This is a genomic window from Arthrobacter sp. 01T414, assembly GCF_056398965.1.
The window spans coordinates 452,118-509,788 of record NZ_JBFTQK010000001.1 but is presented as its reverse complement, the minus strand read 5'-3'; the positions used below and the strand labels follow the sequence as shown (position 1 = coordinate 509,788).

General features: G+C 67.2%; 46 protein-coding genes (2 of these 46 cut by a window edge). 14 read left to right on the top strand and 32 right to left on the bottom strand.

Annotated features, from left to right (window positions below):
* Positions 1-899, top strand: partial view of a LysR family transcriptional regulator gene (locus AC1DK9_RS02375; protein WP_476862503.1) — the 3' portion only. It extends 25 nt beyond the left edge of the window; only the last 899 of its 924 coding nucleotides appear in the window; its start codon lies off the left edge, out of view; its stop codon occupies positions 897-899.
* 13 nt (positions 900-912) lie between these two features.
* On the opposite strand, the gene AC1DK9_RS02370 is transcribed toward AC1DK9_RS02375, so the two are convergent.
* From AC1DK9_RS02370 to pdhA, 3 genes are read right to left on the bottom strand one after another with little or no spacing between them, the layout of a single operon-like run.
* Positions 913-2,478, bottom strand: coding sequence for a dihydrolipoamide acetyltransferase family protein (locus AC1DK9_RS02370; protein ID WP_476914895.1), 1,566 nt, complete (start codon positions 2,476-2,478; stop codon positions 913-915).
* A 2-nt stretch (positions 2,479-2,480) separates the two neighbouring features.
* A complete protein-coding gene (locus tag AC1DK9_RS02365; RefSeq protein ID WP_476914894.1) occupies positions 2,481-3,593 on the bottom strand; it encodes an alpha-ketoacid dehydrogenase subunit beta in 1,113 nt (370 codons plus the stop codon).
* Positions 3,590-4,849 (bottom strand): pyruvate dehydrogenase (acetyl-transferring) E1 component subunit alpha, encoded by a 1,260-nt coding sequence (pdhA, locus tag AC1DK9_RS02360; protein ID WP_476914893.1) that lies wholly within the window; start codon positions 4,847-4,849, stop codon positions 3,590-3,592. Before pdhA ends, AC1DK9_RS02365 begins: the two co-directional genes overlap by 4 nt.
* A 159-nt stretch (positions 4,850-5,008) precedes the next feature.
* Here pdhA and AC1DK9_RS02355 point away from each other — a divergent pair, with 159 nt between their 5' ends.
* On the top strand, positions 5,009-5,470 hold the full coding sequence (locus tag AC1DK9_RS02355) for an Lrp/AsnC family transcriptional regulator (protein WP_476914892.1): 462 nt from the start codon (positions 5,009-5,011) through the stop codon (positions 5,468-5,470).
* A 14-nt stretch (positions 5,471-5,484) separates the two neighbouring features.
* On the opposite strand, the gene galU is transcribed toward AC1DK9_RS02355, so the two are convergent.
* From galU to AC1DK9_RS02315, 8 genes are all read right to left on the bottom strand, one after another.
* Positions 5,485-6,375 (bottom strand): UTP--glucose-1-phosphate uridylyltransferase GalU, encoded by an 891-nt coding sequence (galU, locus tag AC1DK9_RS02350; protein ID WP_476862508.1) that lies wholly within the window; start codon positions 6,373-6,375, stop codon positions 5,485-5,487.
* 68 nt (positions 6,376-6,443) lie between these two features.
* Positions 6,444-7,733: a hypothetical protein gene (locus AC1DK9_RS02345; RefSeq protein WP_476914891.1), complete on the bottom strand. Its 1,290-nt coding sequence runs from the start codon at positions 7,731-7,733 to the stop codon at positions 6,444-6,446.
* A complete protein-coding gene (locus AC1DK9_RS02340) occupies positions 7,726-10,398 on the bottom strand; it encodes a glycosyltransferase WbsX family protein (protein WP_476914890.1) in 2,673 nt (890 codons plus the stop codon). Before AC1DK9_RS02340 ends, AC1DK9_RS02345 begins: the two co-directional genes overlap by 8 nt.
* Positions 10,395-11,213 carry a glycosyltransferase family 2 protein gene (locus tag AC1DK9_RS02335; protein ID WP_476914889.1) on the bottom strand — a complete coding sequence of 273 codons (819 nt, stop codon included), beginning with the start codon at positions 11,211-11,213 and terminating at the stop codon, positions 10,395-10,397. The genes AC1DK9_RS02340 and AC1DK9_RS02335 overlap by 4 nt, the downstream gene beginning before the upstream one ends.
* Positions 11,210-12,178, bottom strand: a complete 969-nt coding sequence (locus AC1DK9_RS02330; protein WP_476914888.1) for a glycosyltransferase — start codon at positions 12,176-12,178, stop codon at positions 11,210-11,212. Before AC1DK9_RS02330 ends, AC1DK9_RS02335 begins: the two co-directional genes overlap by 4 nt.
* Positions 12,168-13,613 carry a lipopolysaccharide biosynthesis protein gene (locus AC1DK9_RS02325; RefSeq protein ID WP_476914887.1) on the bottom strand — a complete coding sequence of 482 codons (1,446 nt, stop codon included), beginning with the start codon at positions 13,611-13,613 and terminating at the stop codon, positions 12,168-12,170. Before AC1DK9_RS02325 ends, AC1DK9_RS02330 begins: the two co-directional genes overlap by 11 nt.
* Positions 13,614-13,639: 26 nt before the next feature.
* Positions 13,640-15,121: a sugar transferase gene (locus AC1DK9_RS02320; RefSeq protein WP_476914886.1), complete on the bottom strand. Its 1,482-nt coding sequence runs from the start codon at positions 15,119-15,121 to the stop codon at positions 13,640-13,642.
* 215 nt (positions 15,122-15,336) lie between these two features.
* On the bottom strand, positions 15,337-16,419 hold the full coding sequence (locus tag AC1DK9_RS02315; protein ID WP_476914885.1) for an LCP family protein: 1,083 nt from the start codon (positions 16,417-16,419) through the stop codon (positions 15,337-15,339).
* 219 nt (positions 16,420-16,638) lie between these two features.
* On the opposite strand from AC1DK9_RS02315, the gene AC1DK9_RS02310 reads away from it, so the two are divergent.
* The gene (locus AC1DK9_RS02310; protein ID WP_476914884.1) at positions 16,639-18,375 is read left to right on the top strand and encodes a right-handed parallel beta-helix repeat-containing protein; all 1,737 of its coding nucleotides are present in this window, start codon (positions 16,639-16,641) and stop codon (positions 18,373-18,375) included.
* Here AC1DK9_RS02310 and AC1DK9_RS02305 read toward each other — a convergent pair.
* From AC1DK9_RS02305 to paaA, 7 genes are all read right to left on the bottom strand, one after another.
* Entirely contained in the window at positions 18,372-19,376 is a 1,005-nt protein-coding gene (locus AC1DK9_RS02305) for an acyltransferase family protein (protein WP_476914883.1), read from the bottom strand. The two genes, AC1DK9_RS02310 and AC1DK9_RS02305, sit on opposite strands and share 4 nt — an antisense overlap.
* 289 nt (positions 19,377-19,665) lie before the next feature.
* On the bottom strand, positions 19,666-20,445 hold the full coding sequence (locus tag AC1DK9_RS02300; RefSeq protein WP_476914882.1) for an enoyl-CoA hydratase/isomerase family protein: 780 nt from the start codon (positions 20,443-20,445) through the stop codon (positions 19,666-19,668).
* 23 nt (positions 20,446-20,468) lie between these two features.
* On the bottom strand, positions 20,469-21,689 hold the full coding sequence (gene paaE, locus AC1DK9_RS02295) for a 1,2-phenylacetyl-CoA epoxidase subunit PaaE (RefSeq protein ID WP_476914881.1): 1,221 nt from the start codon (positions 21,687-21,689) through the stop codon (positions 20,469-20,471).
* Positions 21,690-21,704: 15 nt separating this feature from the next.
* Positions 21,705-22,274: a 1,2-phenylacetyl-CoA epoxidase subunit PaaD gene (gene paaD / locus AC1DK9_RS02290; RefSeq protein WP_476862631.1), complete on the bottom strand. Its 570-nt coding sequence runs from the start codon at positions 22,272-22,274 to the stop codon at positions 21,705-21,707.
* A gap of 11 nt (positions 22,275-22,285) precedes the next feature.
* The gene (paaC, locus tag AC1DK9_RS02285) at positions 22,286-23,215 is read right to left on the bottom strand and encodes a 1,2-phenylacetyl-CoA epoxidase subunit PaaC (RefSeq protein ID WP_476914880.1); all 930 of its coding nucleotides are present in this window, start codon (positions 23,213-23,215) and stop codon (positions 22,286-22,288) included.
* The gene (gene paaB / locus AC1DK9_RS02280; RefSeq protein ID WP_028265291.1) at positions 23,212-23,517 is read right to left on the bottom strand and encodes a 1,2-phenylacetyl-CoA epoxidase subunit PaaB; all 306 of its coding nucleotides are present in this window, start codon (positions 23,515-23,517) and stop codon (positions 23,212-23,214) included. Before paaB ends, paaC begins: the two co-directional genes overlap by 4 nt.
* On the bottom strand, positions 23,514-24,554 hold the full coding sequence (gene paaA / locus AC1DK9_RS02275; RefSeq protein ID WP_476862521.1) for a 1,2-phenylacetyl-CoA epoxidase subunit PaaA: 1,041 nt from the start codon (positions 24,552-24,554) through the stop codon (positions 23,514-23,516). The genes paaB and paaA overlap by 4 nt, the downstream gene beginning before the upstream one ends.
* Before the next feature lie 169 nt (positions 24,555-24,723).
* Between paaA and AC1DK9_RS02270 the strand changes: the two genes are divergently transcribed.
* On the top strand, positions 24,724-25,785 hold the full coding sequence (locus AC1DK9_RS02270) for an LCP family protein (protein WP_476914879.1): 1,062 nt from the start codon (positions 24,724-24,726) through the stop codon (positions 25,783-25,785).
* Positions 25,786-25,826: 41 nt separating this feature from the next.
* Here AC1DK9_RS02270 and AC1DK9_RS02265 read toward each other — a convergent pair whose 3' ends face one another.
* Entirely contained in the window at positions 25,827-27,248 is a 1,422-nt protein-coding gene (locus AC1DK9_RS02265) for a sugar nucleotide-binding protein (protein WP_476914878.1), read from the bottom strand.
* 3 nt (positions 27,249-27,251) lie between these two features.
* Positions 27,252-28,250, bottom strand: a complete 999-nt coding sequence (gene rfbB / locus AC1DK9_RS02260; protein WP_476914877.1) for a dTDP-glucose 4,6-dehydratase — start codon at positions 28,248-28,250, stop codon at positions 27,252-27,254.
* A gap of 66 nt (positions 28,251-28,316) precedes the next feature.
* Between rfbB and rfbA the strand changes: the two genes are divergently transcribed.
* The 4 genes from rfbA (at position 28,317) to AC1DK9_RS02240 (ending at position 35,015) form a co-directional block, all read left to right on the top strand.
* Positions 28,317-29,180: a glucose-1-phosphate thymidylyltransferase RfbA gene (rfbA, locus tag AC1DK9_RS02255; protein WP_476914876.1), complete on the top strand. Its 864-nt coding sequence runs from the start codon at positions 28,317-28,319 to the stop codon at positions 29,178-29,180.
* A 71-nt stretch (positions 29,181-29,251) separates the two neighbouring features.
* Positions 29,252-31,495 (top strand): S9 family peptidase, encoded by a 2,244-nt coding sequence (locus AC1DK9_RS02250; protein ID WP_476914875.1) that lies wholly within the window; start codon positions 29,252-29,254, stop codon positions 31,493-31,495.
* Between the two features lie 219 nt (positions 31,496-31,714).
* A complete protein-coding gene (locus AC1DK9_RS02245; protein ID WP_476914874.1) occupies positions 31,715-32,482 on the top strand; it encodes a peptidoglycan-binding protein in 768 nt (255 codons plus the stop codon).
* 7 nt (positions 32,483-32,489) lie between these two features.
* Positions 32,490-35,015 (top strand): hypothetical protein, encoded by a 2,526-nt coding sequence (locus AC1DK9_RS02240; protein ID WP_476914873.1) that lies wholly within the window; start codon positions 32,490-32,492, stop codon positions 35,013-35,015.
* Between the two features lie 847 nt (positions 35,016-35,862).
* Here AC1DK9_RS02240 and AC1DK9_RS02235 read toward each other — a convergent pair.
* From AC1DK9_RS02235 to pta, 3 genes are all read right to left on the bottom strand, one after another.
* Positions 35,863-36,435, bottom strand: coding sequence for a GNAT family N-acetyltransferase (locus AC1DK9_RS02235; protein ID WP_476914872.1), 573 nt, complete (start codon positions 36,433-36,435; stop codon positions 35,863-35,865).
* A gap of 70 nt (positions 36,436-36,505) precedes the next feature.
* Positions 36,506-37,675, bottom strand: a complete 1,170-nt coding sequence (locus tag AC1DK9_RS02230; protein ID WP_476914871.1) for an acetate kinase — start codon at positions 37,673-37,675, stop codon at positions 36,506-36,508.
* Positions 37,676-37,683: 8 nt separating this feature from the next.
* Complete coding sequence (gene pta / locus AC1DK9_RS02225; RefSeq protein ID WP_476914870.1) at positions 37,684-39,837, bottom strand: phosphate acetyltransferase; 2,154 nt, start codon at positions 39,835-39,837, stop codon at positions 37,684-37,686.
* Between the two features lie 91 nt (positions 39,838-39,928).
* Here pta and AC1DK9_RS02220 point away from each other — a divergent pair, with 91 nt between their 5' ends.
* The 4 genes from AC1DK9_RS02220 to AC1DK9_RS02205 all read left to right on the top strand — a co-directional run bounded on the left by AC1DK9_RS02220 (position 39,929) and on the right by AC1DK9_RS02205 (position 43,403).
* Positions 39,929-40,399, top strand: coding sequence for a hotdog fold thioesterase (locus tag AC1DK9_RS02220; protein ID WP_476914869.1), 471 nt, complete (start codon positions 39,929-39,931; stop codon positions 40,397-40,399).
* Positions 40,400-40,415: 16 nt separating this feature from the next.
* A complete protein-coding gene (paaK, locus tag AC1DK9_RS02215; RefSeq protein WP_476914868.1) occupies positions 40,416-41,753 on the top strand; it encodes a phenylacetate--CoA ligase PaaK in 1,338 nt (445 codons plus the stop codon).
* An 87-nt stretch (positions 41,754-41,840) separates the two neighbouring features.
* Positions 41,841-42,452, top strand: a complete 612-nt coding sequence (locus AC1DK9_RS02210) for a TetR/AcrR family transcriptional regulator (RefSeq protein WP_476914867.1) — start codon at positions 41,841-41,843, stop codon at positions 42,450-42,452.
* 84 nt (positions 42,453-42,536) lie between these two features.
* On the top strand, positions 42,537-43,403 hold the full coding sequence (locus tag AC1DK9_RS02205) for a DUF427 domain-containing protein (RefSeq protein WP_476914866.1): 867 nt from the start codon (positions 42,537-42,539) through the stop codon (positions 43,401-43,403).
* 126 nt (positions 43,404-43,529) lie between these two features.
* Here the strand turns inward: AC1DK9_RS02205 and AC1DK9_RS02200 are convergent, their stop codons facing one another.
* Positions 43,530-43,937, bottom strand: a complete 408-nt coding sequence (locus AC1DK9_RS02200; protein WP_476914865.1) for a VOC family protein — start codon at positions 43,935-43,937, stop codon at positions 43,530-43,532.
* 340 nt (positions 43,938-44,277) lie between these two features.
* Positions 44,278-46,389 (bottom strand): phenylacetic acid degradation bifunctional protein PaaZ, encoded by a 2,112-nt coding sequence (gene paaZ / locus AC1DK9_RS02195; protein ID WP_476862538.1) that lies wholly within the window; start codon positions 46,387-46,389, stop codon positions 44,278-44,280.
* Between the two features lie 162 nt (positions 46,390-46,551).
* Here paaZ and AC1DK9_RS02190 point away from each other — a divergent pair, with 162 nt between their 5' ends.
* Complete coding sequence (locus AC1DK9_RS02190) at positions 46,552-46,968, top strand: PaaI family thioesterase (RefSeq protein WP_476862539.1); 417 nt, start codon at positions 46,552-46,554, stop codon at positions 46,966-46,968.
* A 35-nt stretch (positions 46,969-47,003) separates the two neighbouring features.
* Here the strand turns inward: AC1DK9_RS02190 and AC1DK9_RS02185 are convergent, their stop codons facing one another.
* The 5 genes from AC1DK9_RS02185 to AC1DK9_RS02165 are packed head-to-tail and all read right to left on the bottom strand — an operon-like array spanning position 47,004 to position 52,787.
* Positions 47,004-48,065 carry a LacI family DNA-binding transcriptional regulator gene (locus AC1DK9_RS02185; protein ID WP_476862540.1) on the bottom strand — a complete coding sequence of 354 codons (1,062 nt, stop codon included), beginning with the start codon at positions 48,063-48,065 and terminating at the stop codon, positions 47,004-47,006.
* Positions 48,065-49,564, bottom strand: coding sequence for a glycoside hydrolase family 1 protein (locus AC1DK9_RS02180; protein WP_476862541.1), 1,500 nt, complete (start codon positions 49,562-49,564; stop codon positions 48,065-48,067). The genes AC1DK9_RS02185 and AC1DK9_RS02180 overlap by 1 nt, the downstream gene beginning before the upstream one ends.
* A complete protein-coding gene (locus AC1DK9_RS02175) occupies positions 49,561-50,505 on the bottom strand; it encodes a carbohydrate ABC transporter permease (RefSeq protein ID WP_476914864.1) in 945 nt (314 codons plus the stop codon). The genes AC1DK9_RS02180 and AC1DK9_RS02175 overlap by 4 nt, the downstream gene beginning before the upstream one ends.
* On the bottom strand, positions 50,502-51,491 hold the full coding sequence (locus tag AC1DK9_RS02170; protein WP_476862543.1) for a carbohydrate ABC transporter permease: 990 nt from the start codon (positions 51,489-51,491) through the stop codon (positions 50,502-50,504). The genes AC1DK9_RS02175 and AC1DK9_RS02170 overlap by 4 nt, the downstream gene beginning before the upstream one ends.
* 3 nt (positions 51,492-51,494) lie before the next feature.
* A complete protein-coding gene (locus AC1DK9_RS02165) occupies positions 51,495-52,787 on the bottom strand; it encodes an ABC transporter substrate-binding protein (protein WP_476862544.1) in 1,293 nt (430 codons plus the stop codon).
* Positions 52,788-53,187: 400 nt separating this feature from the next.
* On the opposite strand from AC1DK9_RS02165, the gene AC1DK9_RS02160 reads away from it, so the two are divergent.
* Positions 53,188-55,023, top strand: coding sequence for an adenylyl cyclase (locus tag AC1DK9_RS02160; protein ID WP_476862632.1), 1,836 nt, complete (start codon positions 53,188-53,190; stop codon positions 55,021-55,023).
* Between the two features lie 157 nt (positions 55,024-55,180).
* Here the strand turns inward: AC1DK9_RS02160 and AC1DK9_RS02155 are convergent, their stop codons facing one another.
* Both AC1DK9_RS02155 and AC1DK9_RS02150 read right to left on the bottom strand, forming a co-directional pair.
* Positions 55,181-57,397, bottom strand: a complete 2,217-nt coding sequence (locus AC1DK9_RS02155) for a S1 family peptidase (RefSeq protein WP_476914863.1) — start codon at positions 57,395-57,397, stop codon at positions 55,181-55,183.
* Positions 57,398-57,406: 9 nt separating this feature from the next.
* A protein-coding gene (locus AC1DK9_RS02150) for a tyrosine-protein phosphatase (protein ID WP_476914862.1) crosses the window boundary here: on the bottom strand, positions 57,407-57,671 show its 3' end. The gene runs 443 nt beyond the window's last position; 265 of the gene's 708 nt are visible here — the last part of the coding sequence; its start codon lies off the right edge, out of view — the gene reads right to left on this strand; the stop codon is at positions 57,407-57,409.

The following is a 57,671-nucleotide window of genomic DNA, read 5'->3' as shown; positions in this document are numbered from 1 at the left end:
TCCTTGCGGCCTACGAACTCGGGTCTTTCACTGCCGCGGCACGAAAACTGGAAACAAGCCAGGCGTCCGTCTCCGAGCTCATCAGCAGGCTCGAACACGAACTCAACCACAGCCTCTTCACCCGGGGCGGCCGGCAACTCATTCCCACCACTGCCGCTGTTGAGCTGCAGGTGCACGCGCTGCAGTCCGTCACGTCCTTCGACAACGGCATGGAGGCGCTGAGGTCAATGTCGGCGCTGGAGGGTGGCGTCTGCACCTTCGGTGTGCTGCGCTATGGAGCCCACTACGACCTGGCCGATCTGGTGCAGCGCTTCCACCGCCGGTATCCCAAGGTGAAGGTGCGCCTGGTGGGGTTGAACTCCGTGTCGGTGGCCGAGTCCGTCGCGTCGGGCGAGGTTGAGGCCGGGCTCATTGTCCTGCCGGTTGCCGCGGCAGGGCTCCAGGTCAGGACACTGTTCCGGGACGAAGTCTTCTTCGTCTCGGCCACCCGGGACCCCTCACGCGGCCCCATGACCATCGAGGAACTGGCGGCGTCGAAGCTGGTGCTCTACGACGCGTTCGCCGGCTGGCGCGACCCTACCCGCCGGCAGATATTGGAGCGTGCCCACCTCAAGGGGCTGAAGATCGATCCGGCGATCGAGGTGGAGCATGTCGATACGGCCCTGGGACTGGTGGCTGCCGGCGCCGCGGACACTTTCGTTCCGCAGGCCATTGCCAGCGGCCCGGGATTTCCGAAAAACGTCCATGCCGTCCCGTTTGCGGAACCACTGTTCGACACGATCGCCCTGATCCAGCGGGAGGGCACTTTCCTGTCGCCGGCGACCCGCAAGATGGCCCAGATGGCCGCCCGCACCCTGCTGTCCCGGGTGGCGCCGGACATCCGGCCCGTCGTGCAGTAGCCCCGGCCGTCTCTTACAGATCGGCCAGCACGGACCCCGGGTTCTCGATCGCGTCGGCAACGTAGCGCAGGAATCCGCCGGCGGTTCCGCCGTCGCAGACGCGGTGGTCGAAGGTAAGCGTCAGCTCGGTGACCTTCCGCACGGCGAGCTCGCCGTTGACCACCCACGGCTTGTCGATGATGCGCCCGACGCCGAGAATCCCCACCTCGGGGTGGTTGATGATCGCCGCGGAGCCGTCCACGCCGAAGACGCCGTAGTTGTTCAGCGTGAAGGTTCCGCTGCCCAGTTCCGCAGGCGTCGCCTTGCCGTCGCGGACGACGGCGGTGAGCCGCCGGATCTCCGCGTCCAGTTCGCGGGCACTCAGTTTGTCCGCGTTCCGCACGGAGGGGACCATCAGGCCCCTGTCCGTCTGCGCCGCGAAGCCGAGGTTGACGCCGTCGAAGGCCACGATTTCCTGGCTGGCCCCGCCGGCGGCGTCCTCGGTGGTCACGATCCGGGTGTTCAGCTCCGGGAACTTCTTGAGCCCGGCGGTGACGAAGCGGGCAATGAATGCCAGCAGCCCCGGGGTGTGGTGCGGGTCGGTCTTCTTCAGCGCGGCACGCAGCTCCACCAGCGCCGTGGCGTCCACGTCCACCCAGACGGTGGCCTCGGGAATCTCCGAGCGGCTGCGGCTCATGTTCGCGGCCACGGCCTTTCGCACGCCCCGGACCGGGGTGCGCCCGGAGATGCCAAGCCCGGTCCGCGCGTCGGTGGCACCGCCAGTCTCGCCCGCCGGCACCGGCGCCTCATCAGGCTGCGCGGCAGGGCGCTCAACCGCCGGAGCAGGCTTGATCGCGGCCTCGACGTCGCGGCGCATGATCAGCCCGCTGGTGCCCGAGCCTTGGAGTTCCCCCAAATCAACCCCATGGTCCCGCGCCATCCGCCGCACCAGCGGAGAAATCACAGCCCCCAGCTTCCCCGGAACCCGGGTCCGCAGGAGCAAAAGGTCGTCAGCAGCCTTCTCAGCATCCGATACCTGCACTGACGACGCAACGGCACGCTTGGGAGCCCGAGTCCGCCGAGCAACCCCATGCCCGCCCGGCGTCCCGTACCCAATGAGCACGTTCCCAGACCCAGCCTTCTCTTCCTCGCGGTAAACCTCGGCAGCAACAGCAGCCGGCGATTCGGCCACAACGGAAGGCGAGTCAGCGACGGAACCAGCCGACGCAGGCAATGCCGCCCCGGGAGTGGCATCGGGCCTGTCGGAGCCGGACGGCATGCTGCTTGCAGCAATGCCGTCCGGCGAAGGGGCGGGGGCGGCATTGCCTGTGGCGGCGCCCCCGGCAACGGAAGCTCCAACCGGCATCACCGAAATCAGCGGCTTCCCGACGTCGAGCGTCTGGCCGGGCTCGCCGTGCAGCACGGCAACGGTGCCGGCGTACGGGGAGGGAACCTCGACCATGGACTTGGCCGTCTCCACCTCGGCGATCGGCTGATCCACGCGGATCTCGTCGCCCACGGCCACAAGCCAGTTGATGAGTTCGGCTTCGGTCAGGCCCTCGCCGAGGTCCGGCAGGAGGAATACTTTGGGTTCGCTCATGGTCAGTCTTCCCACTGGAGGTCGTCAACGGCGTCGAGGATGCGGTCCACGCCGGGCAGGTAGTAGTGCTCGAGTTTCGGCGCGGGGTAGGGCACGTCGAAGCCCGTGACGCGGCGAATCGGCGCGGCGAGGTGGTGGAAGCAGCGTTCCTGGACCCGGGCCACGATCTCGGAGGCGACTGAGGCGAAGCCGTGGGCCTCGGCAATCACAACGGCGCGGCCGGTCTTGCGGACGGAGGCGCAGACCGTCTCGTCGTCGAACGGCACGATCGAGCGGACGTCGATCACCTCGAGTGAGCGCCCTTCCTCGGCGGCGGCGGCCGCGGCGGCGAGCGCCGTCGGAACGGAGGGGCCGTAGGCGATCAGCGTGGCGTCGGTGCCGGGGCGGGCGACGGCGGCCCTGCCCTCGGAGGAGGTCCCGCGTTCGGTGTTCGCGGCATGCTCGGCGCGCAGTGCGTCCAGGTCCACCTGGTCCTTGGACCAGTACAGCTTCTTGGGCTCCATGAACATCACCGGATCATCCGAGTCGATGGCTTCGCGGAGCATCCGGTAGCCGTCGGCGACCGTGGCCGGCGTGAAGACCTTGAGGCCCGCGGTGTGGGCGTAGTAGGCCTCGGAGGAGTCGCAGTGGTGTTCCACTCCGCCGATCCCGCCGGCATAAGGGACGCGGATGACGATGGGCAACTTCACGGTGCCTTTGGTGCGGTTGTGCATCTTGGCCACGTGGCTGACGATCTGTTCGAACGCCGGGTAGGCGAAGGCGTCGAACTGCATCTCGATGACCGGGCGCATGCCGTTCATCGCCATGCCCACGGCCATGCCCACAATGCCGGACTCGGCCAGCGGGGTGTCGAAGCAGCGGCTTGTCCCGAAGGTCTTGGTGAGACCGTCGGTGATGCGGAAAACGCCACCGAGCATCCCGACGTCTTCGCCGAAGACCAGGACGGAGTCATCGGCGTGCATGGCGTCGGCCATGGCGGTGTTGAGCGCCTTGGCGAGGGTGATGTTCTGCGGACCTGATTTTTCGGCCTCAACCGCGGCCTTGGCGGCAGCCCGGGCCGTGGCAGCGCTGACGTTGCCGTTCGCCTCGGAGGAGGTGGTGATGGTGGGGCTCATCGTCCGGACTCCTCGGAAGTCGTGGCGGAGGCGGCGTCGCGGGCCAGTTCATCGGCGAGCATGGCGGACTGTTCCTTCAGCTGCGGGGTCGGGGTGGAGAAAACGTACTTGAAGAGATCCTGGGGATCCACCGGGACGTCCTCGCCCAGGCCCTCGCGCAGCTGCGCGGCCACGGCTTCGGCCTTGCCGGCGATCCGGGCGGCGCCGTCGTCGTCGAGCAGCCCGCGCTCGGTCAGGTAGGTCTTCATCCGGCTCAGCGGATCCTTGGCCACCCATTCGGCCACTTCGCTGTCCTGCCGGTAGCGGGTGGCGTCGTCGGCGTTGGTGTGCGCCTGCATCCGGTAAGTGTGCGCTTCCACCAGAAGCGGCCCGGAGCCCTCGCGGGCCAGCTTCACGGCCCGGCCCAGCACGGCGAGCAGCGCCACAATGTCGTTGCCGTCCACGCGTTCGCCGGCCATGCCGTAACCAACGGCCTTGTGCGCGAGCGACGGCGCAACCGACTGGTGTGCCAGCGGCACGGAAATGGCGTACTGGTTGTTCTGGACGAAGAAGACCACCGGGAGGTGGAACACGGCGGCGAAGTTCAGCGCCTCGTGGAAGTCCCCCTCGCTGGTCGCGCCGTCGCCGCACATGGCCAGCACCACGGTGTCCTCGCCGCGCAGTTTGGCTGCGTGGGCAACACCGACGGCGTGGAGCAGCTGGGTGGTGAGCGGCGTGCACTGAATGCCGACCTTGTGCTTGGCCGGGTCATAGCCGCCGTGCCAGTCACCGCGGAACAGCGTCATGGTCTGGACCGGGTCCACGCCACGGGCCATCACGGCCACGGAGTCGCGGTAGGTGGGGAAGATCCAGTCGCCGTCGGAGAGGCAGAGCGCCGCCGCAACCTGGCAGGCCTCCTGGCCGTGGCTGGAGGGGTAAACGGCCATCCGGCCCTGCCGGACCAGGGCGGAGTTTTGGTCGTTGACGCGGCGTCCGACGACGAGCTGCTCGTAGGCGGCCATCAGTTCAGCGTCCCCGGGGAGGCTGTATTCGTGGCCGGGCTGGGCGCCCTGCTCGGTGTCGGCGTTCACCGCGCCGTCGGGTCCGACGATCTGGATCGGGTGCCGGGCGGGCAGCATGTAGTCCTCGACCGTGATGCCGAACTTGCGCACAGCCTCGCTGGCGGCGTTTTCCGCCATGGTGGAGGCCGCCGGTCCGGGGGCCGGCTGTCGCGCGTCCACAGGCTGCTGCGCAGGGTGGTCTGCGGAGATCGTCATTGGTCCGTCCTTCTGTAGCCACTATTCCGTCCCAGTATGGCGCCGGGGGCTGTTTCGTATCCACCGCTGGGCCAAATCGTGGAGAAGTCCCGGAATTTGCCCTAATCTGGAAGACAGAATGTAAGTGTGAGCTGGATTACCGGCGGGGGTTGTGGACAAATGGCAGGGACAGAAGCGGATCAGGTGGTCCCGCTGGACGACGTGGACCGGGACATCATTGCGGAGCTGACTCGGGATGGGCGGATGTCCGTCACCCAGGTGGCCGAGAACGTCCACATTTCGCGCGCCCACGCATACACCCGGATTGCCCGGCTGACCGGCGAGGGTGTGCTCACCAAATTCACGGCGCTGGTAGATCCGATTAAGGCCGGGCTGAAATCCTCCGCGTATGTGACCCTGAAGGTCCGCCAGCATTCCTGGCGCGAACTGAGGGAGTTGCTTCGCGCGATTCCCGAGGTGCACCACATCGCGCTGGTAGGCGGGGACTTCGACGTCATCCTGCTGGTCCGCGCGGTGGACAACGTGGATCTGCGCCGCGTGATCTTCGACCAGCTGCAGTCCATGCCCGGGGTACTGGATACGCAGACGTTCCTGGTGTTCGAGGACCTGGATACGCGCTAGCTGCCGGAAGGGCGTTAGTTGATGAAGCCCTTGAGCCAGATTTTGAGTTCTTCGCCGAACTCCACGCGCTCGGAGGCCAGCGAAATGACGGCCTTGAGGTAGCTGAGTTTGTCTCCGGTGTCATAGCGCCGGCCCTGGAAGATGACGCCGTGGACGCCGCCACCCTCGGCGTCGGAGGCGGCGAGGGTCTGCAGCGCGTCGGTGAGCTGGATCTCGCCGCCACGGCCGGGGCCCGTCTCTTCGAGGACGTCGAAGACGGCCGGGTGCAGCACGTACCGGCCGATCACGGCCAGGTTCGACGGCGCGTCCCCGGGCGCGGGTTTCTCCACCAGACCGTTCACCTTGAAGTACTCCTCGCCGGCCACCGGCGTGACGGCGGCGCAGCCGTAGGAACTGATTTGGGAGGGGTCCACCTCGATCAGCGCCACCACCGAGCCGCCGGTCTTGGCCTGTACGTCGATCATGGCGCCCAGCAGTTCGTCGCGTTCGTCGATCAGGTCGTCTCCGAGGAGCACCGCGAAGGGCTCGTCGCCGACGTGCTGCCTGGCGCACAGCACCGCGTGCCCCAACCCTTGGGGGTCCCCCTGGCGGAGGTAGTGGATGGGGGCGATGCTGGAGGCGTGCTGCACCGCCTCCAGCCGTTCCAGGTCGCCTTTGAGCTCCAGCCTCCGCTCAAGGGCGGGCGCCCGGTCAAAGTGGTCCTCCAGGGCGCGTTTCTGCCGCCCGGTGATCATCAACAGGTCCGTGAGTCCGGCCCGGACCGCCTCTTCCACCACGTATTGGATGGCGGGCTGGTCCACGACAGGCAACATTTCCTTTGGCATCGCCTTCGTTGCCGGCAGGAAGCGGGTGCCCAAGCCCGCAGCGGGTATGACAGCCTTTGTTACGGATTTCCCCAAATTCATAACCGAACCTTACAAGCGGGTCCGGGAAATGAGAATGCTTCGGAGCAAAGACAGGTACCCGCCTGGGCTTACCCTCGCCGTCCTTCCACCGGGGTCCGGGAGGAGCCAGCCTCCGCAAGGAAACGCACGACGGCGTCCCTCAGGGCAGCGCGCGAGGCCTGGCCGGTGAGGGCCACCAGCGAGCTCCGCAGCCCCTCCCCTGGCTCACTGTCCGCAGCGTCGTCCCGGCCGCCTCCGGGCAAGCCCAACAGGCCGCTCGGCTGCCGGGCGAGAAGGTCCACGTCTGCGGGCAGCTCCCGTTCGGGGTCGGCGACAATTGCTACCGGATACCCGGCCACGCAGGCCTGGACCACTGCCGAACTCGTCACGGCCACCACGCCGTCGCCCGGCTGGAGCTTTGCAAAGAAGTCACCCTCGGCCAGTTCGGTCCGGTCCGCTAGCTCCGCAATGGGTTCCCAGCTGCCGAGGTCCGTCTGGTTCCGGGCTCTGGGGTGCAGCCTGAGTTCACTGGCCACACCCCGATCGCGCAGATCCGAGACCAGCCGCCGCAACGAGAGGGCCTCGGTTTCGGAGAGCTCCTCCATCGAGTGGCAGAGGATGACACGCCGCAGCGGGCCGGCCGGCGGTTGGAACTCTTCGGCCTCCGGACGCCCGATCACCACCCGCGCGGTCCCGGGGCTGTGCCGGCCAAACCACTGGTCCTGCGCCGCTCCCCAGACGCCCACCCGGTCGGCAAGGACCGGGACGTAATTCAGCTGGTTCGGCGTTCCGTGCACCAGGGTCATCGTTGGAATGCCCAGCTTCTTGGCCGCCCAGACCAGCGGGCGGCAGTAGTTGTGCCGGTCGAAGTCCGTCAATACCAGCGCTGCCCCGGCCAGTGCGTCTTCCGCAGCCTGGTACCGCACGGCCTGGGCAAGGAAGAGGTATTCTCCGTACAGGCGGGCCACCGGAAGGGTCCTTAGGGCCCCGGCGGGAAGCGCCCGTCGGAGCCGGACTGCGTGGCCCAGGCGCTGCCAGCCGCTGACCTGCAGCATTGAAGCCGGCGCCAGCCCGGGGAAGGAGAACCCCACCTCCAAGTCTTTGGAGGCGTGCCTGGCATCGGTGACGAGTTCCGCAGTGAGGCCCGTCAGCGCCGCCCCCACGGCCGTGGCCAGGGTGGCGCCGTGCGCGACGGTGCTGGCGAACACGGTCAGGACGGTGCCGTCGACGGGACGGCGGCCGGCGCCGCGACGCCGTGCTGCGCCGCCGAGCAGGGCGCCGAAGCCCGCGGCTGCCCGGAGCCCCTGGCGGTCCAACGACGTTTCCGTCCCGATTGCGAGGGAGGCGGCTATCTCCGCCGCCAGCTCCGTGCTAGCCACGGCGGAGCGAGGCGAGGCTGTTCCGCACCATCCGCCAGGCCGCCAGCACGCTGCCGGCTGCTGACTTCGCCAGCGACTGGAGCCAGGGGAAGCCCGGTTTGCCGATTGCGGCTCGGGGCCGCCGCGGCACGGGTTCCGCGCCCCAACGCGTGGCCCTCAGGTAGTCCATGCCGTGCGTCTCGTCCGGCTCCAGGTACGAGCCCTCCGCCCATTCGTTCCAGGCGTTGACGAAGACCATGCCGTTCGGCCGCCGCGCCTCGCTGGCGCGGGCAAACTGCAGCCAGCGGCGGTAGCCTTCGGGCGAGGAATCCAGGTAGATCGTGGAGTTGTTGGAGCGCCGCGCGGTGTTGTCCCACCCGGGGGCAACGGCGCGGTAGCGCACAAAGCCGGGCTCCGGGCGGCGCATGAAGCGGTCCACCATCCGCGGGTAGGACATGATGCGGCCGCGGAAGTCCGGGCTTAGCCCGGCCGGCGGAGCCAGCTTGGCGGCGGCCAGGGTGTTGGAGCCGACCGGGGGGAACTCGCTGACGGCGTCGAAGCCGAACGGGGCCGGGCGGATGCCGGGCTTGGTCTCGGCCGCGATGAGTTCCAGCGGGCCCACGCCGTGCTGGTCGGCCAGTTCACGCCATGTCCGCGCGAACTGCGGGGCGTCAGGCAGGTGGTCCACCCGGTGCACCACAATGACCGCGCGCCCGTCGTTGCGCAGGTAGCGGGAGTCCCGGAGGTAGGGCAGGAAGTCCAGGAAGACCTGTTCTGCCGTGCCCTCCGCGTAGTCCTGGCCGATCAGTACGGACTGGTCCTGGCCGTCCCAGCGCCGCGTCCAGTTTTCGTTGGCCCAGGAGATGCAGAACGGGAAATCGGGCCCGCGTTCCACGTAGTCGTCAATGGGGCGTTCCAGCAGCCGCTTGCCAGCGAACCAGTAGTAGTAGAAGCAGAAGGCGTCGACGTCGTTGGCCCGGGCGAGCTCGGCCTGCCGGTCGGCGACACCGGCCACAGTCAGGTCGTAGTAGCCGAGGTCGGCGGGCCGACGCGGATGGTCATGTCCGTCGAAGAGGGCCGTGGCCTTCCGGACGTTCGTCCACTCGGTGAAGCCTGTCCCCCACCACTCATCGTTTTCGGGAATCGCGTGGTACTGCGGGAGGTAGAACGCCACCGTGAGGGGGCGGTGCGGATCCTTGCCGGGGTCCGCCGCGGCCGTCTCCTCGCCGGTCACCTCGACGGCGCCCCGCGCGCCGGTCCCGTTGCGGGACGCGGCGGCGATGAGCGCGCCGACGCCGACGGCCAGCAGCAGGAAGCCCAGTACCTCGTAGAGGGAGCCCCGCAGGACCATGAAGAGCAGGCCCGCAACGGATGCGGCGATTGCACGGCCCGAGAGCCCCGCCGTGGTTCCGGGGAACCGCGGACCTCCCCATGCGAGCAGTGCCCCCAGCAGGAGGAAGGCGCCGACGACGCCGAGGAATCCGCCTACCAGGTGGGCTTCACCCCAGAGCGGCATGGAGACGTTCGTGTAGCCCATGCCCGTCAGTTTGGCCACGACGGGTCCGCTGGCGTGGCCTTGGACGAGGTTGGACAGCGCGGGGATCCAGCGCAGGAAGGGTGCGATGAACAGGTCCAGCCGGCTGGGCATGCCGGCCGGGATGGACTGCACCGAGACCTCGCGCAGCAGCATCTCGAACGCATCGAAATCGAAGTTGAGGAGCGTGGCGCTGGGCAACGATGCGCCGACAGAGCTGGAACCGGTACCGTCGCCGCGCATGAGGTCCAGGGTCGGGAAGACGGTGACAAACACCAGTACCGTAGATGCCGGCAGCCACCGGAGCCATTTGCTGTTGATCAGGTACGCCGCGACGAGGGCGAGCATGAAGGTTCCCGTCAGGAACCGTGAGCCGATCAGCGGGTTGGTCACGATTGCTCCGGCGACGACGGCCGCCACCAGGAGCTTGCCGGAGAGTTTGGTTCCGCTGCGGAACAGCGCTACTCCCGCGGCCGGGATGGCGATCGCCCCGGCCTCGGCGAGGAAATAGAGAGTACCCCCGCCGGGAAGGTCGGCGATGCGAAGCAGGGTCTCGCGGAACGCCGCGCGGCCCGTGACCAGTCCGGTGCCCATCAATGCTGTGAAGAGGACGCCCGTGGCGAGCTGTGCCCAGAGCAGGGCAGTGACAACGCTGGCAACCCCCGGCCGCCACCGTCGAGCCGGGCCGCCGCGCAACGCCGGATCAAGCTGCCACGGAAGGCGGCGTGCAACGAAATACCCGAGGGCGGCCGCGGCGAGGCCGGCGAGGACCACCTGTTGCGCCATCGCGACGGTCCCGGCCGCGAACGTTCCCTTCCACGGGTAACGCGAGGCGGCCAGCTGGAAGGCCGGCGCCAAGGCCATGAAGATGAATGCCCAGGTCCAGAACACGGTCCAAGCAATGTTGAAGGTCTGGCTCACCACGCAGCGGTACAGCATCACCGAGGTGATAACCAGTGTGATGACGGCCTGGCAGATCAGCCACCCGTCGCGGGTGGAGCCGAACGCCACTGCTCCCGCGGCCCAGGCCGCCAGGACGAAAAGTACTGCCGCGGAAAAGACCCGGACCGTCCGGCCGGCCGGGGGCAACGCGCGGGACGCGGACGGCTGGAAAGCTTCGGCCCAGCGGTTAGCCAAAACCGGGGCGCTCACTTGCCGGCCCCAACCGGCTGGCCGGAACGCTCAATAATCGCCGCGTAACGGCGTTGCGCCGGCCGCCGCACGGGCAGCAGCAACAGGGGGTGCCTCCGGTAGAACCTCACGGCGGACGCGACTTCCCGCACCCAGGGCATGAGCCTCACGCCGTGCGTCTCGCGGCGCCAGCCGTGGACCCACCGGCAGGTGGGATCCACGATCACCGGCGCATTGTTCTGCCACGCGTCGAGGCCCATGGCGTGGTCCTCGTAGTAGAGGAAGAACCGCTGATCCCAGCCGCCGGTGGTTTTGAAGTATTCCGTGGAGCCGCAGACGGCTGCGCCCATGGCCCAGGCAACGTAGGTGGGCGCTGGGGACGTTGACGGCAGGTACGCCTCGGCGTCTGCACCGGGAAGCGAGATCCCGCGGTGGGCGAATTTGTCCATCAGGAACGGCAGGCCCCTGCCATTGGGCTGCAGGGTCCCGTCGGGGTTGACCAGCTGGGGTGCGACGACGGCGCCGTGCGTCCGGCTCATCTCGGCCAGCCGGGGCAGATCCCCCGCGTTCACCGACACGTCCGGGTTGACGAAGGCGACATAGGGAGTCTCGACCAGCGCGAGGGCGGCGTTGTTGGCGGTGGCGAAGCCGAGGTTTTCTGCCTGCGTGATGACTTCGGCGCCAAGGCCACGGGCCACCGCGACGGAATCGTCTGTTGATCCGTTATCCACCACGATCCAGCGGTAGGGCTTGGGCGTCTCGGCCGCCCACCACTGTTGAAGGTCAGCCGTACTGTTGTAGCTGACCGTGATGATGGTCCAGTTGGATGCGGTCATGTGAGGGTCCTCCTAGTACGCCCCGCCCAGATGCTGCCGGCCAGAATGGCCAATGAGCGTGCGGGAGGTGAGTGGTGTGCAACGACGGCACGAATGATGATGTTAGCAAGCTGCAGGTTGGCGGAACGTGCGGCGAACGCCTTCACGATCCGCAGTTTTTCCTCAGGAATAGGTGCCCGCTCGAGGAGCGTCCGGCACATCCGGGCCCTCCAGCCGAAGCGGTGTTCACTGAGGTGGTCCAGTTGGCCGCCAAGCCCTCCGGCCGAGGCGCCCCGCAGTTTGGCAAGGCGGCTGGCGGCGGAGCGCCCCAACTCTTCGCCGATAACGTTTGCCCCGTGCTGCTGGTAGTCCTGGACGACGTCGGGCAGAATCTTGAGTCCGCCGTCGACGTCGGCGCAAAGCGCGAGCCAGTGGTCGTGGTACGCGGCGTCGGTCGGCGCCGGGAAAGGCAGTGCCACCTTAAGGAGCGAGCCGCGCATGACAGACAGGCTGCCGGTGATGCAGTTGTCGAGGAGCAGCGGGCCAAGCCCGTGCATGGTCCGGTCGGTGAAGGTGTCCGGCGCGGCGTCGTCCCCGCCGCGCAAATCAACGATTCGCGCCTGGCCGGCCACCAAGGCATGCGATTCCAGCGCTGGCACCATGATTTCGAGCTTGTTCGGGTACCAGTAGTCGTCCTGGTCGGCCAGGGCCACCCACACGGCGTCGGGGTGCACCTCCGCCATGGTCCGTTCGAAGTTCCGGTAGAAGCCGAGGCGGTTGGGGAATTCGCGGATGACGAAGCGGGCGTCGGAGCCGACGACGTCGCCGATCTGCCGGACCGCGTCTGGATCGCGCCCGTCGATGCCGATCACGCAGGTCCAGTCCGCCAGCGTCTGGGCGGCGATTGACTCGAGCTGCACCCGCAGCAGGCCGGGATCCGGCCGATACACTGCCAGGCAGATGGCGCCAGGTTGATTAGGCCGCACTGGTGGTCCTCACTTGGGCGGTGATGTGCCGCCTGTTCTGGAATACGCCGAGGGCAAGCGCCGCGACGGCGACGACCAAGGCCACCCGGAAGTCACCGGTAAAGGCGCCCGCCGCGAGGGCAGGCAGCCCCAGCGCCGAGGTAATGATGCCGCCAAGCGTGGGGGCCATCGGCAGCCCGGTGCGGCGGCGGAGCCAGAGGCTCCAGAGCCACTGGAACAGCTGGAATGCCGGGACCGCGGCGGCGACCGCCCACAAGGGGCTGGACGCTTGTCCTGCGATGACCGCGGCCAGGGTTACGGCCGCGGCAGCTGCCAGCGGCGTGGTCAGCGCCAGCAGCCCGGTCCGGCCGCTGAGGAACACGAGGTGGGTGTTGACCAGGTAGGCGCTCATGGCCGCCGTGGCTGCTGCGACCACCATGGCGCTCTGCACGACACCCGGCTGGTCGGCCACCGGACCGCCCACCAGATGGATGACCGGCGGACCCACGACTGCGAATCCGGCCAGGAGCAGGAGCACCAAGAGGGACACCGTGCGGAAGGTGCTGCCCAGGAGGGCGGTTCGTTGCGCTTCCGGGCTTCGGTAGACCATCGGCGCCCAGGCGTTATTGATCGCGCCCAGCAGCACCATCGGTGTCGAGCCAAGCGTGATGGCCAGTTGCAGGCCACCGGCGATCGCCACTCCGGAGGATGCCACGGTGACCGCCACCAGGACCACCAGCAGGAGCGAGCTCGCAACTTGGTGCGGGACCGTCGGCAGCCCGACGCGGAGCGCTGCGAGCGTCTCTTGTACGGTGATTCTTGGGCGCGAGCCGCGGCAGGCCCAAAGCATGGAGAGGGCGCCGACGGCCAAGTGCCCGGCGGCGACGAAGGGCAGGTAATTGGCCGCGGTCGCCCCAGTCAGCGAGGCCATGATCAAGCCGAGGCCGATGGGGACGACGGCGGAGAGCGCCGCGAAGAAGGTGAAGGCACGGACATTCTCGGAAGCGCGGAACATGGACTGGCTCCCGGTCAGCACCGATAGCCCCACCGCGGAGATCAACGGCCAGACCACCAGGCCGTGATGGCCGGCGGGCATCATCAGCGGCGCCCACAGCGGTGCCGCGGCCAGAAGTACCCCGGCCAGCAACACCGCGAGCAGGGCACTCGCGGCCGCAATGCCCCGCGCGCCCGATAGGCCCGACTTCTCCACGATTGCGTGGCGCGTGATGGACGTGGCGAATCCGAGGCCCAGCAGGACTGCCCCGAGCTGGTAAAGCGTGATGGAGACGCCCACCAGGCCGTATTCGAAGGGTCCCAGCAACCGGGTCAGGACCGGGGTGAGTCCGAGCGTCACCAGGATGGGCGCCACTGTCGCGACGGCGTAAACGCTGCCCTGGCCCAGCAGTTTCCGGCCGGCGGCGGGCGCAGCTTGCCCCTCGATCAAACGGGCCGCCATCTAGCGCGTCACCGTCCGAAGGACCATCAGTAGGCCCCTTCACTGGCGTAGACGGCGCGCAGGGTGCGGGCGAGGATGCGCATGTCGGTCGTCAGCGACCAGTTCTCAACGTAGTACAGGTCCAGCCGGGCGCTGTCGTCAGGGCTGAGGTTGTTGCGGCCGCTCACCTGCCACAGGCCGGTGATCCCAGGCTTGACGTAGAGCCGGCGCGTCAGGTGGTTGTCGTAGAGGTCAACCTCCCGCTGGATTTGCGGGCGCGGACCCACGAGGGCCATATCCCCGGCGAGGACGTTGATCAGCTGCGGCAGTTCGTCGATTGAGTAGCGGCGCAGGATGCGGCCCAGACGGGTGACCCGGGGGTCCTTCTTAGCCTTGTAGAAGACCCGGAAGCCGTCCTCCGCGTCCAGCACACTGTCCAGGTCGTCCTGGGCGTTGGCCACCATGGAACGGAACTTCCACATGCCGAAAGGCTTGCCGCGGAGGCCGATCCGTTCCTGGCGGAAGAACACCGGGCCCTTGCTGTCGAGCTTGATGGCGATCGCGACGGCGATGAAGACGGGCAGGAGTGCGATGAAGCCGACAGCCGACACCAGGAAATCCGCCGTCCGCTTTACAAACAGTTTGGCGCCTTCGTAATCGGGGAGCTCCACGTGCACCAGCGGAAGACCCTCGACCGGCCGGACGTGGATCCTCGGCCCGGCAATATTGGTCAGTTCGGACGCGACGATCAGCTCGGCGCGGATCTCTTCCAGCGCCCAGCCGAGGTCCCGGATGTATTCAAAGCGCGGCTTGGTCTGCCCTGCGACGACGACGGCGTCCGCCCGGGCGCGGAGTACGGCGCTCACGATGGTCTCAGGGGGCCCGACGACGTCGACGACGTGGCCGGAGATGTTCAGCGAACCTGATTCGGGCCCGTCGAGGAGGGCAGCACCGACCACCCGGTATCCCGCTTCGGGGAGCTGATCGAGCCGCCGGACGACGCGGTTAAGGTCGTCGTGGGCGCCGACCACCAGCACGCGGGAGGAGTACTCGCCCCTGCGTCGCTGCTTGGTAAGCCATTTGCGCCAGAGCCACCGGCTGAGCAAAAGTCCCAAGGCCCCCACCGGGAAGGAGAGGGCCAGGTAGCTGCGGGCAATGTCGATCTGGAACACCATGGCGATGATTGCCGTCAAGCCAAAGACCCGGAGGGTTGCGGCCAATGAACGCCGGTATTCGTCGGCGCCGAGCCCCAGCACCTTTGCATCGGCCGTCTTGTAAACGATGAGGGAAAAACACCAGGCCAGGCCGATAAGTACCGACAAGAGTTCGTAGCTGAACCTGAAACTAGTTCCCTGGACGGGCTCACTCGGGGGCCCGAACTTGGCAGCCTGCGCCAACATCACTGCGGCAGCCACGACGACGAAATCAGTAAAGCGCAGCCACCGCGTATGCCTTTTCAGAACATTGGTTACCCGGTCCCGGCTGGGAATCTCTGCTGCCGGAACCTCGACTGTCGTCAGAGTTTCCACGAGTCGAAATTCCTCCGCTTAGCAGCGGATTCGCTGGCGCCGCAGACTGCGGCTCGGCAACTTCCCCCAAACAATGCACTTCCCCTTACTTGAACTTGCTGGTGCCCCCACGCTGGAACAAATTCGTCCGTGCCGGCACTAGAGCAGACTACACCGCCCGGCACAACAGCTTTCGCTGCGAACTCCCCGGACCCGGCGCGTGCCTGCCCGGCTGCTTATTTTCCTTGCTTCGAAGCCTGCACGTAGGAGGCCATGGAGTCCGATTTCAATGCCTCGGACACTTTGCGGATTTCGTTGTAGTCCGGCACGACAATTGACTGGCCGTCGGCGGAGGTGCCGGTGCCCAGGTTCGGCAGGGTGAACATGGTGACGTTGGAGGTCCGCACGTCCTTGAGCTGCACGCCCAGCGCCGCCACGGCGCCGGCGTCCAGGGATTTGTCAACGCTGACGAACGGAGAGAACTTGGTCACGATGTCATTGATGGTGACGGGGTTGGACAGGGTGCCCGCCGTCAGCATCTTGGACATCACTGCCTTCAGGAAGGCCTGCTGGTTCTTCACCCGCTGGTAGTCGCCGTCGGGGAAGGCGTAGCGTTCCCGCACGTAGGCCAGCGCCGTGGCGCCGTCCATCAGCTGCCTGCCCTTGGCGAACGTCTTGCCGGGCATGTGGAAGGACTTGAATTCGTAGGGCACGTCAATTTCGACTCCACCGAGCGCGTCTGTCAGCGCCTCGAAGCCGGCAAAGTCCATGCCGGCAACATGGTCGATGCGCACGCCGAACAGGCCCTCAAGCGTCTGGACCACCAGGGGCACCCCGCCGTTCGCGAGAGCGGCGTTGATCTTTGCTTCGCCCTTGCCCGGGATATTGATCCAGGTGTCGCGCATGACGGACATCACATAGATGTTTTTCCGGTCAGCCGGAATGTGAAGCAGCATCAGGGTGTCCGAGCGCTGGTCGCTCGCTTGTCCGTCCTTGGATGCGTCCACCGAAGCGCTACGGGCATCGCTGCCCATCAGCAAGATATTTACCGGAGCCGGCTTGCCGTCTTTGCCTTCCGCGGCCGCGGGCCGCAGGCTCTCGTCCGGGAATGCCGACTCGATCTTCTGTGTGTTGTTGTTGAAACTACTGGCGAGGTTATAGGCGTAGGCGCCCACCGCGACGCCGGCAATCGCCAAAACTGCAACCACGGAGATGATGACTATGAGAAGCGGCCGCTTGGATTTCTTCTTCGACAGGTGGCGGGAATTAGCCGGCTCCCGCTTGCCGCCATTTTCGGTGCCTTCATACGACTCGGTCACAGTCGCCCACTCCCCCAACTAGAATCCACAAGGGCTCAATAGTAACCGAATGGGGCACGGACATCTGACAGCTCGGATCCTCCCCTAGCGGCCGGAAACCAGCCGTAATTGGCAGAAAAACTGTTCGGGACCGTTGTGCGTGGAGCATTGTGAAGGGCACCGCCCAAGGTTTTTAAAGGTTGCCGCAGGCAGGATGAGCCTATTAGCCAACTCTTGGAGATGGTCATGAAACCTCATTCCCGTGGTCCTTCAATTCCAGAGTTCGATCGCCGGCGTTTCGGCCTTGTTATTGGCGGTGGCGCGCTGCTGCCGGCCGCTTTAGGGAAAGCCACCCTCCCCGATGCGCGGCTGACGGTCCCTGCGAGCCTTGCCAGCGGCCAACTGGTGCTCAACGTCCAGGACTATGGCGCCAAGGGCGACGGTAAAACTGACGACACAGCAGCCCTGCAGGCCGCCATTGACGCAGCGCAGCCGGGGTCGACGGTTTACTTCCCTGGCACCGGGTCGGGCGCCTGGTACACGGTCAGTTCGAGTCTTAGCGTGACCAAGCCGAACATACGGTTTCTCGGGCAGCCCCGCGATGGATATGCCGTGTCAATCCGGCCATCCGCCTCGAACATCGCCGTCATCGTTGTGAAGCACGCAGGATTCGTTTTCGAGGACATGGCGATCATCGGCGACGGCGGCGGGAACATGACGTCGACAACCGTAACGGGCATCGACCTTTACGGTTCAACGAACGCCGACGTCGACTGCTCCATCATCGGCGGCACACTCCAGTGGTGCCGGATCGGAATCATGGTCCGCGGCCGCAATGCTGCCATCACGAGAACGCTGTTTTCGAGCTGCGCCCGGGCTATCGTCGTCGACGGGCTGAGTGCATTCCACGTCGGTGCCGGCGCCGGTAGCGGGAACCGCGGGACCACCATCGAAAACTGCCGGTTCCACGGAACGGGGACTGCCGCCGTCGACATCACCAGCACGGCAAAGGTCCGGCACATGCTCATAGCCGGCAACTACTTCGACTCAAACGGTTTCGGCACCCACGTGCGTGCCACGGGGACAAGCACGGCGGCCCACGAGAAGCTGACGATCCGCGACAACAAGTCAACCGAAGTTGCCGCCGTCGTCTACTCACTCACGTACGTCAACAATTCGACCATCGACGGCATCGACATCATGGGGGACACAACGACCCCGAACTACGCCAATGGCATAGAGCTGAACAACTGCAGCACGGTGATGGTCCGGAACGTCTTCGGCGTCCAACTTGGCGGCGGCGGAATTTACGCCCGCAATTGCTCCTTCCTGGTCATCGAAAGCATCAAGTGGCGCGCCCTCGGAATGGGAGGACGGGCCGCCCATGGCTTCGACGTCGACTCCACCAACTCACGATGCACGCTGGACGGTCTCCGGGTGGAACGGACCACCGGCTGGGGGTTGAGCGGCTCTCCGGCCGACTCCTCCATGACCAACCACGAATTCCTCGCCTGCGCCCTCGGTGGCATCAACTCGGAGACCCTCCTTAGCAGGGCAAGCCAAGGACGGAACGTGTACATCGAAGGCGCCGGCGGCCGGAAACAGGACTATGCGTCGAAGTCGTTCGATCTCGCCGCAGGTGCAGTCACACCCCTGGCAACAATCGCGTCGAACAGCAATTACAGCTCGTTCGAGGTCGAGGTGAAGGTGGTCGGCCGCAACGCGGCCGGAACGGTGTATGCCAGATACATCCGCTACGTGCGGCCGGAAAACGGGGCTCCGCAGTACATAACCCCGGTGGCTGACGTAATCCAGGGAACCATTACCCTGTCCTTCTCGGCCTCCGGGACCACTGGAGTTTCGGTGTCCGCGAAGGCAAGCGGTTCCTCGGCCTTCGTGACAGCGCATGTCACCGCCCTGGCGGGCGGCGGCGCGTCGAGCGCCAACGCCCGTGGCGTCACCGTGAGAATGGCCTAGACCGTCGCAGCTTCCGGCGCAGCTTTCCTAACGACGATTTTGTCCTTCAGCTTCAAAATCGGACTTTCCACAAAACGGAAACTCAGCCATGCCGCGGCGTAGGTGAGCACGGCCGCGATCACGGTCATCGTCCCGCCATGTTTGTAGCCCAGCATCCCCAAAGCCGAAAGCACCATGTAGTGCCAGAGGTACAGTCCATAGCTGAGCACTCCGAAGTGGACGAAGATGCGGGATGAGAAGAAGCGGACGAGGGGTCCCCGACCAAACGCCAGATGCAGGATGAGGAACGGAACAGTGAGGCTCACGAGCGGCAGTGTCCAGTCACGCCCAATCGCGCCCACCGACTCCAGGTACGCACATGCGACGAACAGACCCACCGAGAGGTACGCCAACGCCGGGCTCTGCCATGTACGCCGCTCGACGAGGAACGCTACCAGGCAACCAATAAGTAGCCCGCCGGCCTTCAACAGCGGGTTGTAGGGCTGGTCCGCTCCGAAAAGCGACCACGCGGCTAGCCCTCCGGCCGCGAGGACTGCCAGGAAGAACTCCGGTCGGCGGAACCGGAGCAACACCAGCAGCAGGATCGGCCAGACAAGGTAGAACTGCTCTTCCATCGCCAACGACCACGTATGCGACAAATGACCGATGTAGGTTCCAGTCACCGTCATCCAGATGTTCGAAATATAGGCGAGCGCCACTCCCGTCACTTTCAGCAGCGCGATCGGCAGCGCATGCCGCAGAGCGACGAAGAAAACAATGAACGCCACACACGCCAAGAGCAAGGCCGGATAAAGTCGCAGCGCCCGCTTCAGGTAGAAGGCACGCAAATCAATCCGCCCGTCACGCCGGTACTCGTTTAGCAGGATCCGCGTGATCAGGAACCCGCTGATCACGAAGAAGACGTCTACCCCTAGTCCGCCGGGGAACCGGAGCGCGGGCAATGCGTGGACGGTGAATACCATCCCCACCGACAGTGCCCGCAAGCCGTCAAGCGCAGGCATGTACTGCAGCGATTTTGAACGCAACCGATCCCCCATAGTTTAAAAGTCAACGACCCAATGCTACCCAGCACTTCTTTCCGCGCTGAACGGGCGCTTTGCTGCCGGGTTCCCGCCGAAGCCGGGCACGCCGGCCGGGCCACATAGTGAGTCGTCAATTTTTCTTCCACCGTAGGCGGCATGAGTTCGCCCGGCCGACCGGCGCATTGCGCCTGCCCTAACCGGCAAGGGCTAAGCATCAGCGGGGCTTGAACACGCAGAATTGCGGCGCCGCCAGGGGGCGAGCCCCGGGTTAGCCCTTGAAAACAGGCGTGCGCTTCTCCTGGAACGCGAGGAACCCCTCGGCGTAGTCTTCGCTCTTGCAGAGGCGGGCCTGTTCGGCGTTCTCCTCCTCCATCGCTTCCCAGAGGCCCAGGCGCTGGTCGCGGATGTGCGCCACCAATTCCTTGCTGGCGTTGAAAGCTCCGGTGGCGCCGGTGGCAACCTTGGCCACGATTGACCGGGTGTTCTCCAGCAGTTCCTCCGCGGGCATCGCGCGGCTGAAGAGCCCCTGCGCCACCGCCTCCGCACCGCTCATGAGCTCGGCCGTGTAGATCAGGTCCAGGGTGCGGTGCATCCCGAGCCGTTCGGTGAAGTACCAGTGCCCGCCGGAATCCAGCGTGGCCCCGAGCTTCGCGAAAGGGGATCCGAACTTCGCCGTGTCCGCGACGTACACGACGTCCGTGGCCAACAGCAGGCCGAGTCCCACGCCCAGGCATGCGCCCTGCGCTGCGGCGAAGGTGGGCGCCGGGAAGGAGCTCATCTTCTTCAGCAACGGCTGGACCAGCCCGCCCAGGTAGGCCTGGGCGTCGTCGTTCGCGGGGGTCACGCCGGCGATGTCCCTGCCCGCACAGAAGGCACGGCCCTCGCCGCGGAGCAGCAGTGCCCGCACCTCCCCGCGGGAGGCCGCCTCGGCGGCGTCGTCGTACGCCTGTGCCAGATCCTGGAGCGCCTGCTCGTCCAGCGAGTTCAGCTTCTGCGGCGCGTTCAGGACAACTTCAGCGATGCCGTCGGCGATGGTCAGGGAAATCATGCGGCTCCTTGGGTGGTGAAGGCTTAGACGTCGAAGTCGACGGTGACTTCGGCGGTGGTGGGGTGGGACTGGCAGGTCAGGACGTAGCCCTTGTCCAGTTCGTCCTGCTCCAGCGCGTAGTTCTCGTCCATCGTGACCGAGCCGCTGACCACTTTCGCGCGGCAGGTGCCGCAGACGCCGCCGGCGCAGGCGAAGGGCACGTCCGGGCGGACCCGCAGGGCCGCGTTGAGGATGGATTCGCGGGCGTGCGTGGGGCTCGCGACTTCGCCCTGGAGGCCGTCGAGCTTGAAGGTGATCTTGTACGTCTCCTTGGACTCGTCCGCGATCACGGGCCGGCCGATGTTGCCCTCGGGACGGTCCGGCTTGCCGGTGGTGAACAGTTCGAAGCGGATGTGGTCCGGCTCGACGCCACGTTCGGCCAGGGTGTCGCGGCACAGCTGGACGAGCTCGAACGGCCCGCAGAGGAACCATTCGTCGACGTCGTCCGCGTGGATCGCGGTGCCCAGCAGCGCCTGCAGCTTTTCGGCGTCGATCCGGCCGCTGAGCAGCGGGGCGATCCGCTGCTCACGGGACAGCACGTGGTGCAGCGCGAGCCTGGCCGGGTACTTGTCCTTGAGGTCCGCGAGTTCCTCGAGGAACATCACGTCCATGGCGGCCTTGTTGGCGTAGATGAGGTCGAAGCGGGTTTCCGGGTGGGCTGCGAGCAGCGTCCGGGCAATGGCGATCACGGGAGTGATGCCGGAGCCGGCGGCAATCGCGACGAACGCACCGGGCTCCCCCGCGAGCTCTTCCGGATGGTTCATCGAGTTCATCAGGTTCTGCTCTTTGCCGTCACGGCCGTGCTTGGACACGAACGCGCCCATCGGGCTCATGACGTCCAGGACGTCGCCGGCCTTGAGCTCGGCGTTGACCCAGGTGGAGAAGAGTCCGCCGAGGTCCTTCTTGACGGCCACGCGGATTTCGCTGCTGCCGTCCGCAAAGCTGCGCGGTTCGGCACAGATCGAGTAGCTGCGGCGGATCTCCTTCGGCTCACCGGACTCATCCGGCAGCGTGGTGCGCAGGGCGACGTACTGGCCGGGGAGGTAATCGAACTGGCCGGCGAGCTCAGCCGGAACGCCGAAGGTCACCTCGACCGCGTCGTCGGTGAGCCGGCGGACTTCGTTCACCGTCAGGGCGTGGAAGGACGCACGACGGCGGCCGGTGGCTGCGGCCGACTCGGCGGCGGTCTGGCGGACAACAGTCATGGAGGCACCTGTTCCTTACAAAACTTTGAAGTAGTCGAACGGTTCCTTGCAGTCCTGGCACACGTACAGCGCCTTGCAGGAAGTGGAACCGAAGCGGGTGAGTTCCTTGGTGTTCAGCGATGAACACTGCGGGCATTTAACGGCGAGGGACAGGCGGATCGGCCCGGCGTGCCGTACTGCGCTGGAATGGCCGGAGGGCGGGGCGATCCCGTACTCCTCCAGCTTGGCCTTGCCGGACTCGCTCATCCAGTCGGTGGTCCATGCCGGGGAGAGAACCATCTCGACGTCGACGATGGGGTAACCCTCCCGGTGGAAGGCGGTCTTGAGGTCGTCGCGGATGGCGTCCATGGCAGGGCAGCCCGAGTACGTGGGCGTGATGGTGACCTGCACTGCGGGAACCATCCCGCCGTCGTCGGCCTTCGGTTCCTTGGTCACCCGCACGTCGCGCAGAATCCCGAGGTCCGCGATGGTGAGGACCGGAATTTCCGGGTCGCAGACGGTGGCGGCGACGTCCCAGGCCTTCTGGTCCGCAGTCTTCTGCTCCCCCGGAGCTGTGGCGTCGGCGGTGGGGTGGCTGATGAACATGTCCGGCATGGCTACCAGCTCGCTCCGGGGAATTCGCGCGCCAGGACCTGCATCTCTGCGAGGAGGTAGCCCAGGTGCTCGGAGTGGAGTCCGCGGCGGCCGCCGCCCGGGGCGGGCTGGACCTGCGGTACGTCGAGTTCCGCTTCTGCGAGCACCGCGCCCGTGAGGCGGTCGAAGTCGGCCCGCAGGCTGGACGGCTCGACGGCGGCGCCGGACGCGCTGAGGCGGCCGGTGAGCTCATCGTCGCGGAAGAGTTCGTCGACGTAGGGCCAGATGACCTTGAAGCCGTGGATCATCCGCTGGCGGGACTCGTCCGTGCCCAGGGCCAGGCGCAGCACCCACTGGGCGCTGTGGTCGCGGTGGTAGTCCACTTCCTTGACGGCCTTCGCCGCGATGCCGGCGAGGGTGGCGTCGGTGGAGTCGACCAGCCGGCGGTACAGCTCGAACTGGTAGTAGCTCACGACGAATTGCCGGGCGATGGTGACGGCGAAGTCGCCGTTGGGCTGTTCGAACAGCTCCACGGAGCGGAATTCGTGCTCGCGGCGGAAGTACGCGAGCTCGTCCTCGCTCTTTCCGTCCAGGCCGCCGGCGTAGCTCAGGAGCGAGCGGGCGTGGCCCAGCTGGTCCAGCGCGATGTTGCCGAGGGCGATGTCCTCTTCGAGTTCCGGGGCGCGGGAGATCCAGTGGCCCAGGCGCTGGGCCAGGACCAGGGCGTCGTCGCCCAGCCGCAGGGCGAACTCGGCGACGTCCTCGCTGGGCTTGGCGGTACCGCGGCTGACTGCCAGGGCGATGTCCTCCGGGCGGAGGGCATTGCCCGGGGTGATCCGGGTGGCGCTGGCCGCGCCGTCGCCACCGGCTCCTGCACCGGTGACGCCAACGGAGATGTCCCCGTGGCCGCCGTCGTGGACGTTGGCTTCAGTCGTTGCTTCGGGAGTGCTCACAGGTGCTTCACGCCTTCACTCTTGGTGTAATACGTCGCGTGCCGGTAATCCTTGCCCTGCGGCGACTCGAAGAAGGAGCCCTTGGAGTCCGGGTCGGACGAGGCGATGGCGTCCGCGGGGACCACCCAGATGGAGACGCCTTCATTGCGGCGGGTGTAGAGGTCGCGCGCGTTGCGCAGCGCCATGGCGGCGTCGGGTGCATGCAGCGAGCCGGCATGCACGTGGGAGAGGCCGCGGCTGGAGCGGACGAAGACTTCCCAAATGGGCCAGACGTTGCCTGCGTGGGGTTCGGGGGTTGTCATGCCACTTCCTTCTCTGCGTGCTTTTTGGCCTGCTTTTCCGCGTAGGCAGCGGCTGCTTCGCGCACCCAGGCGCCGTTCTCGTGGGCTTCGCGGCGCCGTTCCAGACGCTGGGCGTTGCACGGCCCGCGGCCGGCCAGGACCTCGTGGAATTCATCCCAGTCCAGCGGCCCGTGCTCCCACTTCTTGGTTTCTTCGTTGAAACGGATGTCCTTGTCCGGGAGGGTGAGCCCCAGGACCTTGACCTGCTCCATCATCATGCCGACGAAGCGGTTGCGGAGCTCGTCGTTGCTGAAACGCTTGATGTTCCAGGCCATGGACTGCTTGGAGTTGGGGGAATCGTCGTCCGGCGGGCCGAACATCATCAGGGCCGGCGCGTACCAGCGGTTCACCGCGTCCTGGGCCATCTGCTTCTGCTCGGGGGTGCCGTTCGAGAGTTCCAGCAGGATTTCGAAGCCCTGCCGCTGGTGGAAGGACTCTTCCTTGCAGACGCGGACCATGGCGCGGCCGTAGGGGCCGAAGGAGGCCCGGCAGAGCGGCACCTGGTTGGCGATCGCGGCGCCGTCGACCATCCAGCCGATGGCACCCATGTCCGCCCAGGTCCGGGCCGGGTAATTGAAGATGGAGGAGTACTTGGCCTTGCCATCCATCAGGTCCTGCATCATCGCATCGCGCGGCTGGCCGAGGGTCTCGGCGGCGGAGTAGAGGTAGAGGCCGTGGCCGGCCTCGTCCTGGACCTTGGCCATCAGGATGGCCTTGCGCTTGAGGCTCGGGGCGCGGGAGATCCAGTTGGCTTCGGGCTGCATGCCGATGATCTCCGAGTGGGCGTGCTGTGAGATCTGGCGCAGCAGGGTCTTGCGGTAGGCCGGCGGCATCCAGTCACGGGGTTCGATCCGGGAGTCCTCGGCCATGACTTTGTCGAAATAGGCCTGCCCTTCGGCATCACGGCGGGCCGCGTCCTCGGGGCTCATTTCGTGCCGCGTTTCGTGCCGTGCCGGCGATGGCTCGGCGGGCACTGACTGCAGGGTCTGCGATGCCATGGTTGCTCCTATGCATTTCCGATAAATAATTACCGACCGTTCGTTCAGGATATGCGGAAGGCGGGAAGGGAGTCAAGCACCCCGGGCCCCGCGCGGCAGCCGACACGCGGGGCACCCGGCGGGCCGCAGTAGCCGGACCAGCCATACCCGCCGGTGATAATGTCCGGTCATGGCAACGCCGGAAGCAGCAGAACCACCAGCAGCACCACCCCCGCCACCGACGGGCCAGCGGCGCCGCCGGATCCTGTTCACCGCCCTGGGGCTGCTGCTGGCCGTCGGCATTGCCGCAGCGGCCTTCCTGATGGCACCACGGACGGAGAACGCGGCTCCGCCGCAGACCCCGACGGCGACGCCCAAGGCCACACCGAAGCCCACCCCCAAACCCGCCCCGCCGCCGGAGCCTCCGCCCACCGCGCTGAATATCCTGCTGGTCGGCAGCGACAGCCGGGACAACCAGCGGGCCGCGGCCGCGGCGGGCAAGCCGTCCAACCAACTGGCGGACAGCATCGTGTTCCTGCACATCCCCGCCAACCGGAAGCAGGCCTACGGCATCTCCCTGATGCGTGACCTGTGGGTGGATATCCCCGGCCACGGCCAGGCCAAGATCAACTCAAGCATGCTCATGGGCGGCCTCCCCTTGGTGACACGGACCGTCGAGTCCCTGCTGGGCCAGCACATCAATCACACCGTCATGGTCGATTTCCAGACTTTCGCCGCCCTGACTGACGCAGTCGGCGGCGTCGACGTCAACGTGAAGCTGCCCTTTGAGTCGACCATCGACCCGGGGGTCAGGTTTCCGGCCGGGGTCAACCGCCTCAACGGCGCCCGGGCCCTGGACTTCGTCCGCGAACGAAAGGCGTTCGTCGACGGCGATTACCAGCGCGTCCGCAATCAGCAGACCTTCCTCAAGGCCGTGCTGACCAAGGTCGTCAAGCAGGGCGCGACCGACCGCGCCACCGCCCGCAAGCTGGCAACCACCGCGCTGCCGCGCATCACGGTGACTCCGGGCCTGACCCTGGACGCCCTGGCCCGTCTGGCGTTCAGCTTCCACACCACCCCGGCCAACGGCGCCGTGTTCTTCACCCTGCCGACGGCGGGGGTCGGAACCAGCGCGGACGGACAATCGATCGTGCTCGAGGATCCCGCCGCCACCGCAGAGATCGCGGCAGCCCTCCGCGCGAACAAGATCAGCAACTACGTGGCCGCCCACAAACTGCAAAACGGCAACTGAAGCGGCTGGCCTCGGCCAGTCATAGCCAGTCCCAGCCGGCCCTAGCCAGCCAGGAAGTCGGCGAGGTAGCCGGACAGGGCCTTGTCCATGTTCCGCGGCCGGAATCCGGCCGCGTGAATCTTGTCCAACGACAGGACACTGTTGAGCGGGCGCGGCGCGGCGGCCTTCCCCTGGAAGTAGTCCTCGGTGCTGACCCCGGCGACTGCGTCCCGCGGCTTGCCGCACAATTCGTACACGTCCGCGGCGAGGTCCGCCCAGGACTTGGGCTCGCCGTCGTTGCTCAGGTTGTACGTCCCGTACTCCGCCCCGGACTCCAGCAGGTGGCGGATGCCGGCGGCGATATCCTCCGTGAAGCTGAGCCGGCCAATCTGGTCGTTGACCACCGAGGGCTCGATGCCGCGGCCCGCGAGGGATGCCATGGTGCGGACAAAGTTGTTTCCCTCGCCCACAACCCAGCTGGTCCGCACGATGTAGTGCTTCGGCACCACGCTGACGGCGACGTCCCCGGCGGCCTTGGTCTGTCCGTAGACCCCCAGCGGAGACAAGGGCTCGTCCTCGGCGTGCGCACCGCGGGTCCCGTCGAAAACGTAGTCCGAGGAGACGTGGACGAGCACCAGGTCGTGCTCGACGGCAGTCCGCGCCAGGCGCGCGACGGCGGTGGCGTTGACGGCCCACGCCGCGCAGCCGCCCTCGGCGGTCTCCGCCGCATCGACGGCAGTGTACGCGCCCGCGTTGATGATCGTGGAGTAGTTCTTCCAGTTCCGGGAGCTGAGCGCTTCCGCGCTGCCCAAATCGAAGTCCGCCCGACCGGCGAATTCAACCGAGGTGTCGCCGTCGTACGCCTTGCGCAGGGCCTTGCCGAGCTGGCCGTCGGCGCCGAGGACGAGGATTTTCTTCCTCCGCATCGGGGTGACGTCGGCGAGACGCGGGTGGGTTTTGTCCTTATCGGAGAGTTCGGCCTGGGCCAGGGGTATGGGCCACGCGATGGCTGCGGTCTCGTCGGCGAGGTTGAGGAACGTGTACTGGCCCTGGGCGTCCGCCGACCAGTGGTCGTTGACCAGGTAGGAGTACGCCGTGTTGTCCTCGAGCGTCTGGAAGGCGTTGCCCACACCGCGGGGAATGAAGATGGCCTGGCTGGCATCCAGCTCGGCGGTGAACACAGCCCCAAACGTGGGGCCCTCGCGCAGGTCCACCCAGGCACCGAAAATGCGCCCGGTGGCGACGGAAATGAACTTGTCCCACGGCTCCGCGTGGATGCCGCGGGTGGTTCCGGCCGATTCGTTGAACGAGATGTTGTTCTGAACCGGACGGAAGTCCGGCAGGCCCAGCGCCACCATCTTTTCCCGCTGCCAGTTCTCCTTGAACCATCCTCGGTTGTCACCGTGGACGGGGAGGTCGTAGAGGACGACGCCGGGGATCGGGGTGTTGCGGGCGGTGAGCTTCTTCGAGAACTCGATCGACATGCGCTACTGGCCCTGTTCCGTGTACTTGGCTTCCGTCGCGGCCTTTTGCGGACGCCACCAGTCCTCGTTGTTTCGGTACCAGTCGATGGTGTCCTCGATGCCGGTGTCGAAGTTGGAGAAGCGCGGCTCCCAGCCGAGTTCATCGCGAAGCTTGGAGGAGTCGATGGCGTAGCGCAGGTCGTGGCCGGGCCGGTCCACCACGTGGTCGTAGGCGTCCGGGGTCTGGCCCAGGTGCTTGAGAATGAGTTCGACGACGTCCTTGTTGTTCTTCTCGCCGTCGGCACCGATCAGGTAGGTCTCCCCGATCCGGCCCTTCGCGATGATTGCCAGGACGGCGGATGAGTGGTCATTGGCATGGATCCAGTCGCGGACGTTTTCGCCCTTGCCGTACAACTTGGGCCGGACGCCGTCGAGCACGTTGGTGATCTGCCGCGGGATGAACTTCTCCACGTGCTGGAACGGGCCGTAGTTGTTGGAGCAGTTGCTGATGGTCGCCCGCAGCCCGAACGACCGCACCCAGGCCCGGACCAGCAGGTCCGAGCCTGCCTTGGTGGAGGAATACGGGCTGGAGGGGTTGTACGGGGTGTCCTCGGTGAACCGCTCCGGATCGTCCAGCTCGAGGTCCCCGTAGACCTCGTCGGTGGAGATGTGGTGGAAACGCTTGTCGTGCTTCCGGGCGGCCTCGATCAGGGTGTACGTGCCGATGATGTTCGTGTCGAGGAACGGGCGCGGATCGTGCAGCGAGTTGTCGTTGTGGGATTCCGCGGCGTAGTGCACCACGACGTCGGCCTCCGCCACCAGCCCGTCAACCAGCGCCGCATCGCAAATGTCTCCCTGCACGAACTGGAACCGCTCCTGGGGCAGGTCGCTGAGCGACGCCAAATTGCCCGCGTAGGTGAGTTTGTCCAGCACCGTGACGTGATCGTCGGTGTTCTCGAGAACGTAGTGGACAAAATTGGAACCGATAAAGCCGGCGCCGCCGGTGACAAGAAGTCGCTGCATGCCCTCCATCGTTCCACAGCATGTCAGATTTGGTTGAACGTGAAAGCGCAGTGGAAGATTGGCCTCATGCGCGGAATTATCCTCGCCGGGGGGACCGGTTCAAGACTTCATCCAATTACCCTGGGCATCAGCAAACAGCTGGTCCCGGTTTATGACAAACCAATGATCTATTACCCGCTCTCCACGCTGATGCTGGCTGGAATTCGGGACATCCTGATCATCACCACCCCCCTCGACGGCGACCAGTTCGAGCGCCTGCTCGGTGACGGCAGCCGGTTCGGCGTCAACATCACCTACAAACAGCAGCCCTCCCCTGACGGGCTGGCCCAGGCGTTTGTACTGGGCGCCGAGCACATCGGCGACGGACCAGTCGCCTTGGTGCTGGGCGACAACATCTTCTACGGCCACGGCATGGGGACACAGCTGCGCCGCTTCGCGAACATCGACGGCGGCGCCGTCTTCGGCTACTGGGTTGCCGACCCGTCCTCGTACGGCGTCGTGGAGTTCGACGAGTCGGGCAAGGCTGTCTCGCTCGAAGAAAAGCCCGCGCAGCCCAAGAGCCACTACGCGGTGCCCGGGCTCTACTTCTACGACAATGACGTCGTGGACATCGCCCGCAACCTTAAGCCCTCTGCCCGCGGCGAGCTGGAAATTACCGACGTGAACCGCGTTTATTTGGAACGCGACAAACTCCAGGTGGAAATTCTTCCCCGCGGATCGGCGTGGCTGGATACGGGAACATTCGATTCGCTCAATGAGGCATCGGAATTCGTCCGCACGGTCCAGAAGCGCCAGGGCCTTTCCATCGGCTGCCCGGAGGAAATCGCGTGGCGGCTTGGATTCCTGGACGACTCCGAGCTCCGCGAGCGCGCCGAGCCGCTGGCCAAGAGCGGCTACGGGAGCTACCTGCTGGAGTTGCTGGCCCAGTAGTTTCCGCTTTGATCCCTCTACCGTAAGCCAAACGTGCGGGGCCGCCGCGGCGGCTCTATATATTGGTGAGCATGACTGAGATTCCCGCGACTCGTGGCCCGTCCGGCACCGTCGACCATTCCGCCGTAACCGCCCCCGTCGCCAAGAAGGTCCCGTCCCGCCGCACCCACCACGGCGACGTGTTCGAGGACAACTACGAGTGGCTGCGGGACAAGGAATCCGCCGAGGTCGTGGAACTCCTGAAGGCAGAGAACGCCTACCAGGAAGCAGTGACCGCCCACCAGGAACCGCTGCGCGAGGCCATCTTCCAGGAGATCAAGGGCCGCACCCAGGAGACCGACCTCTCGGTCCCGAACCGCAAGGACGGCTGGTGGTACTACACCCGCTCGGTCGAGGGCAAGGAATATGGCATCCAGTGCCGGGTCCGGGCGCAGGACAGCGGCGATCGCGTCGCTGACTGGACTCCGCCCGCCGTCGAGGTCGGTGTCGAAATTCCCGGCGAGGAAGTACTCCTGGACGGCAACGCGGAAGCTGAAGGCAAACCGTTCTTCGCCGTCGGCGGCTCCGCCGTGACCATCGACGGGAACCTGTACGCCTACGCCGTGGACAACGCCGGCGACGAGCGGTTCACTCTCCGGATCAAGGACCTGGGGACCGGCGACCTGCTGCCGGACGTAATCGAGAACGTCTTCTACGGCATCTCCTTCTCCCCTGACGGCAGCCGCATCTTCTACACCGTGGTCGACGCGTCCTGGCGCCCGTACCAGGTGAAGTCCCACGTCCTGGGCACGCCCGTCAGCGAGGACGAGGTGATCTACCAGGAGGACGACGTAGCCATGTGGCTCGGCTTCGAGCTCTCCGCGGACCGCCGGCACCTGGTCCTCGGCATCGGCTGCTCCGAGTTCAGTGAGACCCGGCTGCTGCGCTTCGATGACCCCGACGCCGCCCTCACCACCGTCATCTCCCGCGACGAACGGATCCTCTACGAGGCCGAACCGTTCCTGCTGGCCGGCCCGGGCGGCGAGAAGACCGAGACCATCCTGCTGACCCACAACAAGGACGCCATCAACTCGATGGTCTCGCTCGTGGACCCGGCCGAGCTCGCAAAGCCGGCCGCCGAGCAGCAGTGGCGGACCGTCGTCGCGCATTCCGACCAGGTACGCGTCAACGGAGCCGGCGTCACCTCCACCCACCTGGTGCTGTCCATCCGCAAGGACACGATCGAACGGGTCCAGGTCCTCCCGCTGGCGGGGCTCGGCACCCCGGACCAGGGCGCGCCCGTGGAGCCCGCYTTCGACGAGGAGCTGTACACCGCCGGGGTGGCCGGCTCCGACTACGAGGCGCCCGTAATCCGGATGGGGTACACCTCCTACTTCACGCCGTCGCGCGTCTACGACTTCGTTCTCCCGACGGCGGAGCAGCCGGCCGGTGAGCTGCTGCTGCGCAAGGAGAGCCCGGTGCTGGGCGGCTACTCGGCCGCCGACTATGTCGCCACCCGGGAATGGGCGGTGGCCTCCGACGGGACCCGGATCCCGCTCTCGGTGCTCCGGCACGCCTCGGTCTCCCGCGACTCCTCGGCGGCAGGCCTGGTCTACGGCTACGGCTCCTACGAAATGAGCATGGATCCGGGCTTCGGCATTCCCCGGCTCTCGCTGCTGGACCGCGGCATCGTGTTCGTGATCGCGCACGTGCGCGGCGGCGGCGAACTCGGCCGGCACTGGTACGACGACGGCAAGAAGCTGCACAAGAAGAACACCTTCACCGACTTCATTGCAGCCACCGACTGGCTGGCCGGATCCGGCTGGGTGGACCCGGCCCGGATCGCGGCGATGGGCGGCTCCGCGGGCGGCCTGCTGATGGGCGCCGTGGCGAACCTGGCGCCGGAGAAGTACGCGGCGATTGTCGCGGCCGTCCCCTTCGTGGATGCCCTGACCACCATCCTGGACCCGGAACTGCCGCTCTCGGCGCTGGAGTGGGAGGAGTGGGGAAACCCGATCACCGACCCGGATGTGTACGCCTACATGAAGTCCTACACCCCGTACGAGAACGTCCGGGCGGCGTCATACCCCAAGATCGCCGCGGTGACCTCGTTCAACGACACCCGGGTGCTGTACGTCGAACCGGCCAAGTGGGTGCAGCGGCTGCGCGAGGCGAACACGGGCAGCGAGCCGATCGTGATGAAGATCGAGATGGAGGGCGGCCACGGCGGCGCCTCCGGCCGCTACGTGCAGTGGAAGGAACGCGCCTGGGACTACGCCTTCGTCGCTGATTCCGTCGGCGCCACGGAGCTGCTGCCCGGCGCCGGCCTGAAGTAGCCCGATCTCGATCGATTGCTCCGTAACCGCCCTTTTGGACCCTCAAAACGGCGGCTACGGAGCAATCGATGGGTTACTCGATGGTTTCGTCGATGGTTTACCGGGCCGCCCGGGTACCCAAAATTGATCATCATGCTTACTATTGACCTGCACTAGGCACGTCGGTGGTGGTACTGCTCACTGGGGGCAGCAGCAACCGTGCCGGAATTGGAGTCAATCGTGAGCACCGAACAAGCAATGAACGGCCTGTCCGACGAGGAACTGATGGCAGAGAGCGCCACCGCCCTGCCGGACAAGGAAGTGGCGTCCGTATTGGATTTGAACGCCGACCTGAACCTCGGCATCGAAGCCGCGGCGCCGATCGACCTCGGCGTGGCAGCCAACGCCAACGTGGCCGCCCCGATCGACGCGGCCGCCTCGGCCAACGTCCTCTCCTTCGGCTCTGAGTCCCAGGCTCTTGCCGACCAGGGCACCATCATCAACCAAGGCGTCACGGGCGACGCCACCGCGCACTCCGTCCAGGACAGCGGCATTGACCAGGGCGGCACCACCGACGCCGGAACCGCCACCGACCCGGCCGCCGCACCCGCCACCACGGATCCGTCCTCCGCCGATCTCGCCGCGGGCGTGGATGCCGGCGCTGTTCCCACCGACGCCACGGGCGGAATCCTGCCCGACGGCACGGCTTCGGACCTGAGCGGCGCCACGGACGCGGTCGGAGCTGCCGGTGCTGCGGGTGCCCTGAACGGCAACCTGCTCAACGTCGACGTGAACCTGGATGCCAAAGCCGGCATCGCAGCACCCATCAACGGCGCGGTGGCTGCCAACGCCAACGTGGCGGCGCCGATCGACGCTGCCGTCGGCGCCAACATCGGCTCCATCGACAGCAACGCGTTCGCCGTCGCCCAGCAGGATGCCATCATCAACCAGGACATCCACGGCGATGCCACGGCTTCGGCCGACCAGCAGTCCGACCTGAAGCAGTAGCACCTAGATGAGCACTGTTGACGGAGGGCCGTCCGGACAGGACGGCCCTCCGGCCCTGTCTGCCGCCGGCAGCGCCGTGTCCGGAGCCCAAGCCGGCGCGCCCTACAGCGCCGACGGCGGCGTCCAGGCGTCCGCTGGTGCCGGCCACCCCGCGGCGTCCGCTGGCGCCGCCCAGCCCGCGGCGTCCGCTGGCGCCGGCCTCCCGGTGTCGTCGGCCGTGGCCGGAACGCTGCCGCCGCCGGCTTTGGCCGACGGCGTCCAGCTGATCGGCGAGACCAAGGGCTCCGGCTACAAGCAGGCCCCGTCCCTGGTCCGGCGCGCCGACGGACAGACCCTGCAACTGACCCGTCTGCTCTACCTGGTGCTCGAGGCCGTGGACGGCCGGCGGGGGCCCGAAGAGATCGCGGAGCTCGCGAGCGCTAAATCCGGCAAGCAGGTGAGCGCCGAAAACGTCCGAACGCTGATCGATTCCCAGTTGCTCCCGCTGGGCCTCCTGCGCCTGGCGGATGGCTCACAGCCCGAAGTCAAGAAGGCCAACCCGCTCCTGGGCATGCGCTTCCGGTATTCGGTCACAGATCCTGAACGCACTCGGAAACTCACCGCGCCCTTCGCCACACTGTTCAGCCCGCTGATCGTGGTGGCCGTGACCGCCGCCTTCCTCGCCACCTGCTGGTGGGTGCTGATGGTCAAGGGACTCGCCTCCGCCACCCATGAGGCCTTCGCCAACCCGGGCCTGGTGCTGCTGATCCTGCTGGTCACCGTGCTGTCGGCCGGCTTCCACGAATTCGGGCACGCCGCCGCCGCCCGCCGCGGCGGCGCAACACCGGGCGCCATGGGAACCGGCCTGTACCTCATGTGGCCGGCGTTCTATACCGACGTCACGGATTCATACCGGCTGGGCCGCGCCGGCCGGATCCGCACCGACCTGGGCGGCCTGTACTTCAACGCAATCGTCGCCGTGGCCATCATGGGCGTCTGGTGGGCCACCGGTTTCGACGCCCTGCTGCTGGTGGTGGTCACCCAGATCCTGCAGATGGTCCGGCAGCTCATGCCGATGGTCCGCTTCGATGGGTACCACATCCTGGCCGACGCCACCGGGGTCCCGGACCTGTTCCAGCGGATCAAGCCGACCCTGCTGGCCCTGATTCCCTGGCGTAAAGCCGATCCCGAGGCCCAGTTGCTGAAGCCCTGGGCGCGCGCGGTGGTCACTGTCTGGGTGCTCGTCACGGTGCCGCTGCTGGCGTTCAGCCTGGTCACGATGGTGCTGACCCTGCCCCGGGTCCTCGGCACCGCCTGGGACAACGGCTTCAAGCAGCAAGCCATGCTCTCCCACAGCGTGGCCTCCGGAAACTTTGCCGACGCCGCCGTGCGCGTGCTGGCCATCATCTGCATCGCGCTGCCGATCCTGGGCATCTTCTATATCCTGGTGCGCTTGGGCCGGCAGTTCGTGACCGGTCTCTGGCAACGGACGCGCGGCAAGGCACTGCAGCGCGGCGTCGCGATGGCCGCCATCCTGGCGGTCACGGCGGGTCTCGCGTGGGCTTGGTGGCCCGGAGCCGAGACCTACCGCCCGGTCCAGCCCTACGAACGAGGCACCCTCAGCGACATCACCACCACTGTCCTCCCTGCCTCCTCCGCCACGGCGCTGAAGGAGGGCCAGGCCGGCCGGACCGTGGCGCTCTGGCCTGCCGGGACGAAGAAACCCACCCGCGATGAACCACAGCTCAGCATGGTGCTGGTGCCCCGGGGGACGTCCGTCCCGACCGGTGGGTCCGGCGGCACTACGGCTGCGCCGTCCTGGGTTTTCCCGTTCGACAAACCGTCCGCGCCCGAGGAGGGCGGCAACCAATCGCTTGCGGTCAACACCACGGATGGCTCGGTAGTTTACGACGTCGCCTTCGCCTTGGTCTGGGCCGAGGATGGCGAGGACGTCCGCAACCGCAACGAGGCCTACGCCTTCGCCAGCTGCAAGGACTGCGCCGCCGTGGCGGTGGGTTTCCAGGTGGTGCTGATCGTGGGGCAGGCGGATGTGGTGGTTCCGGAGAACCTCTCCGCGGCAGCGAACTACAACTGCCTCCGCTGCCTCACCTACGCCCTGGCCAGCCAGCTGGTCCTCACGCTCGACGGGCCGCTGAGCCCGGAGGGGATGTCCCGGCTCAACGCGCTATGGCAGCAGATTGCGGACTACGGCCGGAACCTGCAGAACGTGCCGCTTTCCGAGATCCAGGGCAAGCTGAGCGGGTTCAAGGAACAGATCATGGAGATCGTCCGGACAGATCCCAGCGCCACACCGGGCGGGGACGGCACCCCAACGGCACCGGCAACGGCCTCCCCCGGGGCAACGCAATCACCGTCGCCCGGCGCCACGGACCAGCCCTCACCGGGTGAAACCGTGGTGCCTGCGCCGGCCGAAACGACCGCCCCGGAACCCACCCTGGCGCCCGAGCCCAGCCAGCCGGCCGGCGGCGCCGTCGAACCGGCCCCGGTCACGACGTCGGCCGCCCCCACGGACACTGCCCCGCCGGCACCGTAGGGGCCGGGCCGGGGCTGTAGGTGAGGCTGGGCCTGCAGGTCAGGCCGGCGCGAGGCAAGCCGGAGCGGGGGCGTATCCGGGACTGCAGGCCAGGCCGGAGCGCGGGCGTATCCGGGACTGCAGGCTAGACCGGAGCCCTACGCACAGGTCCGTTTGCCGAAGATGGCCGTTATGGAACTCCCATAGCGGCCATCTTTGGCAATTCACCGACGTCGTGGCCTCGCCGTCGGCGTCCCCCACAGCCCAGACAACCCGCCGGGTCCTCGCTGCGGAGCTCCCGGCACGACAGGCTCAGCGGGACTTCGGGCGCGTTGTGCCTACCGCATCGGAGGCTCCAGCCCAGTTACCTGCTGCCACGCTCCTGGCTAGCGGCAAGCAAACCGCGAGATTCCGGGCCCGGGCGGCGCCGAGGCAGGCTACGGACAGGAGTAACTGGGCAGGAGCGTACACCTCAGGTCCGGGTGGACTGCCCCGCGCAGGTCCGTTAGCCGAACATGGCCGCTCTGGAACTCCCATAGCGGCCATCATTGGCGATTCAACGAGCTCGTGGTCTCGCAGTCGACGACCGCCGCGGTCGGGGCAACCCGCCAGGCCCCCGCTGCGGATCTCGTGGCACGTTCTGCCTCCCGCACCGCGGCGTTCCAGCCCAGTTACCTGCTGCCACACTTCTGGATAGCGGCAAGAAACCGCGAGATTCCGGGCCCAGAGCGGCGCCGAGGCGGGCTGCGGGCCGGAGTAACTGGGCAGGAACGTACGGCTCAGGCCCAGGTGGACCGCCCCGCACCGCCGGACGGCTCAGGGCCCGCTGCAGATCTCCTGGCTGAGCAGGGCCGCCGACCCCCGACGCCTACCCCGGTTGCCGGGCCTGCCATTCCTCGGCGAGCAGCGCGTAAACCACCTCGGTGGCCCACTGTCCCTTGTAGTGCCACTTGTCCACCTGGGTGGATTCCAGCCGCATCCCGAGGCGTTCGCAGAGAGCTGCGGAGGCCGTATTCAGGGCATCCAGCTTGGCGTCAATCCGATGGAAGCGAAGGTCTTCGAAACCCAGCTTCAGCATCGCCGCGGCAGCCTCCGCCGCGTACCCTTTTCCACGGGCTTCCGGCGCCAGGCTCCAGCCGACCTCAGCCTGGCCGCAGCCCGGCAGCCACTTGAGCACCACTTCACCCAGCAGGCCCGGCGAATCCGCCGCCTCAATCGCCAGCGCCACCCAGTCGCCTTCCTTCTCGAATTCGAAGTTGGCGTACTTGCCCACGTATTCCATCGACTGGGTGTAGCTCTTGGCCTCCCGCGGCAGGAAGCGCGCGGTCTCGGGCAGCGAGTGGTAGGCGTGGAAGGCTTCCAGGTCCCCGGCCTCGAAGCGGCGCAGGATCAGTCGCTCGGTGCGGAGCGGCAGCTGGAAGGAGAGATTCAAGTCGGTCATCCCCCTAGCCTAGGACCCGCTCCCCCGAACCATTGCCCAGCGAGCGCCGTCCCGACCGGCGGAGGCGCTGCTACCGAGCAACCGAAGAGTGGGCGACGACGGCAGCGGTCGCCTCCGCGATCGCGCGTTCCTCGTCGGTGGGCACCACCAGCACCGGCATGGCCGACGCGGGCGTGGAAATCACGCGGGGTTCCTTGGAGCGCTCACGGTTCAACCCGGCGTCGAGCTCCACGCCGAGGGCACCGAGACGCTCGGTGACAAGGCTGCGGAACTGGTGCGAGTTTTCGCCGATCCCCGCCGTGAAGACGAGGGCCTTCGCGCCGCCGACGGCCACGTGGTAGCCGCCGATGTACTTCGAGAGCCGGTAGGATGCCACGGCGAGGGCCATGGCGGATTTGGCATCCCCGGCCTCGGCCGCCTCGACGACGGAACGCATGTCGTTGTTACCGGCGAGGCCCTTGAGCCCGGATTGGCGGTTGAGCATGGAATCGAGGTCCTCGGCGGACCAGCCCGCCCTGGCGAGGAAGACCAGGATCGAGGGATCCAGATCGCCCGAGCGGGTGCCCATCACAAGTCCCTCGAGCGGGGTGAAGCCCATCGACGTGTCGATGGACTCGCCGCCGCGGATGGCGGTAACCGAGGCGCCGTTGCCCAGGTGCGCGATCACGGCGTCGAACTCCTCCACCGGGACGTCCAGCAGGGCGGCGGCGCGGTGTGTCACGTACTCGTGCGAGGTGCCGTGGAAGCCGTAGCGCCGGATCCCGTGGTTCGTATAGAGCTCGTCCGGCACGGCGTAGCGCCAGGCGTGCTCGGGCAGACTGCGGTGGAAGGCGGTATCAAACACGGCGACCTGCTGCAGCTCCGGCCATTTCTTCGCGATCGCGCGGATGCCGAGCACGTTGGCCGGGTTGTGCAGCGGCGCCAGCGGGTTCAACCGCTCGATCGCGCGGGTGATCTCGTTGTTGACCAGGACCGGCTCGGCGAACCGCTCGCCGCCGTGCACCACGCGGTGGCCGACGGCGTCCAGCGGCCGGTCGCCCAGGGCCTCGTGGATCGCTCCGTCCACCTGTTCCAGGGCCTCCGCATGGTCGCGGGGGCCCTCGATCGCGCCGTCCCCTTCCCCGCCGTTGCCCATCCCGATCTTCTCAACCAGCCCCTCCGCGAGGACACTGCCCGCTTCGACGTCGCGGACCTGGAACTTGAGCGAGGACGAGCCTGAGTTGATGACGAGCACGAGCATGGGGCCTCCTAAGCCTTGGCTTCGACGATCGGTTCGGCGGGCTGTGCGGTGGGCTGTGCGGTGTCCGGCCCGGCCGGGCCGGACGCGGCTGGTTGCACCGACTGGGCCTGGATCGCGGTGATGGCGACCGTGTTCAGGATGTCGTCCACCGTGCAGCCGCGGGACAGGTCGTTGACCGGTTTGCGGAGTCCCTGCAGCACGGGTCCGACGGCCACCGCGCCCGAGGACTGCTGGACTGCCTTGTAAGTGTTGTTGCCGGTGTTCAGGTCCGGGAAGATGAACACCGTCGCCTGGCCGGCCACGGACGACCCGGGCATCTTGGACTCGGCGATGGCGGCGTCGACGGCGGCGTCGTACTGGATGGGGCCCTCGACGGCGAGGTCGGGGCGGCGCGCACGGACAAGCTCGGTGGCCTGGCGGACCGCGTCGACGGCTTCGCCTGCCCCGGATCCGCCGGTGGAGTAGGACAGCATGGCCACGCGGGGCTCGACGCCGAACTGGGCGGCTGTCTCAGCCGAGGCCAGCGCGATGTCCGCGAGCTGCTCCACATTCGGCTCGGGGTTGACCGCGCAGTCGCCGTAGACCAGCACCCGGTCCGGCATCAGCATCAGGAACACCGAGGAGACGATCTTGACGCCCTCACGGGTCTTCACGAACTCTAGCGCCGGCCGGATGGTGTGCGCCGTGGTGTGCGCTGCGCCGGAGACCATGCCGTCCACCACGCCGAGCTGGACCATCATGGTGCCGAAGTAGCTCTCGTCCTGCATCACTTCGAGCGCCTTCGCCAGGTCCACGCCCTTGTGCGCGCGCAGCTCGGCATACTTCTGCGCGAAACCCTGGCGCAGCTCCGAGGTGGCCGGGTCCACGATGTTGATCCCGGTGAGGTCGATCCCCTGGGTGGCGGCAAGTTCGCGCACGTCGGCCTCACGGCCCAGCACGGTGAGCTCGCAGACGTCGCGGCGGTGCAGGATCTCCGCGGCCCGCAGGATCCGGACGTCCGTGCCCTCCGGCAGGACGATGTGGCGGCGCTGTGAACGGGCCCGTTCGATCAGGTCGTGCAGGAATCGCAGCGGCGTCATGCGCTCCGGCCGGGGCAGGTGCAGCCGTTCCAGCAGTTCGGCCTCATCCACGCGCTTGGCCCAGAGGCCCAGTGCGGAGGCGACCTTGCGCCGGTGGCCGGACCAGATTTCGCTGCGCACCTCGGAGACGCGTTTGGCGGTCACATAGGTGTCGTCCGGTGCGGCGAAGATCGGGAAGGGGGCCTGCGCCAGCAACGAATAGATGGTGGGATCCGGGGCCAGGCCGCCGCTCAGGATCAGCGCCGACGGCACCGGGAACTCCGGCGAGAAGGAGGAGGCCAGGCAGGCAACCAGCACATCCGCCCGATCGCCCGGAACGATCACCAGCGCGCCGTCGTCGAGCACGTGCAGGAAGTTTGCCACGTTCATGGCCGCCACCTTCACCGAGTGCACATCGCGCTCCAGATCCGGCAGCCCGGCCACCTGGCCGATGCCCAGCGCGGCCGCCACCTCACCGGTTGTAGGGCGTGCAATGTCCTCCAGTTCCGGGAAGACATACACCGGTCGGCCGGAGGCACCCGGGCGTACCGCGGCGGCGATCGCCTCCAGGTCCTCGGGGTCGGCGCGGTTGACCATAATCGCCAGCAAACTGCACCGCTCGGCCAGGAGTTCCTTACGGGCCACCTCGACGGCGTCCGCGGTTTCAGCGACCGTGCGGCCCTTAGCCCCGACGACGGCGACCATCGGCGCGGCGAGGTTGTTGGCGAGCCGGGCATTGAGGTCGAATTCGACGGCGGCATCCTGGCCGGTCAGGTCCGTGCCCTCGATGATCACCACGTCGCAGTGGCGGGACATCTCGGCGAAGATCTCGACGCAGCGCGAGTCGATTTCCTCGCGCTTTCCTTCCGCGAGCAGGCCCCGGACCTCGGCGAACGTCAGGCCGCCGCGGCAGCGCTCGTCGTCGAGGTCGAAGCGGGACTTCATCAGGGTCACCATCGGGTCCGCGTCGGCGCGGCCATGCACCACAGGCTTGAAGAAGCCGATGCGGTCCGCGTGCCGGTGCAGCGTGTCCGCCAGGCCCAGGGCGATGAGCGACTTCCCGGATCCCGGCGTCGTCGCGCTGACATATATTCCTTTGGCCATGTGTCCCAGCATACTTACACCCCTTGACAGCAGGCACCCAAATGGGATTACCTAATGAACATTCGGTAAATAAAGCTGGAGGCAATGACGCATGGCTGAACTGACGATTTCGGGTGACACCCACCCCATCCTGAAAGACGACTACGCCTCAGAGTGGATGGGTATTGAGGTGCTGTCGCTCGACGACGGCCACGCCACCATCCGGATGCAGCTCCGGCAGGAGATGCTCAACGGCTTCGGCATGGCCCATGGGGGCATGATCTTCGCCTTCGGCGACACCGCCTTCGCCCTCGCCTGCAACCCGATGAAGCCGGCGCCCGGCGAGGAGAACAGCATCACCGTCGCCTCCGGCGTCGACATCAACTTCATCAAACCGGCCTTCCGCGGCCAGATCCTGACCGCCGTCGCCAACCACCGCGCCAGTACCGGCCGCAGTGGGATCTACGACATCCAGATCTACGCCGCGGATCCCGGACTTCCCGCCGACGCCTCCACCCCCGCTTCCGCGGGAGAACTCATCGCCGAGTTCCGCGGCCGCAGCCGCACCATCTCCAAGAAATAGAAACAGGGAACCCCAGATGACCACCCCCACCGCTGAATCTGCCCTCGCCCCCAGCGACGCCGTCCTGGACCGCGAAGAAACCATCTCCCGCGACGAGCTCGAGGCCTTGCAGCTCAGCCGCCTGCAGCACACCGTGGCGTACGCCTACGACCGTGTTCCCCTGTACAAGCGCAAGTTCGACGAGACCGGGGTGCACCCCACGGACCTCCGCGAGCTCTCGGACCTGGGCAAGTTCCCCTTCACCACCAAGGAAGACCTCCGGCTCGAATACCCCTTCGGCATGTTCGCGGTGCCGCAGCGCGAAGTGGCCCGGATCCACGCCAGCTCCGGCACCACCGGCCGCGCCACCGTGGTGGGCTACACCAAGAAGGACCTCGCCGACTGGGCCAAGCTCGTAGCCCGCTCGCTCCGTGCCTCCGGCGTCCGGCCGGGCATGAAGGTCCACAACGCCTACGGCTACGGCCTGTTCACCGGCGGGATGGGCGCCCACGCCGGCGCCGAGGCGCTGGGTTGCACCGTGATCCCGATCTCGGGCGGCCAGACCGAACGCCAGATCACGCTGATCCAGGACTTCCAGCCCGATGCCATCCTGGCCACCCCCACGTACCTGCTGACCATCGCCGACGCCATGATCAAGCAGGGCATCGACCCGGCTTCCACCTCGCTCAAGTACGCCGTCCTCGGCGCTGAGCCCTGGACGGAGGAGATGCGGCACGAGCTCGAAGTCACCATGAACATCAAGGCCTGCGACATTTACGGCCTCTCCGAGGTGATGGGCCCCGGCGTCGCCGGCGAGGCCGTGGAAACCCAGGACGGCAGCCACATCTGGGAGGACCACTTCCGGCCCGAGATCATCGACGCCTTCGATCCCTCAGTTGTCCTGGGCGACGGCGAGCCCGGCGAACTGGTCTTCACCTCGCTCACCAAGGAAGCCCTGCCGATCATCCGGTACCGCACCAAGGATCTCACCCGGCTGCTGCCCGGCACTGCCCGGCCTGCGCACCGCCGCATGGGACGGATCACCGGCCGCAGCGACGACATGATCATCCTGCGCGGCGTGAACCTGTTCCCCTCGCAGATCGAGGAAATCGCGCTGCGCATCCCGGAGCTCAGCCCTCACTTCCAGCTGGAGCTCACCCGCCCCGAGGGCCAGCGGATGGACCAGCTGACCGTCAAGATCGAACGCCGCGAGGCCGTCACGATCGAGGGAAGTGCGGCGGCGGCGAAGGTGCTGCAGCAGCAGATCAAGATCCACGTCGGATCCTCCTGCACCGTCGACGTCGTCGAGCCCGGTTCGCTGGAACGGTCCAACGGCAAACTCCGCCGGATCTACGATATGCGTCCCAAGGGCTGACCCGGCCCTCCTTCTGGCCGGTCCGGCTGCCGCGTCCTTAGGGCCGCGGCTGCCGGGCCGACGACCGTTCATGAGAAACTAGCGAGTATGCCCAGCACAGCAACCACCACCAAGCGCGGCCGTCCCGGCTATGACCAGCAGTCGGTGCTGCTGATCGCCGTCGACGTCTTCAACCGCCACGGCTATGACGCCACCTCGATGGGCATACTTGCCGAGAACCTGGGCATCTCCAAGTCCGCGATCTACCACCACGTGCCGTCCAAGGGCGACCTCCTGAAGCTCGCCCTGGAAAATGCGCTGGGCGGCCTCGAAGCCATCCTGGACCGGCCGGAGGCGCAGACCGGATCGGCCGATGCCCGGCTGGAATTCTTGGTCCGCGAGACCATCTCCGTCCTGGTGGAGCGGCTGCCGTTCGTCACCCTGCTGCTGCGGCTGCGTGGAAACACCGAGATCGAACGGGACGCCCTGGAACGCCGGCGCACCTTCGACCACAAGGTGGCCGCCCTCATCTCCGCGGCCCGCGACGAAGGCTCACTGCGCCAGGACATCGACCCGCGCACCGTCACCCGCCTGCTGTTCGGCACCATCAACTCGATCGTCGAATGGTACAAACCGGGCGGTTCGCTCTCCCCCGAAAAGCTGGCCGACGACGTCATCACCATGGCCTTCAACGGCCTCCACGTCCCCAGCCGGGACTGACCCAAACCCCAGCCGCCGTAGGCCGGCAGGGTCCGTCCCGGTGGCCCCATTGACGGGCCGCCGGCGACGGGCCACGCTGTGAGGATGGCCACCAGGTTATCCGAGGTGCTCATCGGCACCTTCCCCCAGTTCCGCTACGAGCCCACGGCCAAGCGTATCCGCGCCAGCCACGACGGCGTGCCGGTGGTGGACACCTCGCACGCGTACCTGGTCTGGGAACCGCGGCGGATCACCCCGATCTTCGCCGTCCCGGAGCAGGACCTGCTCGCCGGGCTCGCTCCCCCGTCACTGCCGGCGTCCGACGTCGAAGAGCACGCCTTCGCGCTTCGGGCCGGTACCGCTGCCACGTCACTGGACCCCGTCACCGGCTTCGGCCGGCACACCGCGCCCGGCGAGGAATTCGACGTCGTGACCCCGTCCGCCACCGTCGCCCGGGCCGCCTTCCGGCCCGCGGACCCGGACCTGGCCGGGCACATCGTCCTGGATTTCGCGGCCTTCGACTGGCTGGAGGACGATGAGGAGATCGTCGGCCACCCCCGCGATCCGTTCCACCGGGTGGACATCCGCACGTCGTCGGCGGAGGTGGAGGTGGCGTTCGACGGCGTCACTCTGGCCCGAACCACCGGTGCGCAACTGCTGTACGAAACCATGCTGCCGGTCCGCTACTACTTCCAGCCTGCGGACGTGCGACTGGACCGGCTGGTGGCCAGTCCCAAGCGGACCGTTTGTCCGTACAAGGGCGAGGCCAGCTACTGGAGCTACCCGGCGTCGGAGCAGGGCAGCAACCTCGCCTGGAGCTACGACCGGCGGTTCCGCGATGCCGCCCAGATCCATGGCCTCATTTGTTTTTTCAACGAACGGCTGGACCTGACGGTCGATGGGGTGCTGCAGCCCCGGCCAGTGTCGCCGTGGTCCCGGCCGGACCGGCCAGGCGGCCCGGGGGCACCTTGACCTCTTGCCCGGCCTCTCGGGGAGGAAATCCCGGCGTGTCCGTGCCAATGTACCCCCGCCCGGCGGGAGGCGGTAGGCCCGGGTGCAGAACAGCACCCCGGTGGACCGGGGTGCTGTTGACCGTTCTCAGAGCTGGTAGTCGGCCGCCGTCGTGATGTTCTCGTGCACGCAAAGAATGTTGTGCTCGGAGTCCATGAACCAGGCGCACTTTTCAGAATCCGTGGTGCAAATGTGGTTCTCGGTTTTGAGATCGGGGAGGTTGTAGTCCTGGAACATGACGCCCTTGGCTTCCATCTCCCGGACGGTGCGTTCGATCTCGCTGACTTCGAAACTCAGGGTGGTGTGCTCTGAATGCTTTCCATCCTTGACTGGCATCAGCTGCAGCATCGGGCCGCCTTCTGAGCCGAACAATTCGCTTCCGTCGTCTGCCACGCCACGGTGCGGGAGCCCCAGGGTGTCCGCATAGAAATGCCGGGCACGCGCTGCATCATCGACTGGCAGGACTGTTGTGGCTTTGCTAAGTACTAGGGACATTTCGCCACCTCCTACGAGCACGATTTTACGCCGGGCCAGGGTGGAAAGAGCCCTGCACTTCCCCTCCCCGCCAACGCTCCCTCAGCTCCTACCGCCCAACCACAAACGCTCCCTCAGCTCCTACCGCCTAACCACAAACGCTCCCTCACGGAAGTGAGGGAGCGTCATGCAGGACCCCACCGAACCTGAGGGAGCGTCCGGCAGGACGGCACCGGACCTGAGGGAGCGTCCGGCAGGACGGCACCGGAAGTGAGGGAGCGTCCGGCAGGACAGCACCAAATGTGAGGGAGCGTCCGGAAGGAAGCCACCGAACCTGAGGGAGCGTCCGGGGTGGGAGGGGTTACTTCTCCACGAGGGTCAGGACGTCGTAGGTGGCCACGATTTCGTCGTTCTGGTTGGTCAGGACGGCGTCCCAGGCCACTTCGCCGTACTCATCGGTCTCGCGCGGGGTGATCTTCTTGGCCGTCAGGGTGACCCGGATGGAGTCCCCGGCCGCGACGGGCGTGATGAAGCGCAGGTTCTCCAGGCCGTAGTTGGCCAGCACCGGGCCCGGCGCGGGTTCCACGAACAAGCCGGCGCCCCAGGCCAGGAGCAGGTAGCCGTGGGCAACGATGCCCGGGAAGAACGGGTTGGCCTCCGCCGCCTCCTGGTTGGTGTGGGCGTAGAACGTGTCGCCGGTGGAGTTGGCGAACTTGGTGATCTCGTCCAGCGACACCTCCCGCAGCTCCGAGCGGATGGCGTCGCCGATGTGCAGCGTGGCCAGGGACTTCCGGAACGGGTGCTGGCCCTCGGTCTCGAGCGTGAAGTTACGGTCAGCGCCGGTGTGCCAGACCCCGGTGACGGCCGTGAGCATGTTGGGCGAGCCCTGGATGGCGGTCCGCTGCATGTGGTGCATGACCGAGCGGATGCCGCCGAGTTCCTCGCCGCCGCCGGCGCGGCCCGGGCCGCCGTGGACCAGGTGCGGGACGGGCGAGCCGTGGCCGGTGGAGCTGCGGGCATCCTCGCGGTTGAGCATGAGCACGCGGCCGTGGTGGGCTGCGATGCCGGTGACGAGTTCACGGGCCACCGCCGGATCGTTGGTGCAGACCGAGGCGACCAGCGAACCCCCGCCGCGGGCGGCAAGGCGGACGGCGTCGGCGAGGTCGGTGTAGCCGATCACCGAGGAGACTGGACCGAAGGCCTCGAGGGAGTGCACCTCCTCGGCTTCCGGGTCGGCCCAGCTCAGCAGCACCGGGGACATGAAGGCACCGCCGTCGACGACGCCGACGCTCCCGTCCGCGCTGGTGACCTTCGGCGAATCGAGGCTGCCGTAGGCAAGCTCGCCGCCGGCGTCGAGCATCGACTGGACGGCGGCGCGCACGTCGGCGAGCTGCTCCAGGGAAGCGAGGGCGCCCATGGTGACGCCTTCGGCGCGGGGGTCGCCCAGCACGACGCGTTCGGTGATCCGCTCCCCCACGGCGGCGACGACGTCGGACACCAGTTCCTGCGGCACGATTGCGCGGCGGATCGAGGTGCACTTCTGGCCGGCCTTGGCAGTCATCTCGGTGACGAGGGACTTGATGAAGGCGTCGAATTCCGGGGTGCCCTTGACGGCGTCCGGGCCGAGGATGGCGGCGTTGAGGGAGTCGGTTTCGGAGGTGAAGCGCACTCCGCCCTTGACCACGTTGGGGTGGGACTTGAGCGTGTTGGCGGTGGACGCGGAGCCGGTGAAGGCGACCAGGTCGCGGTAGTCGAGGTGATCGAGCAGGGTGCGGACCGAGCCGGAGACCAGCTGCAGCGAGCCCTCGGGCAGGATGCCGGATTCGTCGATCGCCTTCACCACGGCCGCGGCAACGTAGCCGGTGGGGGTGGCCGGCTTCACGATGGTGGGAACGCCGGCGATGAAGGCCGGGGCGAGCTTCTCGAGCATGCCCCAGACCGGGAAGTTGAAGGCGTTGATCTGTACGGCGACGCCGGGGATCCGGGTGTAGATGTGTTCGCCGGCGAAGGAACCGTCCCGGGACAGGATTTCCATGGGCCCGTCCACCACTACCTGGGCGTTGGGCAGCTCGCGCCGGCCCTTGGAGCCGAAGGTGAACAGCACGCCGATGCCGCCGTCAATGTCGATCATCGAATCGACCTTGGTGGCACCGGTCTGCGCGGAGAGCGCGTAGAACTCGTCGCGGCGGCCGTTGAGGTACTGGGCCAGTTCCTTGAGCTTGAGGGCGCGCTGGTGGAAGGTCAGCTTCCCCAGTTCCGCCTGACCGGTGGTGCGACCGTAGTCGACGACGGCGGCCAGGTCGAGGCCCTCGGTGCTCACCTTGGCGAGGAGCTCACCGGTGCTGGCGTCCAGGACGGCGGCAGCCCCGGCGGCGGCGGCCGCATCGGGGGTCCACCACGAGTTCCGGACGAAACTGGGGACGATCTCGACGGTGCCCACTGAGGGTTCCGGAGCTGTGGCAGTGGTGGTCATCGTTGACGGGTCCTTCCAACGCGGGGCAAGATCAACACGGCCAGCGCATTACTGACCGTCCGTTCGGTAATATGTCTACAGTACATGAAGGAGCCCTGCGGCACACTAGTAGCGGCAGGACCAACCGGCCCGTGACAGGCCCGAGCCCCCAGAGGAGACGCAATGACGCCCGATCCCCGCGGTACCGAGCTGTGGAAGATCACCCTCGGTGAACTTGACGAGAAGATGGGGGTCAAGATCGTTGAGCAGTCGGTGGAACGCGTCGTGGCCACCATGCCGGTGGAGGGCAACCGGCAATCCTTCGGGCTGCTGCACGGCGGTGCCTCGCTGGCCGTCGGAGAGGCCGTGGGCTCCTGGGCCGCGGTGATCCACGCCAGCACCCTGGGCAAGACCGCCGTCGGCGTCGACGTCTCCGCCACCCACCACAAGTCAGCCCGCGAGGGCCTCATCACCATCACGGCCACCCCCATCCACCTGGGCGGCACGATGACGACCCACGAAGTCCTGATCACCAACGCGGCCGGCCAGCGGTTGTGCACGCTGCGGATCACCAACCTGTTGCTGGACCGCAAGGACTGAACAGTTCCGCTGGAGCGCCCGCCTGCCTACCCGACCTACGGCAGAGTGCCGGCTACGGTGCTGGCCCGGACGACCAGGCGCGCGGGGTAGATGAGCGGCTCGCGGCTGGCCCCCGGGTCTTCGATGTCAGCGAGAAGCAGGCGGCCCGCTTCGGCAGCCATTTCCACCGTGGACTGGTTGATGGTGGTCAGCGGCAGTTCGCCGGGAGCCGTCAGATGGTCATCGAAGCCGACGACGGCGACGTCCCCGGGCACCGACCGGCCGGACGCCAGCAGGGCCGTGATGGCGCCGCGGGCCATCAGGTCTGAGGCGGCAAAGATGCCGTCCACGCTGCCGTCCTCGGCCAGGATCTGCTCGGCGGCTGCGGTGCCACCGGCGGGCGTGAAGTCTCCATGGGCCACCGGTCCCGCCGTCAGCCCGGCTTCCCTGAGGCCCGCCTGCCATCCCGCGAGCCGGTCCGCGGCCGCGGTCATGTCCAGTGGGCCGGTAATGGTTGCCAGCCGGGTGCGTCCCGCGTCGGCCAGGTGGAGCGCGGCCAGCCGGCCGCCATCGAAGCTGTCCACGTCGACGTAATGGATCCCGAGGCCGGTATCCCACGGCCTTCCGATGAAAACGGTGGGCAGCCCCGACGCTGCGAGGTCCTCGGTCCAGCCGTCCGCCTTGTGGTGCGAGACGACTATGGCGCCGTCGACGTGGCCGCCGCGCAGATAGCGGACCGTCCGGGATGGATCACCGCCGGCCCGTGACATCAGGAGCACCAACTGCATGTCCGTGTCACGGAGCGCCTCGGTCACGCCGGTAATGACGGCGGCAAAGAACGGATCCATCATGACGCGCGCGTCGGGTTCGTTGATGACCAGGGCGATGGACGAGGTCCGGCGGGTGACGAGGCTGCGGGCGGCCCGGTTCGGGGTGTAGCCGAGGGAAATTACCGCGGCGTCCACCGCGGCCTGGGCCTCCGGGCTGACGCGGGACCCGCCGTTGATAGCCCGCGACGCGGTGGAGCGGGACACTCCGGCCGCCGTCGCGAGGTCTTCAAGGGTGGGGGTGGGTTTGGCCGGTCCGGCCCGGAGACCCCGGTGGATCTGTGCGCTCATTACCTCGAGAATACGACATCCCCGGTGTCCGCTTTGACCAACACTTCCTGCTGCGCCGGCAGCGCGTTGGCCGCCGCCGCCGTTGCGTACCAGAGCCCGCTCGCCTTGGGGATGCGCTCCAAGGTCTCGTAGTCGACCCGCACCAGGCCGAAGCGCTGGTGGTATCCGTAGGCCCACTCGAAATTGTCCAGCAGCGACCAGGCGAGGTAGCCGCGCACGTCCGCGCCGTCGTCGATCGCTGCCCGGACCGCGCGCAGGTGGGCGTCGAAGAACGCAAGCCGGTCCTGGTCGTCGACATAGCCGTCGGCGTCCGGCGCGTCCGGGTAGGCTGCGCCGTTTTCGGTCATGTAGATCGGGATGCCGGCCGGGCCGGTGTACTCGCGCTGCAGCCGGGTCAGCAAGCGGTGCAGGCCCTCGGGCTGCACTTCCCAGCCCATTCCGGTCACCGGCAGGCCGCGCGGCACGGAGTGCACACCCTCGGCGGAGACGAACGGGGTTGCCTCCGGCTTGCCGGCGGACTCCGGCGCTGCCTGGGCCGTGGTCGTGACGGTGTCCTGCGTGCCCTGCTCATCGGCGGCTGCCGCTTTGGTCAGGGCTTCACCCTGGTAGTAGTTGACGCCCAGCAGGTCCATGGGCATCGAGATGACGGCCAGGTCGCCGTCCTGCACCACGGCGTCGAAGCCCAGGCCGGCGACGTCGTCGAGCACATCTGCGGGGTAGGCGCCGCGGAAGAGCGGGTCGAGGAAGATCCGGTTGTGCAGGCCGTCGATCCGGCGGGCCGCGTCCCGGTCCTCCGCGGAAGCGGGGTCTGCCGGGTCGGCGACGGTGAGGTTCAGAGTGATGCCGAGGATCGCTTCCGGGTCGCGCCGGCGCAGTTCCGCGGCGGCGAGTCCGTGCCCGAGCAGGAGGTGGTGCGCGGCGGCGAGGGCGGCCGCCGGTTCCTGCCGGCCCGGGGCATGGACGCCGGCGGCGTAACCGAGGAACGCCGAGCACCACGGTTCGTTGAGTGTGGTCCAGATGCGGACCCGGTCGCCCAGGGCCGCATGCATGAGCGCCGCGTAGGCTGCGAAAAGCTCGGCCGTCTCGCGGTTGGCCCAGCCGCCTTCATCCTCCAGCGCCTGGGGCAGGTCCCAGTGGTACAGGGTCAGCCAGGGAGTGATGCCCGCGGCGAGGAGCTCATCGACCAGCCGGGAGTAGAAGGCGATCCCCTCGGGGTTGGGTGTCCTACCGTCGGGCATGCAACGCGCCCACGACGTCGAGAAGCGGTACGCCTTGAGGTTCAGCGATTTCATCAACTCGACGTCCTGGCCCGAGCGGTGGTAGTGGTCGCAGGCCACGTCGCCGTTGTGGGCGTCCGCGACGGCGCCCGGGACCCGGGCGAATGTGTCCCAGATGGAGTCCTGCCGGCCGCCCTCATGGGCGGCTCCTTCGATCTGGTAAGCGGCCGTGGCCGCACCCCAGAGGAAACCTTCGGGGAAAGCTAGCGGGGTGATGCTCATCCTTTGACTGCTCCTTGCATAATTCCTGAAACGAGTTGGCGACCGGCCGCGATGAAGAGCAGCAGGAGCGGGATGGTGGCCAGCACAGCGCCGGCCAGCACCACTGAATAGTCGACGAAGTGGRCTGCCTGCAGCAGCTGCAGTGCCACCGGCAGAGTCGGGTTGGACGGATCCAGCACAATGAAGGGCCAGAAGAAGTTGGTCCACGTGGCGACGAAGGTGAAGAGGGCCAGCATGGCCGCAGCGGGCCGCGCCGCGGGGAACCCGACGTACCAGAAGGCCTGGATCATCGAGGCCCCATCCATCCGGACGGCTTCAATGAGCTCGTCCGGCAGGGCGTCACGCAGGTACTGGGTCATCCAGAAGACGCCGAAGGCCGTGACGACGCCGGGAATGATGACGGCCCACAGGGAGCCTGTCCAGCCCAGCTTCGCCATCACGATAAACAGCGGAACCACGCCGAGCTGGGTGGGCACCGCCATGGTGGCGATCACGAAGACGAGCAGGCCCTTGCTGCCGCGGAAGCGAAGCTTGGCGAAAGCAAATCCCGCGAGGGTCGAGAAAACCACCACCGAGCAGGCCGTCACCGTGGAGACCAGAAGGCTGTTGCCCATGGCTTTCCAGAACGGGATACTGTCGAAGACTTTCGCCGCGTTGGCCAGGAAGTTCCCGCCCGGAAGCAGCGGAATCCCGCGGCTAAGCGCCGTGCTGTCGTGGCTGCCCACCAAAAAGGACCAGTACAACGGGAACAGGGACGCCAGCAGCACTGCTCCCAGGGCGCCGTAGCTCAGGGCTCCCGGACGGCGCACGCCCCCAGCGCCGCCTCGGTTGCGCCCGGGGGTGCGTCCGCGGCCGGGACCGGCAGGCCGGTTCAGCCGCTTGGCGGCCGTCTTGGCGGCGCCCTCACCGACGGTCTGTCGGATCATGGGGATGGAGCTCATTTGCGGCCTCCTTGGCTTGCGATGCGCCGCGTGAGAAGGAAGTTCAGGAGGGCGATCAGCACGATCATCAGGAACAGCAGCCACGCGACCGCGGATGCCCTGCCGAAGTTGCGCTGTCCCCAACCCAGTTCCCAGATGTACATGGTCAGCGTCTGCCACTGCCGGTCGGCGCCGCCGAGCCCGGACTGGTCGAACACCCTCGGCTCGTCGAAGATCTGCAATCCGCCGATCGTGGACGTGATGGCTACGAAAATCACGGTGGGCCGAAGCATCGGAACCGTCACCGACAGGAACTGACGGACGCGGCCGGCCCCGTCGATGGTGGCGGCCTCGAAGACGTCCCGCGGGATGGCCTGCATCGCCGCCAGGAAGATCAGCGAGTTGTAGCCGATCCAGCGGAAATTCACCATGGTGGCGATTGCGAGGTGGCTGGCCAGCTGGTCGGAGTGCCAACGGACCGGGTCAAGGCCGGCAAGGCTCAACAGCTCGTTGACGAGACCGAACTGGTCTGCGAACAGGTTGTTGAAGATCAGTCCAACGGCCACGGGAGCGACGACGAATGGCACCAGGACACCAATCCGCCAGAACGTCTTGGCCCGCAGGTTCGCGTCCAGCGCGGCTGCGATCAGCAGCGCCAGCACGACCTGCGGCACGGAGGAGAGCAGGAAAATGCTCAGCGTGTTCCCCACCGCGTTCCAGAAGTACGGCTGTCCGAGGACAAAGCCGAAGTTCTCCATTCCGATGAACTTGCCCTGGCCACCGATGAGATTCCAGTTGTGCAGGGAAACCCAGCCGGTGTAGAGCAACGGAAACAATCCCGTGAGCGCAAACAGCAGGAAGAACGGCGAGATGTACAGGTAGGGCGAAACCTTGACGTCCCACCGGGACAGCTGCTGCGAGAACGCGAGCCGCCGCACACTCTTCGCGTCCGTTCTTTCCTCGTCGAACAATGATTCTTGGGGCCTGACCCGGTCCGTTACCGGCATGACTTACAGGGACTTCACAGCGGTGAGGAACTTCGCCCAGGAGGACTCGGCGTCGTCCTTCTTGTCCACGTCCACGCGGGTGAGTGCCTGCTGCATGGCGTCGTTGATGGCAAAGAACTTCGGGCCCTTGAACGGGGTGGCGCCCACGGCCTTGGCCCGCTCGGCGAAGATCTTCCCGGTGGGGGCGTTGTTGAAGAACTTGTTGGTCTGGCCGAGCAGCGCTTCGCTGTCCAGTGCCGCGACCTGGCTCGGGAAGGTGCCCTTGGCCTTGAAGGCCTTGATCTGCTGTTCGGGGGCGGTCAGCCAGGCGGCGAGCTTCTTGGCTTCGGCCTGGTGCTTGCCCTGTGCCGGCACGGTCAGGTACGAACCGCCCCAGTTTCCGCCGCCGCCGGGGAAGACGTTGGCGACGTCCCAGCCCTTGACGCCGGTGGCGTTGCCCTCGATCACACCGAGCATCCAGCCCGGGCAGAGCGTGGTGGCGAACTTCTGGGACTGGAATCCTGCTACCCAGTCGTTGCTCCACTGGCCCAGGTGAGCCGACAGGTTGTCCTTCGTGGAGGCGTTGAGGACCTTGGTGTAGACCTCCTTGACCGCAGGGTTTTCGGCGGCGATGACGGTGCCGTCTTCGTTTTCGTAGGCCTTCTCCAATTGGTTGCTCATGCCCTGGTAGATGGCTCCGGCGGAATCGAACCAGGCCGCCCCGGTCTTCGCGGCGACAAACTTCTTGCCGGCGTCGAAGTAGCTGTCCCAGGTCGTGCCGAGCATCTTGGCGACGGACTCGCGGTCAGTCGGCAGCCCGGCCGCCTTGAGCAGGGACGAGTTGTAGCAGACGGCCTCGGGACCGGAGTCGGTGCCGTAGCCGATAAGGTGGCCGTCCTGCGTGGTCGCCGCCTTCGTCTTCCAGTCCAGCCAGCGGCCTTCCACGGCGGGATCCTTCAGGTCCACGAACTGGTCCGGATACTGCTTGAGTTCGGAGAGCCAGTCGACCTCGATTGCTTCGACGTCAGAGAGGCCCGAGCCGGCGGCCAGGCGGGTGGTCAGGTTGTCACGCGCCTCGTTGGTGGTGGCGGCCTTCTTGTGCTGGATCTTGACGTTCGGGTTGAGCGATTCGTACTCCTTGAGCAAGCTTTCGTAGCCGAACTCGTTGAACGTGGCGAGAGTGAGGGTCACGGGCTCCTTCCCCGTCTCGCCGGTGGGTGCCGCGGCTTTGGGTGCGTCTGCTCCGCAGGCGCTCAAGGCAAGGGTGAGGCAGGCAGCCGACGCCGACAGTGCGGCAAGCTTGCTGGGGAATTTCACGCAGGGACTCCTTTGTCGGGATGAGGCACGAAGAGTGCGGGGCGATGCGCCCAGATTGGGAGCGCTCCCACATACAGCATGGGAGCGCTCTCACGAGCATGGTGTCGCACATCACAGCGGCTTGTCAAGACGGCGCCCAGGGCCGGATTCGGACCCTTGCCCGCCTCCGGGGGCGGTGTTAGGCTTCCCGGCGGGAGCGCTCCCACACCCGGCCTTCACCAGAGCCGGGCGCCTCATTCCCTTCACTCCCCTTCCGCAGCCCGTGCAAAATCCGCACCCCAAGAGAGCAGGACAAGCAATGCCGCTAGCCCACCTCCGCCGCCGCCGGGCGGCCCATCCGACGTCCTTCCGGACGCCAACGCACCACCAGAGACGGCTGCTTGCCGGCGCGGTAGCGGTGATGCTTGGCGTGCTGGGCGCCGGAGCCGCCCCCGCCGCCAACGCCGCACCGCCACCGGCGATGAACCCGGCGATAAACCCGGCGATGAAACCGGCCAAGGCCACGCCCGCGCCGGCCCCCGACTTCGGCGCCAACGTGCGGATCTTCGATCCGAGCATGCCTGTCGCCGACATCCAGGCCGAGGTGGCCGCCATTGCGGCCAAGCAGGTCGACGACGAGATGGGCACCAACCGCTATTCCCTGCTGTTCAAGCCCGGCACCTATGGCAGCGCGGAAACGCCGCTGATCATCCAGGTGGGCTATTCGACCGAGGTGGCCGGCCTGGGCGCCTCACCCACGGACGTCACCATCAACGGCCATGTGGACACGTACAACCGGTGCCTCACCGCGGACAACTGCATCGCCCTGAACAATTTCTGGCGCTCCGTCTCCAACCTCACCATCAACGTCACCGGGCTCGAGGGCTGCCGCAGCTCGGCGAACTTCTGGGCCGCATCGCAGGCATCGCCCATGCGGCGGGTCAACATCACCGGCGGCAACCTTTCCCTGATGGACTACTGCACCGCCGGCCCGCAGTACGCCAGCGGCGGCTTCATTTCCGATTCAAAAGCCGGCACGGTCATCAACGGTTCGCAGCAGCAGTACCTGGTCCGCGACAGCAGCATCGGCAGCTGGTCCAACGGCGTCTGGAATCAGGTCTTCTCCGGGGTGAACGGGGCCCCGGCCCAGTCCTTCCCGGATCCGCCCTACACCACCCTGGCCAGCACCCCGGTCAGCCGGGAAAAGCCCTACTTGACCCTGGACTCCGCCGGCCAGTACAGCGTCTTCGTTCCCGCGGTGCGCCGGGACTCCGCCGGCACCACATGGGAAAACGGTCCGACGGCGGGCCGCAGCATCCCGCTGTCAGACTTCTTCCTCGCCCGGCCCTCGGATTCGGTCCAGACCATCAACTCCCAGCTGGCCCGCGGCAAGAACCTGCTGCTGACCCCGGGTGTCTACGACATTGACCGCAGCATCGAAGTCAAGCGCGCCAACACCGTCGTCCTCGGGCTCGGCATGGCCACCCTCACCGCCGTCGACGGTTCCGTGCCGCTGACGGTCGCGGATGTCCCCGGCGTCGACATTGCCGCCGTTACCGTGGACGCCGGCGAGAAGAATTCACCGGTCCTGCTGCGCGTCGGCACCCAGCGTGCCGCAACGGGCAGCGCCCGCGCCCACAACGGCTGGAGCGATCCCGCCAACCCCACCACCCTCCACGATGTGTTCTTCCGGATCGGCGGGCCCCACGTCGGCAAGGCCTCGCTGAGCCTGGAGGTCAACAGTGACAACGTGCTCCTGGACCACATCTGGGCCTGGCGCGCCGACCACGGAAACGGCGTGGGCTGGACCACCAACACCGCAGACAACGGCGTCATCATCAACGGCGACGGCGTCACCGCCACCGGCCTGTTCGTGGAGCACTACCAGCAGTACAACGTGATCTGGAACGGCGAACGCGGGAAGACCATCTTCTTCCAGAATGAGCTGCCCTACGACGCCCCCAACCAGGCTGCCTGGCAGCACGACGGAGTCCTGGGCTGGGCCGGTTACAAGGTGGCCGACCAGGTCAAGAACCACGAACTCTGGGGCGGCGGGAGCTACGTCTACAACAACGTGGATCCCTCGATCCACGCCACGCGGGGCTTCGAGGTTCCGGTGACGCCAGGGGTGAAGCTGCACAGCCTGCTGACCGTCAACCTCGGTGCAGGAACGCTGGACCACGTCATCAATGACACCGGCGCTGCGGTCTCGACCGACGCCGTGGGCAAGCCCAGCTACGTAGCCAACTTCGGCTGAAAAACGGCGGGCGGGAGCCCTAAGGCCCCGCCCGCCGGCAGCTAGCGAAGCGCCATAACAGAAAGGCCGACTGCTGACAGCAGCCGGCCTTTCTGTTACGTCCGGTCAATCCGTTCGCGGGGAGAGTCTCCTGCCAAGTGCGGCGTTGGCCGGGCAGCTAGAGAGTACCGCGGCGGCGGGCAATGCGCGCGCCGACGAGTACGGCGGAGCCCAGTAGCATCGCGCCGGCGGCGAGGCCCGCCAGCGGCAGGAATGACCCGGCCGCCGTGCCGGGTTGCTGCACCGCAGCCGGGGTCCGCCCGGCGTCGGCGGGGTTTAACGCCTCGGTGGAGCTCCAGGCAGGTGTCGGGGTTCCCTCCGGAGCGCTGGGCACTGCTGTGGGGGCCGGCGCCGGGGCCGTGGCAGGCGCCGACGGCATCGAGCCCACGGCGGCGGGCGCTTCGCCCTCAGTGGGAGCCGGCGGAACGGCGTGGAGGCCCGGAGCGGGCGCGGGAGCCATGACGGGAACCTCCGCCACGGGGCGGGCGGCGGGTGCGGGCTGTCCCGCGGCGGCCGCACCGGCCGCCAATTCGACGCGGAGGGTGAAGTCCATCGCGCCCGAGCGGCTGTAGCCGTTGACGGTCTCGGCCGTGAACTGGAACGCGCCTTCCGAGGACGGCGCGCTGAAGGACCAGTTTCCCGCGGCGTCAACCGGGACTTCGACGGCATCCTGGTTCGGGCGAACCAGGCGCACCAGGGAGTTTGCAGCGACGCCAGAGGCGGGGGCTGCAGGCACGCGGCCCCGAACCAGGCTGCCCGGCGAGACCGTGGCGGCCTCCGTCGGCACTGTGAGTTCGGGCTTGTTCAGGAACAGCTGGAGCTGGACGGGCCCGGGAACGTAGCCCAGCGCGTCCTCGAGCGTCGTTGCGACGGCGAAATTCTGCGCCGCGCCCCGTGGTTCCCCGGCGGAGTGTGTGCCGACGGCGAAGTTTCCGCTGATCCAGGGCCCCCCGGAGTCTCCGCCGCCGGACTGGACGTCGTAGGACAGGAACCCTTTGAAGGCCCGCAAGTCTCCGGCGGCGGCGGTCCGCCCGCCCACCACGTAGATCCCGGTTTCCGCCACCTTGCCGCAGGACCATCCGGTTGTCCGACCGGACCGGCAGACAGCCTGGCCTTGGTACGGCGCGGCGGTACCGATGATCTTGACGGAGGTCTTGGCGGGGCTGGCCATGTTGTCCCAGGTGATGGCAGAGGACTGCACCGTGAGCCCGGGCCGCAGCTCATTGATGACGGCGATGTCGGTGCCAACGTTGCCCGGGCTCGACTCCGAGCCGGTGATCGGGGAGTTGTTCGTGCCGCCGAATTGGCTGAACCCGAACGTTCCCAGGGACTCGAGCACATCCGGGCGGGGTGTCGTGGACCCGCCGGCCGGCGCCGCGCTTAGGGGTTCGACGTCGGCCTTGACCGCCGTCCCGTCTTCGGCGCAGTGCCCGGCCGTCAGCACCAGCGGCAGGCCGGACGGGCTGAAGGCCCCAAAACCGGCAGAACAAATCGTCATGTTGTCGACGACGTATCCCTGGCCGCCGTAATAGTCCTCTTCGGTCTTGATGGCGGCGCCCTTTTCCAGCTCCACGTTGGCGTAGCGGGAGACGAAATCCGCGGCCGAGATCTTTCCCGGAGCCGGCTCGGCGACCGGCTCCAGGCCCCGGGGCGCCAAGGCTGCCACGGCAGCCGAGCCTTCGGCCGTATTGGTGCCGCCGGTGCGGATGACAAAGTGGCCGTCGGTAAAGGCCACAGCCTGCAGCCCGGCAGGGCCGACTTCACGGAGGTATGCCTGGAAGAGCTGCTCGGCACTGCCGGCGACGAGTTCGGGCTTCGGGGCGGCGGCCGGCGATGCCGCGGTCCCCGCGGGAGCCTCAAGCGTGCGCGCGGCCGGCGCCTCCAGCGTGAACAGGGCCGGGCCGGGCTGGTTCAGTTCATCAATCCGGGTCCGAAGTTCGGCGCCGCTGCCCTGGACCACGATTCTTCCGTCCCGCAGGACGATCCCGACGTAGCCAGGCAGCCCGCGCATCGACGGGACGGCGTCGGCGGCGCGCTTGGCCAAGGCACCCGCGGCGTCGAACTCCTCCATCGTCATGCCGAGATCCCGCTGGACCGCGTCGGCGAGGCCGGCGTCGCTGATACCCGGCTGCGGGGACGGGGACGGCTCAGCGGACGGCGCCGGGGCCGGGGTCGTGACTTCCGGGCTGGCGCTGGCCGAGGGCGAAGGGGACGCCGCTGCCGGGTCGGGTGAGCCGGACTCAGCCAACGCGGGGACCGCCAGGGTCGAACCCGCGAGCGCAATGGCGACAGCCGCCGTCGACCGCATTACCAGCGCATACGTGGGACTCTTCACCCGGTTACTCTAGTGCCCCAATTTGCCCCGAACGGCAGTCAACTCAGGAACCGTTACCCCATTGTGGCCCAAAAATTCGGCAGTTTTTACCTCGCGCACAAAGCGGAGCAGGCTTTCCTGTCGTGCCTTGACCAGCGGCTCGAGTACGTCCTCGGGCAGGTAACGCTCATGCGGATGCGGGGTGGCCGACACCCGGTGGTGTTCGTTGATCCCCCGCATGGCCCGCGCGTAGGCCAGGGCAATGGCGTCCTCACCGGCTCCGGCGAGGTCCTGG

What these genes read in the sequence shown, in the direction of transcription:
- AC1DK9_RS02370 (WP_476914895.1), bottom strand. Translation starts at nt 2,478, where the DNA reads ATGAGCGAACCCAAAGTATTCCTCCTGCCGGACCTCGGCGAGGGCCTG.
- AC1DK9_RS02365 (WP_476914894.1), bottom strand. Translation starts at nt 3,593, where the DNA reads ATGAGCCCCACCATCACCACCTCCTCCGAGGCGAACGGCAACGTCAGC.
- pdhA (WP_476914893.1), bottom strand. Translation starts at nt 4,849, where the DNA reads ATGACGATCTCCGCAGACCACCCTGCGCAGCAGCCTGTGGACGCGCGA.
- AC1DK9_RS02355 (WP_476914892.1), top strand. Translation starts at nt 5,009, where the DNA reads ATGGCAGGGACAGAAGCGGATCAGGTGGTCCCGCTGGACGACGTGGAC.
- galU (WP_476862508.1), bottom strand. Translation starts at nt 6,375, where the DNA reads ATGAATTTGGGGAAATCCGTAACAAAGGCTGTCATACCCGCTGCGGGC.
- AC1DK9_RS02335 (WP_476914889.1), bottom strand. Translation starts at nt 11,213, where the DNA reads ATGACCGCATCCAACTGGACCATCATCACGGTCAGCTACAACAGTACG.
- AC1DK9_RS02325 (WP_476914887.1), bottom strand. Translation starts at nt 13,613, where the DNA reads ATGGCGGCCCGTTTGATCGAGGGGCAAGCTGCGCCCGCCGCCGGCCGG.
- AC1DK9_RS02310 (WP_476914884.1), top strand. Translation starts at nt 16,639, where the DNA reads ATGGTCATGAAACCTCATTCCCGTGGTCCTTCAATTCCAGAGTTCGAT.
- AC1DK9_RS02305 (WP_476914883.1), bottom strand. Translation starts at nt 19,376, where the DNA reads ATGCCTGCGCTTGACGGCTTGCGGGCACTGTCGGTGGGGATGGTATTC.
- AC1DK9_RS02300 (WP_476914882.1), bottom strand. Translation starts at nt 20,445, where the DNA reads ATGATTTCCCTGACCATCGCCGACGGCATCGCTGAAGTTGTCCTGAAC.
- paaE (WP_476914881.1), bottom strand. Translation starts at nt 21,689, where the DNA reads ATGACTGTTGTCCGCCAGACCGCCGCCGAGTCGGCCGCAGCCACCGGC.
- paaD (WP_476862631.1), bottom strand. Translation starts at nt 22,274, where the DNA reads ATGTTCATCAGCCACCCCACCGCCGACGCCACAGCTCCGGGGGAGCAG.
- paaB (WP_028265291.1), bottom strand. Translation starts at nt 23,517, where the DNA reads ATGACAACCCCCGAACCCCACGCAGGCAACGTCTGGCCCATTTGGGAA.
- paaA (WP_476862521.1), bottom strand. Translation starts at nt 24,554, where the DNA reads ATGGCATCGCAGACCCTGCAGTCAGTGCCCGCCGAGCCATCGCCGGCA.
- AC1DK9_RS02270 (WP_476914879.1), top strand. Translation starts at nt 24,724, where the DNA reads ATGGCAACGCCGGAAGCAGCAGAACCACCAGCAGCACCACCCCCGCCA.
- AC1DK9_RS02265 (WP_476914878.1), bottom strand. Translation starts at nt 27,248, where the DNA reads ATGTCGATCGAGTTCTCGAAGAAGCTCACCGCCCGCAACACCCCGATC.
- rfbB (WP_476914877.1), bottom strand. Translation starts at nt 28,250, where the DNA reads ATGCAGCGACTTCTTGTCACCGGCGGCGCCGGCTTTATCGGTTCCAAT.
- rfbA (WP_476914876.1), top strand. Translation starts at nt 28,317, where the DNA reads ATGCGCGGAATTATCCTCGCCGGGGGGACCGGTTCAAGACTTCATCCA.
- AC1DK9_RS02240 (WP_476914873.1), top strand. Translation starts at nt 32,490, where the DNA reads ATGAGCACTGTTGACGGAGGGCCGTCCGGACAGGACGGCCCTCCGGCC.
- AC1DK9_RS02235 (WP_476914872.1), bottom strand. Translation starts at nt 36,435, where the DNA reads ATGACCGACTTGAATCTCTCCTTCCAGCTGCCGCTCCGCACCGAGCGA.
- AC1DK9_RS02230 (WP_476914871.1), bottom strand. Translation starts at nt 37,675, where the DNA reads ATGCTCGTGCTCGTCATCAACTCAGGCTCGTCCTCGCTCAAGTTCCAG.
- pta (WP_476914870.1), bottom strand. Translation starts at nt 39,837, where the DNA reads ATGGCCAAAGGAATATATGTCAGCGCGACGACGCCGGGATCCGGGAAG.
- AC1DK9_RS02220 (WP_476914869.1), top strand. Translation starts at nt 39,929, where the DNA reads ATGGCTGAACTGACGATTTCGGGTGACACCCACCCCATCCTGAAAGAC.
- paaK (WP_476914868.1), top strand. Translation starts at nt 40,416, where the DNA reads ATGACCACCCCCACCGCTGAATCTGCCCTCGCCCCCAGCGACGCCGTC.
- AC1DK9_RS02210 (WP_476914867.1), top strand. Translation starts at nt 41,841, where the DNA reads ATGCCCAGCACAGCAACCACCACCAAGCGCGGCCGTCCCGGCTATGAC.
- AC1DK9_RS02205 (WP_476914866.1), top strand. Translation starts at nt 42,537, where the DNA reads ATGGCCACCAGGTTATCCGAGGTGCTCATCGGCACCTTCCCCCAGTTC.
- AC1DK9_RS02200 (WP_476914865.1), bottom strand. Translation starts at nt 43,937, where the DNA reads ATGTCCCTAGTACTTAGCAAAGCCACAACAGTCCTGCCAGTCGATGAT.
- paaZ (WP_476862538.1), bottom strand. Translation starts at nt 46,389, where the DNA reads ATGACCACCACTGCCACAGCTCCGGAACCCTCAGTGGGCACCGTCGAG.
- AC1DK9_RS02190 (WP_476862539.1), top strand. Translation starts at nt 46,552, where the DNA reads ATGACGCCCGATCCCCGCGGTACCGAGCTGTGGAAGATCACCCTCGGT.
- AC1DK9_RS02185 (WP_476862540.1), bottom strand. Translation starts at nt 48,065, where the DNA reads ATGAGCGCACAGATCCACCGGGGTCTCCGGGCCGGACCGGCCAAACCC.
- AC1DK9_RS02180 (WP_476862541.1), bottom strand. Translation starts at nt 49,564, where the DNA reads ATGAGCATCACCCCGCTAGCTTTCCCCGAAGGTTTCCTCTGGGGTGCG.
- AC1DK9_RS02170 (WP_476862543.1), bottom strand. Translation starts at nt 51,491, where the DNA reads ATGCCGGTAACGGACCGGGTCAGGCCCCAAGAATCATTGTTCGACGAG.
- AC1DK9_RS02160 (WP_476862632.1), top strand. Translation starts at nt 53,188, where the DNA reads ATGCTTGGCGTGCTGGGCGCCGGAGCCGCCCCCGCCGCCAACGCCGCA.